Origin of the sequence: Arthrobacter sp. AQ5-05, assembly GCF_003287975.1 — a bacterium.
Taxonomy (GTDB): domain Bacteria; phylum Actinomycetota; class Actinomycetes; order Actinomycetales; family Micrococcaceae; genus Paeniglutamicibacter.
This window is the reverse complement of the sequence record NZ_QMKQ01000005.1, coordinates 1-55,292: the sequence shown is the minus strand read 5'-3', so window position 1 is coordinate 55,292 and position 55,292 is coordinate 1. Positions and strand designations below refer to the sequence as shown.

The 55,292-nt window shown below is 67.5% G+C and carries 55 protein-coding genes (1 of these 55 running past the window's edge); 21 read left to right on the top strand and 34 right to left on the bottom strand.

Features of this window, described 5'->3' with window-relative positions; genetic code table 11:
• From DQ353_RS07040 to DQ353_RS07005, 6 genes are all read right to left on the bottom strand, one after another.
• Positions 1-1,294 carry the 5' portion of a 13E12 repeat family protein gene (locus tag DQ353_RS07040; RefSeq protein ID WP_113762075.1) on the bottom strand. 185 nt of this gene lie to the left of the window's left edge, so the window shows 1,294 of its 1,479 coding nt (coding positions 1-1,294); the start codon lies at positions 1,292-1,294; its stop codon lies beyond the left edge, outside the window.
• A gap of 408 nt (positions 1,295-1,702) precedes the next feature.
• On the bottom strand, positions 1,703-2,191 hold the full coding sequence (locus DQ353_RS07030) for a TetR/AcrR family transcriptional regulator C-terminal domain-containing protein (RefSeq protein WP_286166663.1): 489 nt from the start codon (positions 2,189-2,191) through the stop codon (positions 1,703-1,705).
• 50 nt (positions 2,192-2,241) lie between these two features.
• Positions 2,242-3,507 (bottom strand): sugar ABC transporter permease, encoded by a 1,266-nt coding sequence (locus tag DQ353_RS07020; protein WP_113762072.1) that lies wholly within the window; start codon positions 3,505-3,507, stop codon positions 2,242-2,244.
• A complete protein-coding gene (locus tag DQ353_RS07015; protein WP_113762173.1) occupies positions 3,504-4,268 on the bottom strand; it encodes an ATP-binding cassette domain-containing protein in 765 nt (254 codons plus the stop codon). Before DQ353_RS07015 ends, DQ353_RS07020 begins: the two co-directional genes overlap by 4 nt.
• Positions 4,269-4,415: 147 nt before the next feature.
• On the bottom strand, positions 4,416-5,504 hold the full coding sequence (locus tag DQ353_RS07010) for a sugar ABC transporter substrate-binding protein (RefSeq protein ID WP_113762071.1): 1,089 nt from the start codon (positions 5,502-5,504) through the stop codon (positions 4,416-4,418).
• Positions 5,505-5,618: 114 nt separating this feature from the next.
• Positions 5,619-7,925, bottom strand: a complete 2,307-nt coding sequence (locus DQ353_RS07005) for an FdhF/YdeP family oxidoreductase (protein ID WP_113762070.1) — start codon at positions 7,923-7,925, stop codon at positions 5,619-5,621.
• A 232-nt stretch (positions 7,926-8,157) separates the two neighbouring features.
• On the opposite strand from DQ353_RS07005, the gene DQ353_RS07000 reads away from it, so the two are divergent.
• Complete coding sequence (locus DQ353_RS07000) at positions 8,158-9,393, top strand: MFS transporter (RefSeq protein ID WP_113762069.1); 1,236 nt, start codon at positions 8,158-8,160, stop codon at positions 9,391-9,393.
• 565 nt (positions 9,394-9,958) lie between these two features.
• Positions 9,959-11,584, top strand: a complete 1,626-nt coding sequence (locus DQ353_RS06990) for a peptide chain release factor 3 (protein ID WP_113762068.1) — start codon at positions 9,959-9,961, stop codon at positions 11,582-11,584.
• A 108-nt stretch (positions 11,585-11,692) separates the two neighbouring features.
• Here the strand turns inward: DQ353_RS06990 and DQ353_RS06985 are convergent, their stop codons facing one another.
• From DQ353_RS06985 to DQ353_RS06975, 3 genes are read right to left on the bottom strand one after another with little or no spacing between them, the layout of a single operon-like run.
• Complete coding sequence (locus DQ353_RS06985; protein ID WP_113762067.1) at positions 11,693-12,817, bottom strand: flavin reductase family protein; 1,125 nt, start codon at positions 12,815-12,817, stop codon at positions 11,693-11,695.
• A complete protein-coding gene (locus DQ353_RS06980; RefSeq protein WP_113762066.1) occupies positions 12,814-14,112 on the bottom strand; it encodes an aromatic ring-hydroxylating oxygenase subunit alpha in 1,299 nt (432 codons plus the stop codon). Before DQ353_RS06980 ends, DQ353_RS06985 begins: the two co-directional genes overlap by 4 nt.
• Before the next feature lie 50 nt (positions 14,113-14,162).
• On the bottom strand, positions 14,163-16,205 hold the full coding sequence (locus DQ353_RS06975) for an oxidoreductase (protein WP_113762065.1): 2,043 nt from the start codon (positions 16,203-16,205) through the stop codon (positions 14,163-14,165).
• Between the two features lie 120 nt (positions 16,206-16,325).
• On the opposite strand from DQ353_RS06975, the gene DQ353_RS06970 reads away from it, so the two are divergent.
• Positions 16,326-17,243, top strand: coding sequence for a LysR family transcriptional regulator (locus DQ353_RS06970; protein WP_113762064.1), 918 nt, complete (start codon positions 16,326-16,328; stop codon positions 17,241-17,243).
• Between the two features lie 83 nt (positions 17,244-17,326).
• Here DQ353_RS06970 and DQ353_RS06965 read toward each other — a convergent pair whose 3' ends face one another.
• The 3 genes from DQ353_RS06965 to DQ353_RS06955 form a co-directional block, all read right to left on the bottom strand.
• Positions 17,327-18,160, bottom strand: a complete 834-nt coding sequence (locus tag DQ353_RS06965; RefSeq protein WP_113762063.1) for a formate/nitrite transporter family protein — start codon at positions 18,158-18,160, stop codon at positions 17,327-17,329.
• Entirely contained in the window at positions 18,157-18,393 is a 237-nt protein-coding gene (locus tag DQ353_RS06960) for a hypothetical protein (RefSeq protein ID WP_113762062.1), read from the bottom strand. The genes DQ353_RS06965 and DQ353_RS06960 overlap by 4 nt, the downstream gene beginning before the upstream one ends.
• A 401-nt stretch (positions 18,394-18,794) precedes the next feature.
• A complete protein-coding gene (locus DQ353_RS06955) occupies positions 18,795-19,382 on the bottom strand; it encodes a helix-turn-helix domain-containing protein (RefSeq protein WP_113762061.1) in 588 nt (195 codons plus the stop codon).
• 47 nt (positions 19,383-19,429) lie between these two features.
• On the opposite strand from DQ353_RS06955, the gene DQ353_RS06950 reads away from it, so the two are divergent.
• Complete coding sequence (locus DQ353_RS06950) at positions 19,430-20,308, top strand: methyltransferase domain-containing protein (protein ID WP_113762060.1); 879 nt, start codon at positions 19,430-19,432, stop codon at positions 20,306-20,308.
• Positions 20,309-20,383: 75 nt separating this feature from the next.
• On the opposite strand, the gene DQ353_RS06945 is transcribed toward DQ353_RS06950, so the two are convergent.
• The 4 genes from DQ353_RS06945 to DQ353_RS06930 form a co-directional block, all read right to left on the bottom strand.
• Positions 20,384-20,938 carry a cysteine hydrolase family protein gene (locus DQ353_RS06945; protein WP_113762059.1) on the bottom strand — a complete coding sequence of 185 codons (555 nt, stop codon included), beginning with the start codon at positions 20,936-20,938 and terminating at the stop codon, positions 20,384-20,386.
• Between the two features lie 143 nt (positions 20,939-21,081).
• A complete protein-coding gene (locus DQ353_RS06940) occupies positions 21,082-21,441 on the bottom strand; it encodes an alpha/beta fold hydrolase (RefSeq protein ID WP_113762058.1) in 360 nt (119 codons plus the stop codon).
• 40 nt (positions 21,442-21,481) lie between these two features.
• The gene (locus DQ353_RS06935) at positions 21,482-21,946 is read right to left on the bottom strand and encodes a hypothetical protein (RefSeq protein ID WP_113762057.1); all 465 of its coding nucleotides are present in this window, start codon (positions 21,944-21,946) and stop codon (positions 21,482-21,484) included.
• A gap of 159 nt (positions 21,947-22,105) precedes the next feature.
• Entirely contained in the window at positions 22,106-23,248 is a 1,143-nt protein-coding gene (locus DQ353_RS06930) for a thermonuclease family protein (RefSeq protein WP_113762056.1), read from the bottom strand.
• A gap of 395 nt (positions 23,249-23,643) precedes the next feature.
• Here DQ353_RS06930 and DQ353_RS06925 point away from each other — a divergent pair, with 395 nt between their 5' ends.
• Together DQ353_RS06925 and DQ353_RS06920 are read left to right on the top strand one after the other, a co-directional pair.
• Positions 23,644-24,489, top strand: a complete 846-nt coding sequence (locus DQ353_RS06925) for a hypothetical protein (protein ID WP_113762055.1) — start codon at positions 23,644-23,646, stop codon at positions 24,487-24,489.
• A 34-nt stretch (positions 24,490-24,523) separates the two neighbouring features.
• Positions 24,524-24,925 (top strand): hypothetical protein, encoded by a 402-nt coding sequence (locus DQ353_RS06920; protein ID WP_113762054.1) that lies wholly within the window; start codon positions 24,524-24,526, stop codon positions 24,923-24,925.
• A 180-nt stretch (positions 24,926-25,105) separates the two neighbouring features.
• Here DQ353_RS06920 and DQ353_RS06915 read toward each other — a convergent pair whose 3' ends face one another.
• The 3 genes from DQ353_RS06915 to DQ353_RS06905 all read right to left on the bottom strand — a co-directional run bounded on the left by DQ353_RS06915 (position 25,106) and on the right by DQ353_RS06905 (position 28,860).
• Positions 25,106-26,176 (bottom strand): 2,3-butanediol dehydrogenase, encoded by a 1,071-nt coding sequence (locus DQ353_RS06915; RefSeq protein WP_113762053.1) that lies wholly within the window; start codon positions 26,174-26,176, stop codon positions 25,106-25,108.
• A 162-nt stretch (positions 26,177-26,338) separates the two neighbouring features.
• A complete protein-coding gene (locus tag DQ353_RS06910) occupies positions 26,339-27,172 on the bottom strand; it encodes an SDR family oxidoreductase (RefSeq protein ID WP_113762052.1) in 834 nt (277 codons plus the stop codon).
• Entirely contained in the window at positions 27,169-28,860 is a 1,692-nt protein-coding gene (locus tag DQ353_RS06905) for an FAD-binding oxidoreductase (protein ID WP_113762051.1), read from the bottom strand. The genes DQ353_RS06910 and DQ353_RS06905 overlap by 4 nt, the downstream gene beginning before the upstream one ends.
• A 17-nt stretch (positions 28,861-28,877) precedes the next feature.
• Between DQ353_RS06905 and DQ353_RS06900 the strand changes: the two genes are divergently transcribed.
• The 4 genes from DQ353_RS06900 to DQ353_RS06885 all read left to right on the top strand — a co-directional run bounded on the left by DQ353_RS06900 (position 28,878) and on the right by DQ353_RS06885 (position 33,351).
• Positions 28,878-29,486, top strand: a complete 609-nt coding sequence (locus tag DQ353_RS06900) for a TetR/AcrR family transcriptional regulator (RefSeq protein ID WP_113762050.1) — start codon at positions 28,878-28,880, stop codon at positions 29,484-29,486.
• Positions 29,483-31,057 carry a glycerol-3-phosphate dehydrogenase/oxidase gene (locus DQ353_RS06895; RefSeq protein WP_113762049.1) on the top strand — a complete coding sequence of 525 codons (1,575 nt, stop codon included), beginning with the start codon at positions 29,483-29,485 and terminating at the stop codon, positions 31,055-31,057. Before DQ353_RS06900 ends, DQ353_RS06895 begins: the two co-directional genes overlap by 4 nt.
• Positions 31,054-31,956 carry a diacylglycerol/lipid kinase family protein gene (locus tag DQ353_RS06890; protein ID WP_113762048.1) on the top strand — a complete coding sequence of 301 codons (903 nt, stop codon included), beginning with the start codon at positions 31,054-31,056 and terminating at the stop codon, positions 31,954-31,956. The genes DQ353_RS06895 and DQ353_RS06890 overlap by 4 nt, the downstream gene beginning before the upstream one ends.
• A gap of 273 nt (positions 31,957-32,229) precedes the next feature.
• Positions 32,230-33,351 (top strand): hypothetical protein, encoded by a 1,122-nt coding sequence (locus tag DQ353_RS06885; RefSeq protein WP_286166662.1) that lies wholly within the window; start codon positions 32,230-32,232, stop codon positions 33,349-33,351.
• 29 nt (positions 33,352-33,380) lie between these two features.
• Here the strand turns inward: DQ353_RS06885 and DQ353_RS21600 are convergent, their stop codons facing one another.
• The 6 genes from DQ353_RS21600 to arsB form a co-directional block, all read right to left on the bottom strand.
• Positions 33,381-33,545, bottom strand: coding sequence for a hypothetical protein (locus tag DQ353_RS21600; protein ID WP_181578290.1), 165 nt, complete (start codon positions 33,543-33,545; stop codon positions 33,381-33,383).
• 5 nt (positions 33,546-33,550) lie between these two features.
• On the bottom strand, positions 33,551-34,741 hold the full coding sequence (locus DQ353_RS06880) for a glycosyltransferase family 2 protein (RefSeq protein WP_286166661.1): 1,191 nt from the start codon (positions 34,739-34,741) through the stop codon (positions 33,551-33,553).
• Between the two features lie 452 nt (positions 34,742-35,193).
• The gene (locus tag DQ353_RS06875; protein WP_113762046.1) at positions 35,194-36,027 is read right to left on the bottom strand and encodes an alpha/beta fold hydrolase; all 834 of its coding nucleotides are present in this window, start codon (positions 36,025-36,027) and stop codon (positions 35,194-35,196) included.
• 144 nt (positions 36,028-36,171) lie between these two features.
• Positions 36,172-37,608 carry an FAD-dependent oxidoreductase gene (locus tag DQ353_RS06870; RefSeq protein WP_113762045.1) on the bottom strand — a complete coding sequence of 479 codons (1,437 nt, stop codon included), beginning with the start codon at positions 37,606-37,608 and terminating at the stop codon, positions 36,172-36,174.
• A 32-nt stretch (positions 37,609-37,640) separates the two neighbouring features.
• Complete coding sequence (locus tag DQ353_RS06865; protein ID WP_113762044.1) at positions 37,641-38,057, bottom strand: arsenate reductase ArsC; 417 nt, start codon at positions 38,055-38,057, stop codon at positions 37,641-37,643.
• A complete protein-coding gene (gene arsB / locus DQ353_RS06860; protein WP_113762043.1) occupies positions 38,054-39,145 on the bottom strand; it encodes an ACR3 family arsenite efflux transporter in 1,092 nt (363 codons plus the stop codon). The genes DQ353_RS06865 and arsB overlap by 4 nt, the downstream gene beginning before the upstream one ends.
• A 117-nt stretch (positions 39,146-39,262) precedes the next feature.
• Here arsB and DQ353_RS06855 point away from each other — a divergent pair, with 117 nt between their 5' ends.
• Positions 39,263-39,655, top strand: coding sequence for an ArsR/SmtB family transcription factor (locus tag DQ353_RS06855; protein WP_113762042.1), 393 nt, complete (start codon positions 39,263-39,265; stop codon positions 39,653-39,655).
• A complete protein-coding gene (locus tag DQ353_RS06850) occupies positions 39,652-40,086 on the top strand; it encodes an arsenate-mycothiol transferase ArsC (RefSeq protein WP_113762041.1) in 435 nt (144 codons plus the stop codon). Before DQ353_RS06855 ends, DQ353_RS06850 begins: the two co-directional genes overlap by 4 nt.
• A gap of 240 nt (positions 40,087-40,326) precedes the next feature.
• Here DQ353_RS06850 and DQ353_RS06845 read toward each other — a convergent pair whose 3' ends face one another.
• The 4 genes from DQ353_RS06845 to DQ353_RS06830 form a co-directional block, all read right to left on the bottom strand.
• Complete coding sequence (locus DQ353_RS06845) at positions 40,327-40,521, bottom strand: hypothetical protein (RefSeq protein WP_113762040.1); 195 nt, start codon at positions 40,519-40,521, stop codon at positions 40,327-40,329.
• 422 nt (positions 40,522-40,943) lie between these two features.
• Entirely contained in the window at positions 40,944-41,738 is a 795-nt protein-coding gene (locus tag DQ353_RS06840) for a CatB-related O-acetyltransferase (protein WP_286166660.1), read from the bottom strand.
• 142 nt (positions 41,739-41,880) lie between these two features.
• On the bottom strand, positions 41,881-42,750 hold the full coding sequence (locus DQ353_RS06835; RefSeq protein WP_113762038.1) for a VOC family protein: 870 nt from the start codon (positions 42,748-42,750) through the stop codon (positions 41,881-41,883).
• Between the two features lie 193 nt (positions 42,751-42,943).
• Positions 42,944-43,636, bottom strand: coding sequence for a GTP pyrophosphokinase (locus DQ353_RS06830; protein WP_286166659.1), 693 nt, complete (start codon positions 43,634-43,636; stop codon positions 42,944-42,946).
• Between the two features lie 333 nt (positions 43,637-43,969).
• On the opposite strand from DQ353_RS06830, the gene DQ353_RS22545 reads away from it, so the two are divergent.
• The gene (locus DQ353_RS22545) at positions 43,970-44,167 is read left to right on the top strand and encodes a hypothetical protein (RefSeq protein WP_353616669.1); all 198 of its coding nucleotides are present in this window, start codon (positions 43,970-43,972) and stop codon (positions 44,165-44,167) included.
• A gap of 371 nt (positions 44,168-44,538) precedes the next feature.
• Positions 44,539-45,309: a hypothetical protein gene (locus DQ353_RS06820; RefSeq protein ID WP_113762037.1), complete on the top strand. Its 771-nt coding sequence runs from the start codon at positions 44,539-44,541 to the stop codon at positions 45,307-45,309.
• Positions 45,310-45,362: 53 nt separating this feature from the next.
• Here DQ353_RS06820 and DQ353_RS06815 read toward each other — a convergent pair whose 3' ends face one another.
• Complete coding sequence (locus tag DQ353_RS06815; RefSeq protein WP_113762036.1) at positions 45,363-46,877, bottom strand: PucR family transcriptional regulator; 1,515 nt, start codon at positions 46,875-46,877, stop codon at positions 45,363-45,365.
• A 205-nt stretch (positions 46,878-47,082) separates the two neighbouring features.
• Here DQ353_RS06815 and DQ353_RS06810 point away from each other — a divergent pair, with 205 nt between their 5' ends.
• From DQ353_RS06810 to DQ353_RS06800, 3 genes are all read left to right on the top strand, one after another.
• Positions 47,083-48,480, top strand: a complete 1,398-nt coding sequence (locus tag DQ353_RS06810; RefSeq protein WP_113762035.1) for an MFS transporter — start codon at positions 47,083-47,085, stop codon at positions 48,478-48,480.
• The gene (gene speB / locus DQ353_RS06805; protein ID WP_113762034.1) at positions 48,477-49,475 is read left to right on the top strand and encodes an agmatinase; all 999 of its coding nucleotides are present in this window, start codon (positions 48,477-48,479) and stop codon (positions 49,473-49,475) included. Before DQ353_RS06810 ends, speB begins: the two co-directional genes overlap by 4 nt.
• A gap of 238 nt (positions 49,476-49,713) precedes the next feature.
• Positions 49,714-50,016, top strand: a complete 303-nt coding sequence (locus tag DQ353_RS06800) for a hypothetical protein (protein ID WP_113762033.1) — start codon at positions 49,714-49,716, stop codon at positions 50,014-50,016.
• A gap of 15 nt (positions 50,017-50,031) precedes the next feature.
• Here DQ353_RS06800 and DQ353_RS06795 read toward each other — a convergent pair whose 3' ends face one another.
• The 4 genes from DQ353_RS06795 to DQ353_RS06780 form a co-directional block, all read right to left on the bottom strand.
• A complete protein-coding gene (locus DQ353_RS06795; RefSeq protein WP_113762032.1) occupies positions 50,032-50,844 on the bottom strand; it encodes a GAF and ANTAR domain-containing protein in 813 nt (270 codons plus the stop codon).
• 72 nt (positions 50,845-50,916) lie between these two features.
• Positions 50,917-51,636 carry a GAF and ANTAR domain-containing protein gene (locus tag DQ353_RS06790; RefSeq protein ID WP_113762031.1) on the bottom strand — a complete coding sequence of 240 codons (720 nt, stop codon included), beginning with the start codon at positions 51,634-51,636 and terminating at the stop codon, positions 50,917-50,919.
• Positions 51,636-51,911, bottom strand: a complete 276-nt coding sequence (locus tag DQ353_RS06785) for a hypothetical protein (RefSeq protein WP_113762030.1) — start codon at positions 51,909-51,911, stop codon at positions 51,636-51,638. Before DQ353_RS06785 ends, DQ353_RS06790 begins: the two co-directional genes overlap by 1 nt.
• 16 nt (positions 51,912-51,927) lie before the next feature.
• On the bottom strand, positions 51,928-52,659 hold the full coding sequence (locus tag DQ353_RS06780) for a GAF and ANTAR domain-containing protein (RefSeq protein ID WP_181578289.1): 732 nt from the start codon (positions 52,657-52,659) through the stop codon (positions 51,928-51,930).
• Positions 52,660-53,023: 364 nt separating this feature from the next.
• On the opposite strand from DQ353_RS06780, the gene DQ353_RS06775 reads away from it, so the two are divergent.
• The 4 genes from DQ353_RS06775 to DQ353_RS06760 form a co-directional block, all read left to right on the top strand.
• Positions 53,024-53,368 carry a hypothetical protein gene (locus DQ353_RS06775; RefSeq protein WP_113762028.1) on the top strand — a complete coding sequence of 115 codons (345 nt, stop codon included), beginning with the start codon at positions 53,024-53,026 and terminating at the stop codon, positions 53,366-53,368.
• Positions 53,369-53,371: 3 nt separating this feature from the next.
• Positions 53,372-53,629 carry a hypothetical protein gene (locus DQ353_RS06770; protein WP_146755216.1) on the top strand — a complete coding sequence of 86 codons (258 nt, stop codon included), beginning with the start codon at positions 53,372-53,374 and terminating at the stop codon, positions 53,627-53,629.
• Between the two features lie 314 nt (positions 53,630-53,943).
• The gene (locus DQ353_RS06765; protein WP_181578288.1) at positions 53,944-54,843 is read left to right on the top strand and encodes a transposase family protein; all 900 of its coding nucleotides are present in this window, start codon (positions 53,944-53,946) and stop codon (positions 54,841-54,843) included.
• Between the two features lie 173 nt (positions 54,844-55,016).
• Positions 55,017-55,292, top strand: a 276-nt coding sequence (locus DQ353_RS06760) for a transposase family protein (RefSeq protein WP_146755215.1), incomplete at its 3' end; no start/stop codon positions are given.

Below are 55,292 nucleotides of genomic sequence, written 5' to 3'. Positions count from 1 at the left end.
TGGCGTTGCACCAGGTGCACCTTCCTCCACCGTTTTCCGCGCAGGTTTCTCCCCCGAGGGCCGCTTGGACCACGTGGTCAAGGTGCTGGACCTTGCCGGTGCAGTAGGGGGTCCGGCAGAACTGGTCGCGGGTGGTGATGAAGCGCTTGAGCCCGCCGGTGACGAGTCTGGCCTTGCGGTCCATGGCGATGAGGTCGCCGGTGCCCGGTGCCGTGTATAGTCGGCGAACCCAGGTTGCGAGCGGGTTGTCCGGGTTGCCGGCGAAGAGTTCGCGGGCCTTCTTCGCGGAGATGACGCCGTAGCCCTGCAGGAAGGCCGGTTCCGGGTGTCCCTGCATGAGCGTCCGGTCGGTCATGACCAGTTCGAGGGTGACCGGGATGTTGGTGAAATCCTTGATGCCGGTGAGGGCCTCCAGGACGGAGTCGGCGGCGATCTGCGCGGCGTTGCGCGTGTCCCCCGCCGCTTGCGCGCTGGCGATTGCCCGGGCCAGGACCTGCGCGATAGCGGCCCCGATCTCGGTGGGGACGACGCCGACGATCTTCATCCGGTGCGTGTCGATCGGGTAGACGTTCACGTAGCGGTCCTTGGCGGCCTTGGCTTCGAGGTCGGCTTCGGTCGGGTTTTGGTAGGCCAGCGCCCAGTGGCGGAGCATCGATTCGAGCTTCTTGCCGCCCAGGCCGAAGCAGGTGTGGGTTTCCATGAAGAGCCGGGCGTCGAGCTCCGTCCGGGCGTCTTCGTCCAGGTCCTTCAGCACGCGGTGGATGATGCGGGCTTCGGCGTCGTTGATGACGCCGAATTTCAGGCCCGCCTTGGTGAAGGGCAGCGATTGGCAGAGCATCCGGGAGTAGTTCAGCTCCCGGGTTCCGGAGCGCGGGGGTTCGTGCCGGGCCATGGCCACGTCGGCGCCGATGCCCTGCTGCGGGTTCTTTTCCATGACGCCGCGACGGGTGCGGTCGGTGGTGACCGCGGCCTCGTGGGCGCAGGCAATTTCCGCCTGCACGGCGTTGGCGCAGGATTTCAGGTCCTCCAGCGCCCCGACGCCCTCGATGGCCTCGTACGGGGAGATCTCCAGCGGCACCTCGGCGACGGCCTGGGTCACGGTGCGGATGCCGTCGACCCCGGTGCAGGCGAAGAAGTCGGCCAGCAGGGCGTTCATGTCCAGGCCCCGGCCGAGCAGCGCCCCGTAGCTCAGGTCCACGGATTCGAGGTCTGATTCCAGGTCCGCGAACAGCCCATCGTCGAGGTCAGCATCTGCGATGCTGCCGAATCCCGAGGACGATGACGACGTTGCCATGACACAATTCTAGAAAACCCCACAGACAGTTTGGGAATCGGGATCCCTCGGCCGAGGCCCGTCGGCAAGTCTTCATCCCAGCGAAGGAAGAGTTGGTTTCCGGGTGGGGCGGTACATGCTCGCGGTGGGCGCCAGCAGCGCCACAACCGTGGTTCCCGGGATCAGGGGGCGGGCCGAGCTCGCACGGGGCGTCCACGGTCTGGCCCGCGTCCAGGCGCAACTCCGGGAGCGAGGCAAGATCGGCACGCGGGCCGGTCTCCAGATCCTCCCCGGTCAACGCGTGGATGCGGGCGACGCTTGCCCCGTTCCGTGACGGAATGGTCGAAGACGGGGGGCGGACCGAGCACCGACAGACCGGCGAGCGCAGCGTCGAAGGCCGGGACCATCCCCTGCCGGGTGCGGCCGGGTTCACCCCGTGGGCGCAGCGACCTTGGGCCCGACCCCGGATTCGGGGATCCAGCGCTGCAGGGCCTCGAGGATCAGTTCAAGGCCGATCTCAAATTCATCGCCGAAGTCATAGCCCGGTTGCAGCACGTGTTCGGTGGCGATTTCCATGAGGTGGGGGTAGTCGCCGGCGGAGAACATCTGCACGATCGGATCGGTGGCGCTTGCTGCGGTGTCGCGGCCGTTGACGGGAAGCGCTGCCTCCTGCAGGGCGAAGCCATAGGTGGAGCTGTCCAGCAACGCGTAGGCGTGCGCCGCGGCCTTCACCGAAAATCCGGCGGTTCGCAGGACCCCGAGCGTTGCATCGTGGTGGCGCAGCGTTGCCGGGCCGCGGGCCGAGCACGACTCCAGCAGGCCGATGGCCCAGGTGTGGCGGCCCAGCGCCTTGCGCATCGCGGCGTACACCGCCCTGCTGACCGATGCGTATCCGCCCTTCCGCCTGGACCGGGGCACCGGGGAGCCGGTGCCCTGGTCCGCGACGCGGGCCTGATGCGCGGGCGCGGCTACGCGCGACCTGCCGCCCGGCGGGAGCGCCGGGAGAGCGAGTCGATGACCACTGCCAGCAGCAGCACCGCGCCGGTGATCATGTAGCGCAGCGAGGAATCCAGGTTCACCAGGGTCAGCCCGGAGGAGATCGACTGGATCACCAGGATCCCCAGCAGCGCGGAGAATGCCGAGCCGCGCCCGCCGAAGAGGCTGGTTCCGCCGATCACCGCCGCGGCGATCGCGTTGAGGTTGATGTCGCCGCCGCCCGAGGACTGGTTGGCCGCCGCCAGCCGGCCCGCGGCCATCAGCCCGCCCAGCGCGGCGAAGGTCGAGCACAGGATGAACACGCTCAGGGCCACGGCGCGCACGTTGATGCCGGCGCGGCGGGCGGCCTCCACGTTGCCGCCCACCGCAAACACGGCCCTCCCCCAGCGGGTGCGGGTCAGGAAGAAGTGCATGATGAGCACCAGGGCCACGAAGGACAGGAACATCACCCCGACCCCGCGGCTGCGGTTCAGGTACCAGACCGGCACCCCCAGCAGCACCAGCAGCCCGGCGGCGCGCAGCCCCAGCGCGGAGGCCGAGGTGCCCGAGAGCCCGGCGGCCTTGCGCTTGTTCGAGGCCAGGGACTTCGCCAGCCAGAAACCGGCCACCGCGATTGCCACGAACGCGTAGGAGAGCCAGTCGGGCATGTACAGCTGTTGGGCGTAGTAGACCAGCCAGGAGTCGAAGGGCAGGTTGATGGAGCCGAACTTGCCCAGCACCCACAGTTGCGCCCCGAGGATCCCCAGCAGCCCGGCCAGGGTGATCACGAAGCTGGGCACCCCGAAGCGGGTGTTCAGCAGCGCATAGAACAGTCCGATCAGCGCGCCCGCGGCAATGGCTGCCACCACCGCGGTCCACAGCGGCCAGGCGTGCCCGACGAAGCCCACCGCCACGATGGCCGCGGCCAGCCCGGAGACCGATCCGATGGACAGGTCGATCTCGGCCAGCAGCAGCACCAGCACCACCCCGATGGCGATGGTGCCCACCGCGGCGCATTGCATCGACAGGTTCACCAGGTTGATGCTGGAGAGGAACCGCGGGTTCACGATCCCGAAGACCGCCCAGATGATCGCCAGCCCCACCACCACCGGCAGGGAGCCCAGATCGCCGCCGCGGATCCGGCGGGTGAACGCGCGCACCGCGCCGCCGAGTCCCGCGGATTGGATCAATCGCTCATCGAGCAGGTCGGCCGCCACCGTTCCGGGCTCCGGGCCCGGTTCGGGCACCTTGGCACTCATGGTTCCTCCGTTCCGGGCACCGGCCGGGTCGCGGCCCGGCGGGTGACGGCGTTGTCGGTGGCCCCGGTGATCGCCGCGACGATGTCTTCGCTGGTGGCCTCGGCGGCGAGGAACTCCCCGTTGTTCCGTCCCAGCCGCAGCACCACGATGCGGTCCGCGACCGCCATCACGTCGGCCATGTTGTGGCTGATCAGCACCACCCCGTAGTTGCGTTCGCGCAGCCGCTCGATGAGGTTGAGCACCTCGGCGGTCTGTGCGACGCCCAGGGCCGCGGTGGGCTCGTCCAGGATCACGATGCGCGGCTCGCCGATCAGCGAACGGGCGATGGCCACGGTCTGGCGCTGCCCGCCGGACAGCGAGGCAACAGCGATGCGCACCGAGGGGATCTTGGCGCTCAGCTCGCGCAAGAGCTTCCAGGACTGCTTCTCCATGGCCACCTCGTCGAGCCGGCCGCGGTAGGTCAGCTCGTGCCCGAGCCAGAGGTTGGCCACGACGTCCAGGTTGTCGCACAGCGCCAGGTCCTGGTAGACCGTGGCGATGCCCAGCGCCCTGGCGTCGGTGGGCGAGGAAATCGACACGCGCGCATCCTGCATCTCGATCCGCCCATCGTCGGCCGGGTGGACCCCGGCGAGCACCTTGACCAGGGTGGACTTGCCCGCGCCGTTGTCCCCGACGATGGCCACGACCTGCCCGGAGTAGATCTCCAGTTCGACCTCGGTCAGCGCCTGGACGGCGCCGAAGCGCTTGGAGATCCCGGTCATGCGCAGGATCCGTTGCGGTGCCGCCGTGGCTGCCGCGGTGTTCGAGTCGGCCTGATCCACGTTCCGCTCCCCAAGGGTTGTTCCGTGCCGCGCACCGGGTGCGGGTGCGGGGCCGGTTGCCGCCGGTCCCGCTGGCCCGCAAGGTGCCTACTTGATGTTTGCCGCGGCGCAGGCCTTGGCGTATTCGGTGGTGCAGATCTGCGCCACCGTGTAGAAGCCGTCCTTGACCACGGTGTCCATGATGTTCTCCTTGGTCACGACCACCGGGGTCAAGAGCTTGGTCGGAACCCCGGCGATGTCGGTGGCGTCGGACGGCGTTTCGCCCTTGGCCAGCTGGTCGGCGACGGTTGCGGCAAGTTCCGCCTCGGTCTTGATGGCCTTGTAGATGGTCATGTACTGGTCCCCGGAAACGATCCGCTGGATGCCGGTGAGTTCGGCGTCCTGGCCGGTGATGATCGGCCACGGGGCGACGTTTGCTGCTTTCAGGGCCGCGACCGCGCCCCCGGCGGTGCCGTCGTTGGCGGCGTAGACCCCGTCGATCTGCCCGGTGAACTGCGTGATCTGCCCGGCAACGAAACCCTGGGCCTTGTCCGGCGACCAGTCCGGGGTGTCGTACTCGGCCAGCACCTTCACGTCGGACTTGTCGATGACCGAGTGGGCGCCCTTCTTGAACAGCACGGCGTTGCCGTCGGTGGGCGAGCCGTTGACCATCAGGATGCCGGGGTTCTTGATGCCGTCCTTGGCGAGCTTGTCGACCAGCGAGTTGCCCTGCAGCACCCCGACCTGTTCGTTGTCGAAGGAGATGTAGTAGGCCAGGTCGGTGGTTCCGGCAACCAGGCGGTCGTAGGAGATCACCGGCACGTCCTGCGCCTTGGCGCTGGCGACGATGCTGGCCGCGGCCTGCGCGTTGACCGGGTCAAGGACCAGCACCTTCACCCCGTCGGTGAGCGCGGACTCGGCCTGCTCCTGCTGCTTGGACGCATCCTGGCTGGCGTTGGAGTAGACGACGTCGTAGTTGCCCAGGGACTTGATCTTGGCCTCGAACAGCGGGCGGTCGAAGGCCTCGTAGCGAGTGGTCTTGGTTTCGGGGAGCAACAGGCCGATCTTCACTGCCGGGCCGGAAGAGCTGTTGCTGCTCGCTGCCGGGGGATTGTTTCCCCCGCATGCGGTGAGAGTCGTGGCCGTGAGCAGGGCGCCCACGGCAACGGTGGCAAGTTTGTACCCAAGTTTTTTCATTTGTGTTTGCCTCCACATTGCGCCGCCGTTCGGCGGTGCTTTCAGTCTGGCCCCGTGCGCGCGCGTATTCAACACTTGTTCCCTGGCATGTGCGCACGCGTTCGGGACCCGTCCTCAGCCGAAGAACGGGGCGGGCACCGGCTCGAGGCGCACGATGATCGACTTGGACACCGGGGTGTTGGACCCCTGGGCGGTGGCGGTCAGGGGAACCAGCACGTTGCCTTCCGGGAAGTAGGTCGCCGCGCACCCCGGCGCGGTGGGGTAGGAAATGACCCGCAGGCCGCGCAGCACCCGGTCCACCTTGTCCTCGGCTTCCGAGTGCACATCCACGTAACTGCCGTCGGACAGGCCCAGTGCGGCAAGGTCCGAAGGGCTCACGAAGATCACGTTGCGTCCCTTGTGCACCCCGCGGTAGCGGTCGTTCAGCGAATAGGTGGTGGTGTTGAACTGGTCGTGGGAGCGCAGGGACTGGAGGATCAGCCGCCCGGCGGGCAGGGCGATGGTCTCCAGCTCGTTGATGGTGATCACCGCCTTGCCGCTGGGGGTCGGGAAGGTGCGCGAATCCCGCGGCGGGTGGGGCAGCACAAAGCCGCCGGGCTCCCGCACCCGGGAATTGTAGTTTTCGCAGCCCTCGACCACGGCGGCAATGTGCTCGCGGATGGTGTCGTAGTCCTCCGCAAAGCCCTCCCAGGCAAAGGGGTGTTCGGGCCCGAGCACGGCCCGGGCCATGCGCGAGACGATCGCGACCTCCGAGAGCATCTTGGCGGAGATCGGCGCCACCCGTCCCTGCGAGGCATGCACCGCGCAGACGGTGTCCTCCACGGTGACGAACTGGACGCCCGAGGCCTGTTCGTCGATGTCGCTGCGCCCCAGCGTGGGCAGGATCAGTGCCGCGTCCCCGGTGTGGGCATGGGAGCGGTTCAGCTTGGTGGAGATCTGCACCGAGAGCCGGGTCTTTCCGATCGCCTCCTGCGCCGCGGCGGTGTCGGAGACCGCGTGGACCAGGTTCCCGCCCAGGGCCACGAGCACCTTGACCCGCCCGTCGGCCATGGCCTGGATGGACTGCACGGCGTCGTACCCGTGCCCGGCCGGCGGGTCGAAGTCGAACTCGGCCCCGAGCTTGTCCATGAAGCCCTGCGGCATCTGTTCCCAGATGCCCATGGTCCGATCCCCCTGCACGTTGGAGTGCCCGCGAATCGGGCAGGGCCCGGCGCCGGGCTTGCCGATGTTCCCGCGCAGCAGCAGCACGTTCATGATTTCCTTGATCGTGTCCACCGCCTTCTTGTGCTGGGTCAGGCCCATGGCCCAGGTGATGACCACGTTCTCGGCCAGCAGGTAGCGTTGGGCCAGCTCGTCGATCTGCGCGCTGTCCAACCCGGTGGCAGCCAGCACGTCGGCCTCGCGCAGACCGGAGAGGTGCTGGCGGTATGCGGCAAGCCCGATGCAGTGCCCCTCCAGGAACCGGTGGTCAAGCACCGAGCCGGGGGCGGCGTCCTCGGCCGCGAACACGCGCTTGGCCAGCGCCTGCATCAGCGCCATGTCCCCGGCCAGGCGGATCTGCAGGTACTGGTCCGCCAGATCTGTGCCCTTGCCGATGAGCCCGCGCGGGCGCTGCGGGTTCTTGAAGTTGATCAGCCCGGCCTCGGGCAGCGGGTTGATCGCGATGATGGAGGATCCCGCGCGCTTGGCTTCCTCCAGGGCGGTGAGCATGCGCGGGTGGTTGGTGCCGGGGTTCTGCCCCATGATGATGATCAAATCCGACTTGGCGAAGTCCTCGTAGTGGATCGCGGACTTGCCGACCCCGATGCTCTGCGTCATGGCCACGCCGGTGGACTCGTGGCACATGTTCGAGCAGTCGGGCAGGTTGTTGGTGCCAAAGGCGCGCACGAACAGCTGGTAGATGAACGCCGCCTCGTTGCTGGCCCGCCCCGAGGTGTAGAACGTCGCCTCGTTCGGCGATTCCAGGGCATTGAGTTCGCGGGCGATGATCCCGAAGGCGTTGTCCCAGGAAATCGGGCGGTAGTGTTCGGACCCGGCGGGCTTGTAGACCGGTTCCACCAGCCGACCCTGTTGCCCCAGCCAGTATTCGCTGCGTTCCTTGAGCTCGGAAACGGGGTGCTGCGCCCAGAAGGATTGCGGGACCTTCAGCGGGTCCGCCTCCCAGGAAACGGCCTTGGCCCCGTTCTCGCAGAACTCGGCAACCTTTCGCTGCGGCGGATCCGGCCAGGCGCAACTCATGCAGTCGAAGCCGTCCTTCTGGTTCATGTGCAGCAGCGTCGCCGCCGCCCGGCCCGGGCCCATCTCCGAAAGCGCCAGCGGGATCGAGGCCAGCAGGCTGGGCAGCCCGACGGCGCTGCGCAGCGGCGGTGTCACGACCAGGTCCTTGTCGGTGGGATCATCCTTCAACGGTTTGCTTGCCATGCCCAACTGCACCCCTCGTGTGCGGGCCCAAGGCCTCGGGCCCGTCAATGGAATTCGCGCCGGCGCAAGGCCAACCCCAAACCACCGGTGCCGTATGCCCTCATGTGTAGCACCGCACCACACGGCATACAAGGGCCGGCAACCCGGTGGCGATGGCGCACCGCAGTTGTGAAACACTGGTCTTCGATCCGGAGCAGAACCGGAAACCGCACAGTGACATGAGGAGAGCCGAATGCAGGCACGCGCCGGACGCCCCGGGAAGTTGCTGCTGGCCGCCCTGCTGGCCGCGGTGGCCGCCGGCCCGATCCTGAACTACGGGCTGAGCGCCATCAGCGACCTGGTGATCACCGACCTGGGCATCACCGAGGCGCAATTCGGCCTGCTGGCCACCGTCTGCTTCGCAGCAGGGGCGATCGGCAACGCGGCCTTCGGCCGCTTCACGGACCGGCAGCCCGACACCCGGCTGCTGGTGCTGGTCTTCGCGATGGCCGCCGCGGCCCTGGCCCTTGCCGCGATCCCCGGCGGCTACGTGCTGCTGCTGGTCGCCGCGGGCCTCTCCGGGCTGGCCCAGTCCTTCCCCAACGGGGTCACCAACCGCATCCTGGCCGAACGCGTCCCGGCGGAGAAGCGCATCGGCTGGATCGGCATCAAGCAGTCCGGCGTCCAGGTCAGCCAGCTGGTGGCCTCCCTGGCCTTCCCGGCACTGGCCGCCTGGATCGGCTGGCACGGGGCCAACGCCGTGGGCGCCGTGGTGGCGGGGCTCCTTGGCGTGATCGCGGTGCGCGTGGTCGCCTCGGTTCCGCTGCTGCCCAAGGCCCCCAGCCGCATCGGCCCGCTGCCCGAGGGCCCGGTCCCGACCCCCGCGGCGCCGCCGAACACCACCTTCCTGATCTACGCGCTGGCCATCTTCGGCTTCGTCAACGGCATGGGCGTGCAAGCCACCAACGTCTACCTGTCCCTGTATGCGGTGCGCGAACTGGACTTCACCCTGGTCATGGGCGGGGTCGCCGCCGCAGCAGCCGGGGCGATCGGCGTGGCCGCCCGCGTGGGCTGGGGGAAGATGATGTCCGGCGGCATGGCCGCTCCCCCGCTGCTGCTGCTGCTGGCCACCCTCGCGCTCGCCGGGGCCGGGGTGTTCCTGGCCGCCGGGGCGACCGGATCCGCGGCGCTGCTCTGGCTGGCCGTGGCCCTGCACGGGGCCTCGGCCCTGGGGGTCTCGGTGGTGCTGATGGCGGCGGTGGTGCGCAGCGTCCCGGCCTCCACCATCGGCATGGCCACCGGACTGGTCACGGCCGGGCAGTTCGGCGGATTCACCGTGGGACCGCTGGCCATGGGCGCGCTGATCGGTTCCCCCGGCGGCTTCGCGCTGGGCTGGGGCGCGGTGGCCTGGACCTACGCGCTGTGCGTGGTGCTGGCCGGATACCTGGTGCTGCGCCGGCGCCGGAAGGACCGCGAAGCGGCCGGCTGAGCCTGGGCACCAACCCGTGCAGCCTCCGGCCCTCGGCGGTATGACCCCCCGGGCACCTCGCACCAGTTGACTGGACCCGCCGCGCCCCGCGGGGATCTGCGCCGGCAGCTGGCCGCTGGCCACCGCCCCGGAAAGCCGCGAAGGCCATCGCCGGACACCTGCTCCCGGGCATGGTCCGGATGAAGGACGGCTCCATCACCGTCTCCCATGACCAGGCAATCTGGAACTTCCGGATGCCCCGCACCCTGCTGGCCGGCATCGCCGGGGCCCCGCTGGCCTTGGCCGGCGCACTGCATGCTGGACGCCTCGGCCGGCTCCGTCGAGATCTTGGCCCACGGGGCATGCGAACTGCCGTACCCCGGACACGCCGGCAGTTGCATTGTGGAAGACACCGGGGCCACCTTCAGCTGCGAGATGAAGCAGTAGCCTCGCTCCCCCCGGCACCGCGCAAGCCACTTGTCGGAAGGGTGCCGGGAGGCTTCTTCGCGGGCAGGTTCGGACCCGGGGAGTTCACGGCGAAGCAGCATGGCTCGGGGCAACCCGCACCCGAGGGTATATTTTAGGGATGGTTCCCGGCACTTTCACTGATTTCGACTCCCCACCCACCATCGACGGCAATGACGTTTTTCACCAGGCAGGCAGGCGCAGAACGTTTGCCATCATTGCGCACCCCGACGCCGGCAAGTCGACATTGACCGAGGCCTTGGCCCTGCATGCGCGGGTCATCACGGAGGCAGGCGTGACGCACGGCAAGCAAGGGCGTCAGGCGAGCATGTCCGACTGGGGCACCATGGAACGCGAACGCGGCATCTCCATCAGCTCCACCGCATTGCGGTTCGAACACGGCAATGTCATTTTCAACCTTCTCGACACCCCGGGGCACGCCGACTTCTCAGAGGACACCTACAGGGTACTGACGGCCGTGGACTGCGCCATCATGCTTGTCGATTCCGCACGGGGAATGGAAACCCAGACCCTGAAGCTATTTGCCGTCTGCAAGGAACTCGGGCTGCCGGTGGTCACCGTGTTCAACAAGTGGGACCGACCAGGGCAGGAAACGTTGGAGCTGCTCGATGAGGTCCAGGATGCCACCGGCCGCATGCCGGTGCCCTTGAACTGGCCCGTGGGCATCGCGGGCGACTTCCGTGGCCTGTACAACCCGGAAAGCGGAACCTACACGCGCCTCTCTCGCACCAATGCCGGCGCCAGTCTCGCACAGGCCGAAGAACTCAGCCCCGAAGAGGCCGCCCTGGACGCCGGAGATGCCTGGGAGGCCGCCCGCGAAGACTGCGACATGGCCGTCTCCATCAATGGCAACTTCGACGGGGAAGATTTCTTGGCCGGCCGGGCCACGCCGGTGCTTTTCGCTGCCGCGGCATCAAACTTCGGGGTCGCCCCGCTCTTGGATTTTCTGGTGAACCGGGCGCCAGCGCCTGGTCCGCGCCCGGATACGGCCGGAACCCTACGTCCACTGGATTCGGATTTCTCCGGGTTCGTCTTCAAGATGCAGTCGGGCATGAACCCGAACCACCACGACAAACTTGCCTTTGTCCGGGTGTGCTCGGGGACGTTCCGACGCGGCATGGCCCTACAGAACGAATCCACGGCAAAGCCCGTTTCCTCGAAATACACCCACCACATGAGCGGCAGGGACCGCGATTCAGCAGATGAATCGTGGCCCGGAGACGTGGTGGGCTTCAGCAACGCCAGCGGATTGCGGATCGGCGACACGGTACATGCCGGCAAGGCTGTTTCCTTTCCGCGCTTGCCGCACTTCAACGCCGAGCACTTCCGCATGGTGCGCAGCCTGGATGCAGGCCGTTCCAAGGCCTTCGCCCGGGGAATCTCCCACCTCGAAGAAGAAGGCACCATCCAGGTTCTCTACCGCGGCTTCGGGACGAGCCAGTCGCCGATCTTCGCGGCGGTCGGAGTCTTGCAGTTCGAGGTGGCCCTGGATCGGCTGAAGCGCGAGTTCGGCGCCCCAGCCGCAATCGAAGAGGCACTGCCCTATGAAATGGCCAGGGACCTCTTCGGCCCGGAGCCGGAAAAGACCGCCAAGGCCGCCGCCATCGATGTCGTCTACCGGTCGAACGGGAATCCCGTGGGGCTCTTCAGGAACCAGTGGAAGCTCGGTCGCACCATGACCGACAGCCCCGAGCTATTCGGCATAAGCGACAACGAAGCCGAATAACACGGGAACCTGCGGGGGCCCGGTCCGGCCGGTGCCTCGCACGCTGGATATCGGGCCGCAGCTTCCCCTCGGAGGGAAGGTGCGGCCCGACGTTTTTCTTCCGGGCGCTTAGGCGTCGATCACCAGGTCGCCGGTCGGCGTGGAGCAGCAGATCAGGATCTTGCCCGCGACGATTTCCTTGGGCCTGATCCCGCCGGCATGGTTCATCTCCACCGTGCCCTGGAGCAGCCCCGACTTGCAGGTCCCGCACATCCCCAAGGTGCACGAAGAGGGCACCGGGATCCCGGCGGCCAAGGCAGCATCAAGCACGAAGGTGTCGGCCGGGCACTCGATGGTCCGCCCGCTGCGCACGAACTCGACGCTGAATACCTGCGCCTCGGCCGCGGTGTCGGTCGGCGACGGCGCCATGGAAACAACAGCCGGGGCGTGGTCGGCGATGTCGAAGCTTTCCACCGTGAGCGCCGAGGCTTCGCAGCCCGCAGCTTCCAGCATGCTGCGGACCGCCTCCAGGTACGCCGGCGGGCCGCAGGCAAAGACCTCGCGCCCGCGCACATCGGGCACCAGTTCGAGCAGGAGGTCCGCATCCAGCCGGCCGGGTGCCCGCGGGATGCCCACGGTGGGAATGGACCCGGTGCTCAGGATCGTTTCCACGCGGATGCCGCTGGCCTCCGGGATCGAGCGCAGCTCGCGGTGGAAGATCACGTCCCCCGGCTCGTGCGCGCTGTAGAGCAGCACCGCATCCACCGGATCACCGGCATCCAGCAGCGCCCGGGTGATGGACACCAGCGGGGTGATGCCAGAGCCCGCCGCGAGGAACAGGTAGCTGGGCGCGGGGCCCTGCAGCCCTCCGGCGAGCGCGGGCGGGGTGAAGCCGCCCAGCGGCCCGTGGGCCTCGAGCACGGTGCCCGGGAGCAGCGTGTTGTGCAGCCAGGTCGAGGCCGGTCCCCCGGGCAGGGCCTTGACGGTGATTTCCAGCCCCGCGGAGGGAATGGAGCTGATCGTGTAGCAGCGGCTGAGCTGCCCGTGGGCGGTGTCCAGGTTGAGGGTCAGGTATTGTCCCGGCTGCCAGCCGAACGACTGCCCGTCCACGGGTTCGAGCATAAAGGTTGTCACCTCCGGTGTTTCCACCCGGGAGCCGGTGCAACGCAGCACCCGGGGCGCGGGTGCTGCGGGCGCTGGTGAAGCCGCCGGGGCTCCCGGGGCGTGGGTGAAGTTCCGGAGTTCCTGCGTCATGGCTGCACATCCATGCCGAGGCCCGCGCGCAGGCGTTCGATGTACCAGGAGCAGAAGTCCTCGACCTGGTATTCGTTGGGGGCGTAGGGTCCCTGGAGGTAGGCGGGGCTGGTGACCCCGAGCTGGGCGCGCTGGACGAAGCTGCAGTCCTGCTCGTTGGTGCGTTGCCACACCCGCGTCAGTGCCTCCAGGTCGTAGTCTTCCCCCTCCACGGCGTCCTCGTGGACCAGCCAGGTGGTGCGCAGCAGCGTCTGGTCCGGGGCCAGCGGCAGCACCGAGAAGGTCACCGCGTGGTCCGAGAGCACGTGGAACCAGGCGTTGGGCTGCAGGTGCATGGACAGCCGCCCGAGCCTGGGCTCGGTGAGCTCCCCCAGGAGCCTGCGGCACAGCAGGGTCCCGTCGGGGCTGAAGGATTCACCCGCCCCGTCCATGGGTTCGCGCTGGATCCGGAATCCGGTGCCCGGGGCGCGCAGCTCCTGGATCTGCGCGTAGGGAAGGTTGTTGGCCGTACAGCGTTGGACCAGGTCGGCCTCGGCGGCGAGGTAGCGCTCGTAGGCGGGGCGCAGCCGCGGCGGCAGCCCGTCCGGGTCGTAGCCGTAGGTGGGGAACAACGAGCAGGAGAGCTCGGGGTGCCCGTCGCAGTGGTAGCACTCCCGGTTGTTTTCCATCACCAGCTTCCAGTTCCCGTGCTCCACCAGGTCCACCTGCGCGGCGACCTTGGTGCGGCGCAGCTGGTGCGGGGCCAGGTAGGGTTCGATCCGGCTCGCGTAGGAGGCGAAGTCTTCCGGCGGGGCGTCGGAGAGGCAGATGAAGATGAGTCCGGCCACCGATTGCACCGACACCTTGCGCAGCCCGAAGGCGCTCTTGTCGAAGTCGGCCGGCTGCGAGTCGGCGTGCAGCAGGGCCCCGTCGGATCCGTACGTCCAGTGGTGGTAGCCGCAGACCAGATTGCCGACGGAGCCGGACGGATCGGAAAGGATCCGGGCCCCGCGGTGCCGGCAGACGTTGTGCAGCGCGGAGAGTTGCTCGTCGTCGTCGCGCAGCAGGATCACCGAGTGCGGGCCCACCGAGATGGTGAGGTAGTCACCGGGCTCCGGAAGCTCGGCGTCGGTGGCCACGAAGATCCAGTGCTTGGCGAAGATTTCGGAGATGTCCATCCCGAGCACCTCGGGCGAGGTGTAGAACGGGGCCTCGAGGCTCAGCCCCGGAATCCGCCGGGCAACCAGTTCGGCGACCCCGGCGGAGGGGGTGTGCGAGGGCGGCAGGTGGTGGACCGGTGTCGTGGTCGTGGTCATGGCGGTTCCTTTCGTGGCGCGGTGGCGGAGCATTCGGGGGCTTGGGGCATCTACATGGGCAGGCACAATCGCAGGGCGTCGTAGATGGCCGCGTGGATGTTCCGGCTGGCCACCGCATCCCCGACGCGGTAGAGCGCGAAGCGGCCCTCGGGGTTTTTCCCCGCCGGCTGCGGCGTCCCGGCCAGCAGCGCCGGGTAGTCGATTTCCCCGGCGTTGGTCGAATCGGGCAGCAGCTCGAAGTACAGCTCGGTGTTGGGCAGGGTGCCGTGCTCGGTGACCACCAGGTCCACGGTGCGGGTGGTTTCGAGGCCCGAGTATTCGCTGTAGAGCACCGCGGTGAATTTTCCGTCCGGTTCGCGCTCCACCGAGCGCAGCCGGTGCGCCAGGGTGGTGGTGACCCCATGTTCGGAGAAGGCCCGCAGGTAGGCCGGGGAGTTCATGGCCCCGACATCGGGGGCGAGCATGCGTTCGGGGGTGACTATTTCCACCTTCGCGCCGGCGGCCGCGAGTTTCTCCGCGGCGTCCATGCCCGGTTCCGCCCCGTTGTCGTCATAAACCAGCACGGTATCGGGGGCGGAAGGCAAGTGCCCGAGCACGTCCCAGCAATCGGCGGTGAGGTCCCCGCCGCGGGCGAGGAAGTCGTGGTTGGGCATCCCGCCGGTGGCCACCAGGACCACGTCCGGGTTTTCGGCCAGCACGGTGTCGGCCTCGGCGTAGACCCCGTAGCGGATTTCGACCCCGGCAAGCAGCGCCTCGGAGACCCGCCAGTCGATGATGCCCAACAGGTCCCGCCGCCGGGGCGTGGAGGCGGCGATCCGCACCTGTCCGCCGGGAGCGTCGGCGGCCTCGAGCACCACGACCCGGTGCCCGCGTTCGCCCAGTACGCGGGCGCATTCCAGGCCGGCCGGTCCGGCGCCGATGACCACTGCCACCTTCGACGGTGCGGCGGCCGGCGGGACGGCGTGCGGCAGCTGCAGTTCGCGCCCCGTGGCGGGGTTGTGGATGCATTTGGCATCCCCGGAGGCGTAGATGGAATCCAGGCAGTAGTTCGCCCCCACGCAGGGCCGGATCCGTTCCTCGGCCCCGGCTGCCAGCTTGGCGACCAGGTGCGGGTCGGCGATCTGGGCCCGGGTCATCCCGACCAGGTCCAGCAGCCCGTGGGACACGGCATGGCGGGCGGTGGCGATGTCGGCGATCTTCGAGGCGTGCATGACCGGGATCCCGGCCTCTGCCCTGATGTCCGCGGCGAAGTCCAGGAACGGGGCCGAGGGCGCACCCATCGAGGGGATCACCTTGGCCAGTGCGGCGTCGGATTCGATGGACCCCTTGATCACCGACAGGAAGTCGATGCCGGCCTCGACGTAGCGGTGCAGTGCGGCCATGGCCTCGGTGCGCCCCAGCCCGTGCTCCTTGTCCTCGTCCATGGACATGCGGATGCCCACGATGAACTCCGGGCCCACGGCCTCGCGCACCGAATTGACCACCAGCAGCGGGAAAGCGAGGCGGTTTTCGAAGCTGCCGCCCCAGGCGTCGGTGCGGTCGTTGGTGGCCGGGGACAGGAAGGCGTCCATGAAGTGCCCGTAGGACTGGATCTCGATCCCGTCCATGCCGGCGTCGCGGCAGCGCACCGCGGCGGCGGCGTAGTCGGCGGCGATCCGGTGCAGGTCCCATTCCTCGGCGACCTTGGGGAAGGCCCGGTGGGCCGGCTCGCGCATGGCCGAGGGGTACGGGACCGGGAGCCATTCCCCGGCGTAGTTGCTGGTGCGCCGGCCCAGGTGGGTGATCTGGCACATCACCGCGGCCCCCGCCTCGTGGATCTCGGCGGTGAGCTTGCGCAGCCAGGCGGAGATCTCGTCGCGGTGCAGCTGGAGGTTCCCGAAGGAGGGCGGGCTGTCGGGGGAAACCACCGCGGATCCGCCGATCATCAGCAGTGCCGCGCCCCCCTTGGCGCGCTCCACGTGGTAGGCCCGGTAGCGGTCGGTGGGCATCGAGTTTTCCGCGTAGGCCGGTTCGTGCGAGGTGCTCACGATCCGGTTGCGCAGCACCAGGTGCCGAAGCGCAAACGGCTCGAGCAGCGGGTCCACCAGTTTCATGCGCCAGGCCCTTTCATTCACCGGGTGCCCCGGTCCCGGGGACCCGTTGCCTCAAGTGTGACCCGGGCCACTGCTGAAGACCAGCAAACGAAATCGGACAATAACGTGTAATCTTCGTGCATGATCGATCCGAGGCTCCACGTGCTGCGCATGCTTGCCGCCCACGGGACCGTCACCGCCACCGCCCGGGCCCTGCACTACACGCCCTCGGCCGTTTCCCACCAGCTGCGCACGCTGGCCGAGGACCTTGACGTGGTGCTGCTGGTCCCCCAGGGTCGCGGGGTCCGGCTGACCCCGGCGGCGCGCATCCTGCTCAGCCACGTCGATTCGCTGTTCTCCAGCTGGGAACACATCCGCGGGCTGTTGGCCGCCGAATCCGGCAGCTACGCGGGGTCGCTGCGGATCTGCGGATTCTCCACCGCGGCGGCGGCCCTGCTGCCGGCGGTGGTCACGGCGTTGCGGGCCAGCCGCCCGGCGATGGAGGTGCGGATCATCGAGGCCGACCCGGCCGAATGCCTTGAGCTGCTGCTGGCCGACGACGCCGACCTGGCGGTGATCGTCTCCACCGAGGCCACCCCGACGACCGCGGACAGCCGCTTCGAGACGCAATTCCTGCTCGATGACCCGCTGGAACTGCTGGTCCCCGTGGGCCACCCGCTGGCCTCGCGGACCGAGGTGGGATTGGCGGAAACCGCGGACCAGCAGTGGATCGTGGACCGGGAAGGCCGTCCGCACCGGCAATTGGTGTTCAACTCCTGCGCCGAGGCGGGGTTCACCCCGATGGTGGCCCACGAGGCGGCCGAATGGGACACCGGCGCGGCACTCGTCGCGGCGGGCTTCGGGGTGTGCCTGGTCCCGCGGCTGGCCAGGATTCCGGCCGGCTATCCGATCGTGAGGGTTCCGCTGCGCGGGGATCCGGCCCCCTCGCGGCATATCCGCACCGTGGTGCGCCGGGGCAGCGGCTCCCAGCCGGTGCTGGCCGAGGCCCTGGCGGTGCTCACCCGCACCGCGGCCGCGGCCCCCGGCCTGGCCAGGTAACCCCCCGCCGGACGTGGGCGCTGCCGGGGCCCCGGTGGGTTGGCCCCGCCCGATGCGCACGAATGGTTCCAGCCGGCCGAAGGCTATCGGGCCGCGTCAGGGTCCCCCGGTGCGTTCTTGCGGTGTTCCTTGACCAGGTCCTTGATGCGCAGCAAGCGCAGTGCCGTGACCAGCAGAAGGCCTCCGAGCATGTTGAACAGCAGGGTGTAGCCGAACCAGCCCAACCAGTCGAGGTAACCCACCTGGACCCCGGCGTGGATCGCCCCGAAAATCAGCAACGAATCGAGGATCGAATGAAACAGCTGCAGCCCCGCCAGCAGAAACCCGCCGACCACCGCCGCCGCCATCTTCGCCACGTCCGAGTCCGTCCCGTGCTGCATGCGGGTCATCAAGGTGATGGTGCTGCCTCCCAGGACCGCCAGACAGAGGGACTGCCAGCTGAATCCGGCTTCGACGAAATGCCGGGCAGCGGCCTCCAATTCGGGCTTCCACTGCGGAAATCCCTGCACGACGATCCACATGAAGGCCCAGCCGCCGACGAGGTTCATCACCAGCGTTGCGCCCCACAGCTTCAAGAGTTGACCGATGCCGGCCTCCTTCGCGGCCACCGCGGCGATGGGTATGAGAAAACCCTCGGTGAATAGCTCGCTCTTGGCCAGCAGCAAGGCAATGAGGCCGATGCCGAACGCCAGGCCCGCCAACAGGTGGTCCTGCGTCTGGTGCATGACCGCCAGGTAGGCCATCACGCCCACGCCCACTTCCAGCCCCCCGAAGGTTCCGGTGACCAGCATGGTTGTCCAGTTGCGCGCCAGGCGCTGCGCGCCTTCCTCCACGATGCGGTCGAAGGACTCCTCGATTTCCTCCTCCACCGGGGCATCGTTGTCGCCCAACTGCCGTCGGCGCTCGGTGTTGCTCATTCGGGCCCGCCTGCATCAGGGCACGTGGCGTGGCGGGGCGCAGGCCGGGCAGGTTCCGGCTCCCCGCGCTGGCCGACCGGGGTTACCCCGCGGGTCCGTCCGCCGAGCATGATCCCGGCCCGGAGCTTGCCGGCTCCGGATGATTCCGGCGCGCATCCGGGGATGGCCGGGCGGGCCCATCCCGGGGACGATTCGGCGTCGGCGCGGACTTCGGCAGCTCGGGTAATCTCCATGGGATCGTTCCTTTCGCGGAAGGGAAAAGACGGTGCATTCCCATTCTGCACCCGCGTCCGTGCCGCAGGACAGATCCGGGAGTGTCGGTCCCCGGCCGGGAGCGGTTCTGCGGGCAACTCTGCGGGCCCGTTTTTGTGCTGCCTGAAATCAGTGTCTTCGGCCATTGCCTGGCATAGCTGCGCTTGCGCAAACCGACCAGGATCCGCCACGGCCTCCGGATTTTCCCCAGCCTGCCGCCGGGCCCGCCCGATCGTGAACGACCGCCGGCAAATCGGGCGACCGGGCGACCGCTGCCGAGGCACCGGGCCAGGCAAGAATCTCGGCTTTCCTGCTGGTTGGCGACGCCCCTCCATGCCGGTGGACGGCTTCGAATGGAACCATCCGCCTCCTGGCAGGGAAGCTACTCCGCCGCGTGGTCGTGTTGCATGTGGGCCCGTTCCCCGCCGTGGTCGAAGATCGTCAGGATCTCCACCGCTCCCTCGTGCGCCCCGATGCGGTGCGGGACCATGGTGGAGAACTCGGCGGCCTGCCCCTCGGAGACCAATATGGTGCGCTCCCCAAGCACCAGTGATACGGTGCCGGACAGCACGGTGAACCATTCGCGGCCCGGATGCACGCTCAGCCCGGTGTCCTTCATGGACCGTTCTTGGGTGATGCGCATCTTCGCCACGGTGGTCCCGTTGGCCGAGTGCTCGCGCGAGAGCAGCCAGGTGGTGAGCCCCGGCTGGTGCTCGGGCTCGGGGCGGATCACCACGTCCTCGTCGCTGGTCGGCTCGACCAGCTGGTCAAGGGTGGTGCCCAGTGCCTTGGCCAGTGGAACGAGTTGGTCAAGCGCGATCCTGCGGTGTCCGGTCTCGATGCGGCTGAGCGTGGAGGGGCTCAGGAAGCACCGGGCCGCCAGTGAATCCAGCGACCAGCCCTTGGCCAGCCGCAGTCCCTTGAGCCGTTGGCGGATCACGATGTCCATGGAAAGTTCTTCTTGCGTCATACGCAAGAGTGTATGCCAATCGCGCATACGGTGGTTAGGCTGGAACCATGACGACACAGCACTCCCCGGAACACGGCCACCACACCCACGGCGGCAACCACGGCAACCACCACGAACACCGGCAATCGGACGAGCAGGGCATGGCCGAAATGCTCGACCTGGATGCCCGGTTGATCAAGGACCACCTGCAGGAAATCTTCGCCTGGACCGCCGGGCACCAGCCACGCCCGCGCACCATCCTGGACCTGGGGGCCGGCACCGGAACCGGAACGCTCGGGTTGGCGCGCACGTTCCCCGAGGCCGGGGTCCTGGCCCTGGACCAGTCCGAGTTCATGCTCGGTCGCCTGTCGGGGACGGTGAAGGAGCATGGGCTGGAAGAACGGGTCTCGACCCTGCAGGTGGACCTTGACGCGTCGTGGCCGGAGCTGACGGACATCGATCTGGTGTGGGCAGCATCCTCCATGCACCACATGAGCGACCCGGCCAACGTATTCGAGCGGATCACCGGCACGCTGTCGGCCGACGGGCTGCTGGTGGTCGCGGAGATGGACGCGTTCCCCCGCTACCTGCCTCAGGACCTGGGGTTCGGCGCCCCGGGACTGGAGGAACGCTGCCACGCGGCAGTGGGCAGCGCCAACTGGAACGCCCACCCGGACTGGGCCGGCCCGATCCGGGAGGCCGGGATGGAGGTCATCGACCAACGAACCTTTGGCTACGCGATCGAACAGGACCAGGAGCTGGTGGCGCGCGCCGCCCACCGGTGGCTGTCGCGGATGCGCGATTCCCTCGTGGACGAATTGGCGGCGGCGGACCTTGAGGCCCTGGAAGTGCTGCTGGATGACCGGGACCCGCGCTCGGTGCTCGAGCGCACCGACCTGTCCATGCGCGGCAGCCGCACGGTGTGGGCGGCCCGGATCGCCCGGTAGGAACGACCCGCAGGGCTCCCGGCCTCGTTACTCACCCGGGGGCCCGATCGGTTCAGCTCCAGCGATTGAGGACAGTCAGGACCGGAAGTCGACGTCCCGCGTCGAGACAACGGCGGCGGTGCGGTTGGGTGCTCCCTGGAACTGCCAATAGAGATTGATGTGGGAGATCGCCACTTCCGGTGCCGGGGCGCCCCATTCGGTCATGTCGCTGGTGGTGTGGGCATCCGAAACCAGGGTGACATCGTAGCCGCGGGTGAAGGCGCCATGGGCGGTGGAACGGATGCAGGCATCCGACTGGGCACCGGAAACCACCAACTTCCCGACCCCGGCATCGGCCAGCACCGCTTCCAAGTCCGTTGCTTCGAACGCGTCGCCGTAGATTTTCTGGATGACGGTTTCACCGGCCTCCGGGGTGAGCTCTGGAACGATTTCCCAGCCCTGGCTTCCGATTTCCATTTCCTCGTCCGAGTGCTGGACCCAGACCACCGGGATGTTCGCGGTGCGGGCCTTGCCCACCAGCGCATTGATGTTGCCGATGGTTTCCTGGCGCAGATAGGCATCTGCCACGACATTGTTCTGGACATCGATCACCATCAGGGCGGTGCGATCTCGATCCGAAAATGTGCCCATGGTCGTCTCCCCTCTTTAAGGATGTGCTGGAGCTTTTCCACGAACCAACCTACGCCGAAGCACCCACGTTTTGGAATGGCCGGCGCGGACCTGCGGGACAGCTTGCCGGGCAGCTGCCAAGCCCTGTGGATTTGCCCGGGAAGCTACCGCGCCTCGACAAGGAAGACCGCGAACGTTCCTTTTTCAAGCGCCTCGAAGTCGTGGGCCTGGTCGCCGGGGCAGCCCATGCATTCCCCCGGCCCGAGCTCCGTGGCGTTGCAGGCGACGGCCACAGGTCCGGTGTTTCCTGCGACGAGCAGCTGCGCCAGCGCTTCGATGGTGGCAGCGTGGGACACGTAGGGCTCCGAGGAGCTTTCGCCGTGGCCGGGCAGCTCTGGCACCAGGACCCGGTGCCGGGTTTCCAGGCTCCGGCGCAGCGATGTCCACATCCACCCGGCGACTCCCCCTCCATGGAGCAGCAGCATCGGCTTGCCCGTTGCGGGACCAAAACCCTTGGTGATCATCCGCGCAACCCTGATCGCCAAGGTTCCGAGGAATCCGTGCTCAGGCCTTGTGTGCCAGCTCCGCGATGGCACCGAAACTGGCCTGCAGGATCTGCTCGACCACCGCTGGCGGGTACCCCAGCAGTCCCAGGACCTCCTTGTAGCGGGCGATGTTCCCGCTCTTCCACTGCTCGGCCACCTCGGCCGGGGTGAGTTCCGGTTTCCAGCGGCCAACCGTGGCGAGGGCCTCTTCGGGGCTGGTGGTTCCGGCAACCAGCCCGTCGAGCAGCTTCTGGAAATCCGGGACGCGCTTGCGGCGGGCCTCGATTCCAGCGGTGTACACGCTGATCAACGACACCAGCAGCCCCACCACGCCGACGAGGAATCCTGCCATCTCGAGGAATTCAGCCTGCGCGTCGTGCTCCGCCCCACCTCCGTGATTCCTGTCGAACGGTGCCGCGGCGGCCGCGAATGGCCCGGCCACCGCGGCGAGATCCGGCGTTAGCCCATCCTCGAACACGCCCATGTCTTTTCCCCGTCTCCCGAAGCATCCGATGTGCAGCCACCTGGCGCGGAGTCTAGCAACGAATCCGGTCCCGGGACATGGCAACGCAAACGGCCCGTGGGTGGAACACCGTCGCGCGGTATCCCGCCCACGGGCGGCCATTGGTCGTTTGCTATCCGGTCAGCAGGGTTTCCAGCTCTTGCCGCCGGGTGCGTAGCAACGCGGCCCGGTGTAGCCGGCGGATCCGCCGCTCTTGGGCTTGGCCTTCTTCAACGGAGCCCGATAGACCGGCTTTTTCTTGGCAGCGGCCTTGCGCTGGGCCGCTTTCTGGGCCGCAGCACGTGCTTCGGCCTGACGCTGCAATGTTGCCTTCTTTTGTGCAGCCACCTTCTTGGCCTTTGCCTCGGCGGCCTTTTTCTGCGCCGCAGCCTTAGCGGCAGCCTCGGACTTGGCTTTCGCCTCTGCAGCCTTCTTCGCTTTAGCGGCCTTCTCTGCCTGCGCCAGGGCAGTTTTCTTTCCGGCCAGCTTCTTTTCAATGCCCCTGGCACGGTTCATTGCGGTGTCCAGCACCGGCAGGTAGGCGGACTTTCGGGCCGTCCAGATCGCCGAGTTGACCGCATCCCCCGAGGTATCCAGCGCCTTTAGTGTCGCGCTCTTGGCCTTGCCGGCTAGGATGGCCGCGGTGGCGATTCCGAGGGCGGTGCCCAAGCCGGCCGAATCCGCCGGGACCGCGTCATCGAGTGCGTCGAGCCCTGCCACGGCTTCCTCGACCATGGCCGGGACGGTGCAAGCGACCTCTGCCCCGTAGAGCCCCTTGCTTTGCTCCTGTGCCCGCTGCTCTGCGGCCAGCACCTCCGGGTAGAAACGCTCGTTGGGCGCAAATAGCACCGCGACGCCGAGCCCGGCTGCTGCGATGTCCGCGTTGACCAGGCTCCCGTCCTTATACACCCCTGCCAGCGTGCGCCCGTAGGTATCCAGCCTGGTCACGTCGTAGGCCAGCTCGATCTCGTCCCCCGGGGCCAGCAGCGACTCGGTGAAATCAGTGGCCTCGGTTCCCAGGCACTCCACCGGCTTGTCCGGGTGCTTGGTTTCTGGCGTGTCGATGTTCAGCAGCCTCACCGTGGTCTCGCTGCCCGAGACGTCGGCCACGATGGTGTCTCCATCGATGACCCGGATGACGGTGGCTTGCCCCGCGGGTGCGTCCGCCTTCGGCGCAGGCGCCTGGGTGCAGCCCGAGGCGACAAAGCCCAACGCCACCACCCCTGCGATGAGCCGCGCGGGCCCGATGCCGCGGTTCACGGCCTTCTTATTTCCCCCGAACATTGTCGTTCTCCTGACATTGCTTGTAGCTGCGAGTAATCAAACCTTCAGCCTAGTCCCAGTCAACTCCCTGCAAGGCACACCGGCGCGGCCATCGACGAACGGGGACGAACCATGGCAAGGAATTCGGACTTGGTCGTCGCAACCACCCACCAGCACCGGCGCACCTGCCAGTATCGTACTCCCACCGGTACCGGCAGCGGCACGGCCAGATTTCGGCCGGGAGCTGGCAGAACACACCGGGTTGACCCCGGTGCCGTGACCGGGTTGATCGACCGCCTGGTGGCGTCCGGATGCGTGCGCAGGTAACCGCCGCCATCGTGGACCGGGTCACCCGGATCACCGAAACCCCAGTTGACCAGACCCGTCACCTCTCCAAGGGCCAGTAGTCTGGAACCATGACTTCTTCACCCGACGCCCCCAAGAAAAGCCCCCGTGCCCGCATCGCGACAGCCCTGATCAGCGGTGCGGCCAGCGGGGCCTTGACCCTCATCGACCCGGCCCGCTTCAAGCCCTGCACCCGCAGGAGCCTGGTCGCCGGGTCCGGGGCCGCCTACGCGGCAGTGGCATGGGTCGGCAGCTCGGGCAACGAGGAATACAAGCCCGGGAACGTGCTGCGCGGATCCCTCGCCCTGGGCCTGGGCGCACTGGGGGCCATCGCCACGCACTACAGCTTCGCCCTGGACGGCAAGATCCACCAGTCCCTGCTGCGCCGCGGCATCGGCAATCCGCGCCCCCTCATGGCCGTGGGCTCCGGCATCCTCACCGCGGCCCTGGTGCTGATGGAATCGCCGGCGCAGGAAGCCGAGCCGGTCGGCTACGACCACGACGCCGGGCCCGCGGAACGAGAGATCAGCGTGGAGCTTCGCGATCTGGTCGCAGGCATGCTCAACGCCACCGAGGATTTCGGCGCCCCGCAGCTGCGCGAACAGCTGGCCGTCGCGAAGGAACAGTACTGGGTCGGCCCCGATGAGTTCAGCTGTTCCCTCAGCTTTGTGGTGCCGGTGGACGCGGCGCGCACCGTGCCGCGCAATTTCACCTTCCCGGTCCACGCCGACTTCACCACCCCCGACGGGCACCCGATGCGCGTGAGCCTGCAGGTCCATGACGGCGTGCTCGACACCCTGCTCATCGATGTGCCGCACGAGCAGCTGGGCACGGCCAACACCGACGACGATGATCCCTTCGAATCGGTCACCGGCTGGCCGCTGGCATCCGAGGTCGTGTACACCCCCGAGGCCTAACGACAAGCGCCATGCCCGGGCGTACCGTGGTTCCATGACCCGCTTCGTGATCGACCCTCCCGCGCTTCTGGCCATCGTGCGGGCGGACACCACGGTGCACCCGGACCACCGGCTTGTCGCACCCCACGCCATCCGCACCGCCGCCCTCGAATTGCTGTTGGCCCAGGTGGGTGCGGGAACGCTGGGCGAAGCCGAGGCGCTGTCCCTGCACGAGGCCATGACCGCGGTGAAGATCCGCACCCTGGGCGACCGGGTCTCGCGGGGCACCGCCTGGAAGCTGGCACGGACGCACGGCTGGGAATCACTCGGGGATGCCGAGTACCTCGCCGTCGGCGTGCTCCAGGCCGACGCCTTGGTGGCGCTGGACCCGCGACTCGCCGCGCAGGCAATAGGCATCTTGCCGTTGGCTCCGCTTCCCGCGCTCTTCTCCGGCTGAACTGCTCCACGCACGGAGCACAGGCACGATTCACGGATGGATTGCAGCAAACTCCCAACCCCGGCAGCTTTTCCCTGCACCCCAATGGCGGATCGCGCCAGACGCTGCTGATCCGCGATTGGGTGCACGCGAATTTCACCGGGGCCCACCAGGTGGGCCCCGGCGTAGCGGCGGAAGTTCCTACAGGCCCCGGCCGCTGGGCGAGACGAGGATCTTCACGGCCGTCTCGTTGTGGTTGATCAGCGTGTCGAAGCCCTCATCGATCAGGTTCTCCAGGGCGATCTTCCCGGTGATGAACGGCTTGAGGTCGATCTTGCCGCTGCCGACCAGCTCGATGACCTCGGCGTGGTCGCGCACATAGGCGATGGTGCCGCGCACGTCGATTTCCTTGAGCACGATCTTCTGCATGTCCACCGTTGCCGGGTGGCCCCAGATGGAGACGTTGACCAGCACGCCGGTGGGCTTGAGCGCATCGAGCAGCGTGTCGAGCACCGCGTTGACCCCGGCGCATTCGAAGGCCACGTCGGCCCCGAGGCCGTTGGTGATTTCCAGGACCCGGGCCTTGACGTCCTCGGTGCTGGGATCCAGCACGTGGTCGGCGACCCCGCTGTCGCGGGCCTTGTCCTTGCGCGCGGCCGAGAGCTCGCTGACGATCACCGTTACTCCCATGCCCTTGAGCACCGCTGCGGTGAGCAGGCCGATGGGCCCGGCGCCGCCCACGAGCGCGACCTGGCCCTGGTGTACACCGCTGCGCACCACCGCGTGGTGCCCCACCGACAGGGGCTCGATCAGCGCCGCCTCGTCCAGCGGGATGTCCCCGATGGGGTGGACCCAGCGCGCGTCGACGACGATCTTCTCGCCCAGTCCCCCGCCGCCGCCGGCCAGCCCGATGAAGCCCATCTTCAGGCATAGGTGGTAGTTCCCCGCCTGGCAGGAGGCACACTGCCCGCAGGTGAAGTACGGCTCGACCACGACGTTTTGGCCAACGGCCAGGTCCATGACGCCCTCGCCCACCGCCGTGATGGTTCCGGAGAATTCGTGCCCCAGGGTCACCGGGGCCTCCTCGTGGGTCAACGGGTGCGGGTGGCCCGGGGACGGGATGAAGATCGGGCCCTCGAGGTACTCGTGCAGGTCGGTCCCGCAGATGCCGCACCAGGCGACGTCGATGGCCACCGCCCCGGGGCGCAGCTCGGGCTCGGGGATCTCTTCGATGCGGATGTCTTTTTGTGCGTAGAAGCGTGCAGCCTTCACGGCGGATCCTTTCTCGAACGACCGGACGCGGGGACACGCGCCCGTACGGGTACCATGCGGGCAAAATGGATTGTCCGTGCATGGAATCCGTTCATTCTCGACGCTACAGCCGAGCCGCGGCCGGTGGCTAGTGCCATGCCGACGGCTTTGGGCCCCGAGGCCCTATTTGCGCCCGGTGAAGTGCTCCATGGACTTGTAGACCCCGAACACGCGCCCCGCGACGACGTCCCAGGCCGCAAGCGGCAGCACCCCGCGCAGCGCGGTGCTCAGTTTCACGGTCCAGGGCATCATCAGCACCGGCTGGCCGTCCTTCATGGCCCGCCAGACCCGCTCGGTCACCGGCCCCGGTTCCAGCAGCGGGGTCAGCAGCGGCCCGCGGGCGCCGGCGAACATGCCGGTCTTGATGTAGGAGGGGCAGAAGGTGGTCACCTGGATGTGCGTGTGCCCGGCCTGTGCCAGTTCCAGGCGCAATGAATCGGACCAGCCGATGACCGCCCACTTGGAGGAGGAGTAGACGCTCATCCTCGGGTTGGCCAGCAGCCCGGCCGCCGAGGCGACGTTCACGATCCGGCTGGTGCGTCCGCGGGAAATCATGGAGGGCAGGAATTCGCGGGTGATGTGCATCAGCGCCAGGGTGTTGATGTTCATGGTCGCGGCGATGTCGGAGCGCTGGTCGTGTTCCCAGAAGTACTTGCCGCGCACGATGCCGGCATTGTTGATGAGGATGTCCGGTGCCCCGATGCCGGTTCGCACCGCCTCGGCGGCTTCCTCGATGGACTCAAGCCTGGACACGTCCACCACCATCGTGTGGATCCGGCTGCCACCTGTGCGCAGCTCGACGGCGGTGCGTTCGAGCTCCGCCGCGTTGATGTCCCAGAGGATCACGTGGCTGGCCCGGTCGCGCACGGCAAGCTGGGCATACATCTTGCCCATGCCCATGGCCGCCCCGGTGATGAGCACGGTCGATCCGGCCAGTGTGTCGATGGTGGGGCTCATGGCTTCTCCTTGGTTGGTGCTGCGATCTTGGCTGCGGGGATGAGTTTTCCGGGGTTCATGATGCCGCTCGGATCCAGGGTTTCCTTGATGCCGGCCAGCACCGCGATGCCCAGGGCACCGATTTCCGCTTCCATGTAGGGTGCGTGGTCGGTGCCCACCGCGTGGTGGTGGGTGATGGTGGCCCCGGCCGCGACGATGGCCTCGGAGGCGGCCTTTTTCACACGGGCGTTTTGCGCCGGCCCGTCCTGCTCCAGCCCGGCCAGGAACGTAAAGTAGAGCGAGGCTCCGTCCGGGTAGACGTGGGAGATGTGGGCCTGCACGTAGCCGGTTCCCCCGCCTTCGGCCAGGGCGTCGAGGATGGCGCCGCGCACCGCGGCGTAGGTGGCTTCGAGCCTGGTCCAGGTCGCGGCGGTTTCCAGGGTCTCGACCAGCACGCCGCGGGTCAGCAGTTCGTCGCGCAGGTAGGGGCCGGAAAAGCGCCCGCGCTCCCAGGCCCGTGCCGGCATGGGTCCGACATGGATCCCTCCGGCGGCGCGCAGGATCCGTGCGCTGCGCCGCTTGCGGGCGGCGGTTTCACGTTTCGATCCTTCCCAGACGAACAGGGCAAGCGCGGGCGTGTGCTGGCCGCGCAGCGCCAGGTACCTGGCCATGGCGGCGGTCTTGGGGCCGCCGAGCTTGAAGGTGGCGGCCGTCTGGTCGGTGTCGCTGAGCCTGCAAACATGGGGCATGTCTCCGCGGACGCCCTCGTGGCGCAGCCGGCGCAGGGCGGCGGCCCCGGCGGCGAAGGATTCGAAGGACCAGGCGCCGTGGCTCCTGGCTTCGGGCAGCGGCTGGACCAGCATCGTGGCGGAGGTGATGACCCCGAGGGTGCCCTCGGATCCCACGACGGCATCCAGGAGCTTCGGGCCGGCGGCGGTCCCGGGTGCCGGGGATCCGACGTCCAGGGGCCCGGCGGGGGTTTCCAGGTGGACGGCCTTGACCAGGTCGTCTGAGCGGCCGTAGCCGGTGGAGGCCTGGCCGGCCGAGCGCGTGGCGACGTAGCCGCCGAGGCTTGCCTCCTGGTGGCTTTGCGGGAAGTGCCCGAGGGTGAATCCCAGTGGTTCCAGGGCCGACTCGATGGCGGGGCCGCGGATCCCTGCCTCGAAGGTGGCCGTGCGCGAGAGCGCATCGAGGTGCAGCAGCCTGTCCATGCGCCGCATGTCGAGCGTGACGACCCCGGAGAAGGGGCCGCGCAGCGGTTCGACTCCCCCGACGACCGAGGTTCCCCCGCCGAAGGCGACCACGGCCAGGCGCCTACGAACGCACAACTCCAGGACCCGGCGCACCTCCTCGGCGCTGCCGGGGAAGAGCACCGCATCGGGTGCCTGCAGCGCGTCGCCGCCGCGGATGCGCAGCAGGTCGGCGGTGCTCTTGCCGCCGGCGTGGAGGATGCGTTCGGTGCGTTCACTCGAGACGTGTTGGGCCCCGCAGATCCCGCGCAGTTCCCCCAGCACCTCCTCGCCCAGGGCGGAAGGGTCCAGTGCGATGTCCTCGAAGTCGACCGGCGGATGCGTGGCCTTCACGTGCTGAAGCCCGAGGGTGGCGCGCAGGTATTCGAGGCCGCCCGCGCACAGCGGCTTGGCCCGGGCCGGGTCTCCCCAGCCGTACCAAACCGAGCGGGGAATCGTCACTGTGCTCTGCGTCACCATGCGATACAGTGTGACACATGACGTCACAACGTACCAGCAGCCCCGGCGACGAGGGCCTCCTGCTGGCCACGCGCGCCTCGGTGGTCCGCCACGGGGTGCGCCGCACCACCGCGAACGACATTGCCGAACGGGCGGGGGTCTCCCGCATGACGTTCTACCGCCGGATGGGCTCGGTGGAAAACGCCGTGCTCGCCACCCTGACCCGCGAATTCCGCACCGCCGCCGCCGATGTCCGCGCCGCCTTCCCCGCCGGCACAGGGCGCGAACAGCTGGTGCACTTCAGTATCCAGGCCGTGCGGGTCTTTGCCACCTCGGAGCTCCTGGAATCGATTGCCGAGCGCGACCCCGAGTTCCTCATCCCCTACGTCACCGACAGGTTCGGTGCCAGCCAGCAGCTGATCCTGGCCCAGCTCGAATCGCTGATCGCCGCGGGGCTGGAGGATCGCAGCATCGAGGCGGGCGAGGCCACCGCCACCACGCTGCTGCTGGCCCTGCAGGGCGTGGCGCTCTCGGCGCGGCTGCTGCGCAAGAGCGGCACCTTCGAAGCAGCGCTCGCGGAGCTCGAGAAGATGCTCGTGCGCCACCTCACCCCCGGCGGGGAAGGCGCCCCCGGGGCAGGATCATGAGTGTCCGCCGGCCGACCTGGATCAACGACGCCACCCGGGCCCGCTCACTGGAGCACCTGGCCGGGCAGGAAGTGGACGTGGCGGTCATCGGCGGCGGGATCACCGGGGCCGGAGTGGCCCTGGATGCGGCCAGCCGCGGGCTGTCCGTGGCACTGCTCGAATCGAACGACTTCGGCTCCGGCACCAGCGGCTACAGCTCCAAGCTCATCCACGGCGGGCTGCGCTACCTGGCCCGCGGAGACTTCCCCGTCGCCTGGGAATCGGCGGTGGAGCGGCGCTGGCTGATGCAGGACATCGCCCCGCACCTGATCCGCCCGCTGGGCTTCATCATCCCCGACACCACCGGTGCCCGGCGTGCCCAGACCGCCGCGGCGGGGGCCGGCGTGCTGCTCTACGATGCGCTGCGCCGCGCCTCGGGCCTGAAATCCTCGATCCTGCCGCGCCCCCAGCTGCTCTCGAGGCAGGCCGTTGCCGCCATGGCACCGGCCCTGGACACGCCGGGGCTGCGCCGCGGGCTGCTCTACTGGGACGGGCAGGTGATCGACGATGCGCGGCTGGTGCTGGCCGTGGTGCGCACCGCCGCCGGGCTCGGCGCCCACGTGCTGCGCGACGTCAAGGCCACCTCGATCACCGCCACTTCCGTGGACGCCATCGACACCCGGACCGGCGAGACCCTGGGCCTCCGGGCCCGGAGCGTCATCAATGCCGCCGGCGTCTGGGCGGCGGATTTCGATCCCGCCCTGGAGCTGGTCCCGAGCCGCGGCACCCACCTGGTGGTGCGCGCCGCGCGCCTGGGCAACCCGCATGCCGCCCACACCGTGGCGGTCCCGGGGCACTTCGGCCGGTACGTGTTCGTACTGCCCCAGCCCACCGGCGTGGTGTACATCGGGCTGACCGACCAGGAGGACCGCGAGGCCGACGGCCACCGCCCCGCCGTGCCGCGGCACGACATCGATTTCCTGCTCGGTGTCGTCAACCGGGTGCTCGATCCCCCGCTGGCCCGGGCGGACGTCGTCGGCGCCTTTGCCGGCCTGCGGCCGCTGGTGCGCTCAGCGCATGCCAACGGGCCGGACGGCACCTCGGACATCTCCCGCCGGCACCTGGTGAAGGATGTTCCCGGGGAACCGATCACCGTGGTGGGAGGGAAACTGACCACCTACCGGGCCATGGCGCAGGACGCGGTGGACGCCGCCGCGGCGCGGCTCGGCATGGACATCCCGAGCCGGACCAAGCGGCTTCCGCTGGTCGGCGCCGCAAACCGCACCGCACTGGCAGCCCTTCAGGCACCGGCACGGCTGGTGGCCAAGTACGGCACCGAGGCCACGGAGGTTAACAAACTCGCCGGCGAGCACCGGTTGTTGGCCGAACCGCTCTTCAAGGGGACCGGGATCACCGGCGCGGAACTGCTCTTCGCCATCCGCGCCGAGGGGGCAACGAACGTCGAAGACCTGCTGGAGCGCCGCACCCGGCTGTCCCTGGTGCCAGCGGACGCGGCCAGGGCCGGCGGCCGCGCCGCGCAAATCCTGGCAATGGCCGCCGAAACCCCACCCGCGGAAGGACCGGGCGCATGAAGGCTCCCTCGCCGGGCCCCGCCCTGCTGCTGGTCAATCCGGCCTCGGGACGCGGACGCGGCCTGAAACACCTTGAACAAACGGCCGCCGCCCTGCACGCCGCGGGATACACCCCCGTCGTTCACATCACCGACAGCCTGCAGGAGGCCACCGACCGGGCGCGCGCCGCCGCGGCCGGAACACTGGTGGCGATGCTGGGCGGGGACGGGTTCCTGGGAGCCGCGGCGGCCGGGGCCAGGGACTCGGGTGCCATCTTGCTCCCGTTGGCCGGCGGCCGGGGAAACGACACGATCCGCCGCCTCGGGCTGGGCCTTGACCCGGCCAAGACCGTGCGGGACCTGCCGCATCTGGTGGTGCGGGAGCTGGACCTGGGGCTGGTCAACGGCCGCGCCTACCTCGGGGTCGCGAATGTCGGCTTCGACGCGCTGGCCAACGAATACGGCAACAGCGCCCGGATCAACCTCGGACCCTTCGTCTACCTCTACGGCGGGCTCAAGGCGTTCCTCCAATGGCGCAACGTCACCTTCACGCTGACCGTGGACGGGGTCCAAAGCACCTTTCCGGGCTGGTTCGTCGCCGTGGGAAACGTCGGCCAATACGGCGGAGGACTGCACATCTGCCCGCAGGCCAAGGTCGACGACGGCCTGCTTGACGTCGTGTCCCTTGGCAAGGCCACGATCCTTGGCGTGGCCCTGACCTTCCTGCGTTCCTACCGCGGCACGCACCTGCGCCAGGAGAATGTCTCGTTCACGCGCGGCCGGGAGATCACCATCAGCGCCGGCAAGCCGTTGAACATCTATGCCGACGGGGAATACCTCGGCCCGCTGCCGGCAACGATCCAGGTCGCACCGGCCGCGGTCAGGGTCCTGGTGCCCGCGGATTCCCCGGTCTTCACCTGAACCGACGCGCCCCACGCGATGCGTGTCGCGGATTCCCGGCCGCGGCCGGCCAGGGGGCCTTGGGCGGCCGCGGCCGCTTCGGGATGCCGGGCCACCTGCCACTATCCAAATCCACGGGCCATGCCCGATAATCAAGGAGTTGCATGCCTTGGGTGGGACGTGCGGCGCCGGGAGCGGGCAGGTGCCCAACCCTTCAGGCGCATCGGGTGGGGCCCGATGTCCGGCCACGGGGCCACGGTGGTCCCCGGAGCACCGAACAGCGAAGGTCTTGCCATGAAACGAACGGTCATTGCCCCTGTCCCGCCAAAAGCCCCCGCCAGGTCCCCCCGGAGCCTGGGGACCATCTGCCTGCTTCTGGCGGCGGGGCTGTGCCTGCCCATCGGCGTGGTGCCCGCCCGGGCCGCCGTGATCGCACCCCCGGCCCAGGACCCCGGGCCGGTCGGCAGCTTCGGATGGAAGGGCTTCAACTGGCAGAAACGGTTCTGGGGCGGGGCTCCCCAATTCAACCGGATGTTCGACGCGGCGAATGTCGGCAACCCCGACGCCAACGGGTATGTCACCCTGAGCTTGTCCAACCCCACCGGCGCGGCTCCCGCGGGAGCCGAAATCCAGTCCACCCGGCAGGGGTTCGGGTACGGAACCTACAGCACCACCGTTGCCAAGAACGTCGGCGCGCTGCAAAAAGAGGTCGTGTGGGGATGCCTGTTCACCTACGACCCCGAGGCCTCCCCGGGGTACAACGAGATCGACCTGTGCGAGGCCTCGGCCTGGGGCGGCGGCGGCGCCTACGGCGAGAACTGGCCGGTGACCCAGGGACACGGCTATTGGTTCGATGCCCTCCTGCCGCCGGGCGAGGGCAACAGCACGATCACCTTTCCCACGACGACCACCGCCGTGCTGACCCACCGGCTGATCTGGGAGCCGTCGAAGCTGACCTTTGAGACCTTCGCCGGAACGGGATTCGCCGGGACGCTGCTCAAGCGGACCGTGATGCAGGGCGCCACGGTCCCGGTTCCGGCCAACGAAGCCATCCACTTCAACCTGTGGGTCACCGGGGGCGGCGGCGGAGACCCGCTGCATGTCGCGCCCGAGTCGGTGGTCATCCGCGATTTCTCCTTCGCGCCCCCGGGCACGCTCACCGCACCGACCCCGACCATCGGCGGCACCCCGGCCACCGGCAACACGCTGGGCGCGAACCCCGGCACGTGGACCACCGGCACCACGTTGAAGTACCAGTGGTACCGCTCGGGTGCCGCCGTCTCCGGGGCCACGGGCAAGACCTACACGCTCGCCGCGATCGATGCGGGCGACACCATCAAGGTCCGGGTCACCGGCTCCAAGACCGGTTACACGACGCTGTCCAGGTATTCCGCCGCGACCGCGCCGGTGACGTAACCGATGGGTGTTGCCCCACAGGATCCGGGCTAGGACTTCCGTGCGCGCACCGGGACGATGCGCTTGATGGCCAGGCCGAGGGCCAGCAGCGCGAAGCCCGCCAGGGCGGACCAGAAGGCCTGGCCCGCTCCGGTCATGGCAAGGGCGGCCGATCCTGCGCTTGCGGCCATGGGGATCATTGGATTGTTGTACATTTTTGCTACCAGACCTTCTTCTTGTTGAACAGTGCATCGGCGTATGCCTTGGCGTGGACGGCCTGCAGGAACAGGTCAATGACCGTTTCGTACATGGTGGCCGCCAACAGCATGTGTTTCCATCCCCGCAGCCGCACCGTCACGACGCGTTCGAGGACGAACACCGCTGTCACCGCCATCCAGATGGCATGGAGGTGCACTCCGGCGCCCGATTCCACGGCGTAGGCGATCGATCCGACATATGCCAGGGTGACCAGGACCCCCAGCATCGACAGGAACTGCCGACCCCAGTAGGGGCGGGTGACCTTGGTCCAGCCGTACTGCACGCAGTTTTCCACAGCACCCCGCTTCCAGCGCAGGCGTTGGGCCCACAGCTCGTGCCAGGTCGGCATGACCTCGGTGACCAGGGTGCAGTCTGCCGGGGAAAGGATGGTGTATCCCAGGGTGAGCAGCGCGAAGGACAGTTCGTTGTCTTCGGTCAGGACCGAGGTGTCATAGACTCCGCCGTGGCCGTTGCCGGCCGGCAACGTGCCCCGGGTTCGCGCCAGGGACACGCTCCGCAGGGTCCGCACCCGGAAAAGCGCTGCGGTTCCCGTCACGACGAGGCATCTGCCGTGGAGCCGTTTCACGTCCCGGGCATACCTGGCGTACTCGTTGCGTTGCAGGTGTCCGACGAAGCCGCCTCCCGGGCCTCCGCTGAACACCCCGCCGACGGCGCCAAGCGTGGGGTCCGCACCGAGGTGGCGGACGGCGTTCTCGATGAAGTCCCCCGCCAACTGCGAGTCCGCATCCTGGACCAGGATCAGCTCGTCCCCGTCGGCCGATTCGAGCAACCCGCCCAGTGCGAAGTTCAGCGCGCCGGCCTTCTTGTCCGTGTTCCCGAGCGTGCGGATGACTTCCGCACCCTGGTCCAACGCCAGTTGCTCCGTGGCATCCGTGCAGTTGTCGGCAATGACGATCACCCGGTCCGGCCGGCGGGATTGCCGCCCGAGCGAGTGCAGGGTCTCGACGATGGCCCCGGCCTCGTTGTGTGCGGGGACCAGCACGGTCACCGTGCCGCCGTCGGCCCGATGGGTTCCCCGGGCGGTTTCCGCGGCGGGATCCCGCGGCACGGTCGACTGGTTCCCTGCCCCAGTGGTGCGGTCGTTGCGCATCGGGTTCCCGCCCTTGGTCGTGTTTTCCTGCCGTTTCCCCACTGTGGCACTCGAATCTCAACCAATGGACAAGGAACCCGCAGAAAAAGAACAGGACTGAAACAGGAATGGTGCAAGAAAACCCCCCGGTGACCGGTTCACGGCTTCCTGCCGGAAAATCCGCTCCGCACCGGCCTCGGCCTGCGGCCGAATCGCGGGGTCGCGGAGTCGCGGCGCCCGCCGCCAGGCACGAACAGGGTTCTCCGCGGCCGGGCCGATCGATCACGGGTGTCCGCAGTTCCAACCGCCGTGGTGCGATGTGCGGACACGGGCACGGGCACGCGGGGGAGGATCCATGGCGGTTGCCCGGCTGTTTCCCGGTTCGGCGTCCAGCAGCGACCCCCGGGCTTCGGTCGCGGGGCGTGCCCGCGAGCACCGTTCCGCTTCCGTGGCGGGCAGGGGATCACGCATTCCGCGCGGCATCCCCGGCCCGCAACAGGCGTGGGTGGAGGCTGCTAGCTCTTCAGGAAGGCCAGCAGGATCCGGTTGACCTCCTGCGCATGGGTCCAGAGCAGGCCGTGCGGCGCTCCCTCGATCTCATGGAACTGCGCGGCGGGAAGGGCCTTGGCGAAGCGGCGTGCGGTGTTCTCGATCGGCAGGATCCGGTCCGCGGTGCCGTGCACGATCAGGGTCGGCACCTTGATGGCGGCCATGTCCTGGCGGAAGTCGGTCAGCCAGGTCGGCTGGGCGGCGATCGAGGCAAAGGGCGAGGCCGCATAGGCCACATGCTTGTTGGCCTCCAGCGCCTCCGGGCTGAGCCGGTTGCCCAGGAACTGGTCGGTGTTGAAGAAGTTCTTGAAGAACTCGGTGAAAAATGCGTAGCGGTCGGCCTTCACGGCCGCCAGCAGGGGTTCGAAGGTCGAGGCGGGCAGGCCCTCGGGGTTGTCCGCGGTCTGCAGCAGGAACGGCTCCAGGGAACCGAGGAACACCGCCTTGGCCACGCGTGCCGAGCCGTGGTTCGCCAGATAGCGGGCCACCTCCCCGGTGCCCATGGAGAAGCCCACCAGCACCGCGTCGTGCACGTCGGTGGTCTCCATCACGGCGTGCAGGTCCGCGGCGAAGGTGTCGTAGTCGTAGCCCACGGTGGGCTTGGAGCTCTTGCCGAAGCCGCGGCGGTCATAGGTGATGACGCGGTGGCCGGCCTCCAGCAGCGCAGCGCTCTGCTTCTCCCACGAGGAGCCATCCAGCGGATAGCCGTGGATCAGCACCACCGGCTGGCCGCTGCCGTGGTCCTCGTAGTGGAGCTCGATCGGCGTGCTGTTCTCGGTTCCGACGTTGATGGTTCCCATGGGGATCTTCCTTTCACCGTGCCAGGACGCGCGGCGCAACGCCGCACTGCTTCCCACGCTATGTATGCGGGGTGCGACTTGGCAAGGACACCGCCGCACAATCCGCCACTGCCCTCCATGGGCCCCCGGTGGGCGAACCTGGCGTTACCGCTCGGCCAGCAGCTCGGTGTGGCCGTGCAGGGTTCCGCTGGCGAAGCCGATATCCACCGGTTCGGGGGTGCCGCAGCAGGACCCGGCCAAAGGCTCGGGGGTGCCGCGGCTTGCCGCGGGTTCGCCGGCCGCCGGCAGGTCGCAGGAGCCACCCAGGTCGGTGGAACACACCCCGGTTTCCGGAAGGTCCAGTTCCACGGTCTCGGCCGCCGCACGGTCCCCGGCAAGGAATGCGGCAATGGAGCGGACCTGTTCGTAGCCGGTGGCCATGAGGAAGGTCGGTGCCCGTCCGTAGCTTTTCATCCCGACGATGTAGAAGTCGGTTTCCGGGTGGGACAGGACGCGCTCGCCGTGGGCGCTGACGGTGCCGCAGCTGTGGAACTGCGGATCGATCAGCGGTCCGAGCTCGCGCGGTGCCTCAACGATCTGGTCCATGTCCAGGCGCAGCTCCGAAAGCATTCCAAGGTCGGGGCGGAATCCGGTGGCCGGGACCAGCAGGTCCACGTCCAGCCGACGGCCATCGGCGAGCAGCACGCCGAGTTTTTCCCCGCGTTCCAGGGTGGTGACGGAGGCGTTTTCGACGATCGAGATGTCGCCGTTCTCCACGAAGCGGCGCAGCGAGGTGCCCAGCTGTCCGCGGGCCGGCAGTTGGTCCGCCGGTCCTCCCCCGTACAGGCGGATCGGGTTGGCGGCCCCGCGCAGGCCCCACAGGATGCGGGTGTCGGGGTGGTGCTGGCGCAGCCGGCCCAGGCTGATCAGTGTATTGGCCGCCGAGTGCCCGGCGCCGAGCACCAGGATGGTCTTTCCGGCAAAGTGTTCGCGACCGGCTCCCAGCGAATCCGGCAGCGGGGAGGTGACCATGCCGATGGCCCTGGCGTCCGCCTCGCCGATGGCCTCGATGCCGCTGCGGCCCACCGGGTTGGGGGTCCCCCAGGTGCCCGAGGCGTCAATGACGGCCCGGGCCTGGATGTCCACAAGTCCCCGGGCGGTCGCGGTGCGCAGCAGGAAGGCGGACTCCGCCCGGTCCTGCGACCGGGTCTTGTCCACGCCGTTGCCATTTGGCTGGATGCGGGTGATAGCGGTGACCCGGTGCCCGTAGCTGATGCGCGAGGCCAGTGCCGGGTGGGCCGCCAGCGGCTCGAGGTACTGGGTCACCAGCTCGGAACCCGTGGGCAGGCGGGTGTCGCGCGGTGGTTCCCAGCCACCGGCGTAGGCCTCGGTGGGTGTTTCCAGCAGGCGGCGGGCAGCGGCGTCGATGTTGTACTGCCACGTGGAGAAGAGCCTGATATGCCCCCAGTTGCGGATGGCGGCACCGGCACCGCTTCCGGACTCGAGGACGCGGACGTCCTGTCCACGCTCGAGAAGGTGGGCCGCGGCGGCCAGCCCGATGGGTCCGGCGCCGATGACAACGATCGGGTGTCTGTGGTTCATGGTCTTCTACTCCCGGGGAACGAGGGGGTGTGTTACTTGGTGGCGGGCAGCAGTTCGGAGATCAGGGTCTCGATGCGGGCGCGGATCTCGTCGCGGATCGGGCGCACCGCCTCCACGCCCTGGCCCGCGGGATCCTCCAGCACCCAGTCCTCGTAGCGCTTGCCCGGGAAGATCGGGCAGGTGTCGCCGCAGCCCATGGTGATGACCACGTCCGATTCCTTGACGGCCTCGGTGGTGAGGATCTTCGGGGTTTCGGCCGACATGTCGATGCCGACCTCGTTCATGGCCGCGACGGCCGCCGGGTTCACGGTCTCGGCCGGGGCGGAGCCGGCGGAGCGTACCTCGATCTGCCCTGCCGAGAGGTTGGCCAGGAAGGCGGCGGCCATTTGGGAGCGTCCGGCGTTGTGCACGCAGACAAACAGGACGGAAGGCTTGGTGGAGGCGTTCATGCTTGGACCTTTGCGGGGTTGAAGGAGGGGAAGAACTTGCGGGACCAGAGGGCGACGTAGACCAGTGCGACCAGCAGCGGCACCTCGATCAGCGGGCCGACGACCCCGGCCAGGGCCTGGCCGCTGGTGACCCCGAAGGTCGCGATGGCCACGGCGATGGCCAGTTCGAAGTTGTTGCTCGCCGCGGTGAACGCCAGGGTGGTGGTGCGGGCATAGCCCATGCGCAGGGCGCGGCCGATGAGCATGGAGGCGCCGAAGACCACCAGGAAGTAGACCAGCAGCGGCAACGCGATGCGGGCGACGTCCAGGGGCTTGGCAATGATGTTGTCCCCCTGCAGGGCGAAGAGCAGCACGATGGTGAACAGCAGGCCGTAGAGGGCCCAGGGGCCGATCTTGGGCAGGAACCTGTTTTCGTACCAGTCGCGGCCCTTGGCCTTTTCGCCAAAGGTGCGGGTGAGGTATCCGGCCACGAGCGGGATGCCCAGGAACACCAGGACCGAGAGCGTGATGGTGAGAATCGAGAATTCCGCGCTGGTGGTGGGCAACCCGAGCCAGCTTGGCAGCAGCTGCAGGTAGAACCAGCCCAGGGCGCCGAAGGCGAAGACCTGGAAGACGGAGTTGATGGCGACCAGCACGGCGGCTGCCTCGCGGTCCCCGCAGGCCAGGTCGTTCCAGATGAAGACCATGGCGATGCAGCGCGCCAACCCGACAATGATCAACCCGGTGCGGTATTCGGGCAGGTCGGCCAGGAAGATCCAGGCCAGCACGAACATGAACGCCGGGGCCAGGACCCAGTTGATCACCAGCGAGGTGACCATGAGTTTCTTGTCGCTGAGAACGGCGCCGGTCTCGTTGTATCGGACCTTCGCGAGCACCGGGTACATCATCACCAGCAGGCCCAGCGCGATGGGCAGTGAGATGCCGGCGACCTGGATGGAGTCCAGCGCGGCCCCGAGTCCGGGTATCAGCCGGCCCAGCACCAATCCGAGGGCCATGGCCGCCAGGATCCAGATGGCCAGATAGCGGTCCAGGGTGGAGAGCTTGGCGGTCAGGTGCCGGGTTTCGGCGGGCGGGGCGTTAGGTGTCACGTCGGGTTCACTCCACAAGGCTAGGCATCGACGAGTGTCGATGCATCGAGTATGGTTGCATATATCGATGATTGTCAATCTCCCGTCCGGGAGCCGAAGGAAAGCGAGGCAAGGCACATGCCCACACCGGTTGCCACCCCCATGCGTCGGGAATCCCCCGTGGTTCCCGTGCAGGAAACACAAGCCCCGTGCTGCGTTCCATCCCACGGGCAGGAGTCCTTGCTGGCCGGCGAGGCCGAGGCCCTGGCGGCGCGCTTCAAGGCGCTCGCCGACCCCAACCGGCTGCGCATCCTGTCGATCGTTTCCTCCTCGCCGGACGCCGAGACCTGTGTCTGCGACTTGTCCGAGCCGTTGAACCTCGGCCAACCGACGGTCTCCCACCACCTGAAGATCATGGTGGAGGCGGGGCTGCTGACCCGCGAAAAGCGCGGCGTCTGGGCCTACTACTCGCTGGTCCCCGGTGCGCTGGATTCGTTGGCGGCAACGCTCAGCCCGAAGGCCAGCCGATGAGCTCCGCGCCTTTGCAGCCCGGGCGCCCCGCCGTCCTGTTTGTGTGCGTCAAGAACGGCGGAAAATCCCAGATGGCCGCGGGCCTCATGAAGCTCGAGGCCGGCGACGACATCACCGTCACCTCGGCCGGCACGAAGCCCGGGACCGCCATCAACGGGCTCTCGGCCGAGGTCCTGCTGGAGATCTGCGCCGACATCGGCGACGAAAAGCCCAAGGCGTTGACCGAGGAGAACATGCGGGCCGCCGGGCGCGTTGTGGTTCTGGGCACCGAGGCCAACGTTCCGGCCGTTGACGGCGTCCAGATCGAGGTTTGGGAGACCGACGAACCTTCCCTGCGTGGGATCGAAGGCCGGGATCGCATGGAACTCATCCGCGATGACATCCACGCACGCGTCAAGGAACTCAAGCACCGTCTACTGGACTCCCGCTAGACGCACACGCATCGCTTGGCCCGGAACGTCAAACCACCGGGCAGCCCGGGCGGCACGCTGCGTCCCACGCTGCGAATCCCGGAGCCCCGCATGGAGCGACGTAACCCACCTGAGGGAGTTGCCCACGTACAGCGTGCAGACGGACTCGGTATCCATCGGTCGAGTCAAGGACCATCCGGCCGTGGAACCCGGCGCGGATTCTCCGGACGCGGGACGCCGCCCATGGACACCCCGTCGACGCTACGCGGTGCGGGGCCCGCCCGGCGCGGGATCCAGGGGGCCGGCCACGGTGGGACGTGCAACCAGATGCCACCCGAAGAGGATGAACCCCACGGGCATGTCGACCCGGCCGGTGAGCCCGACCACCCCACCAACGGCAAGAACCGTCCACTGCATCCACCCTGCCGGTGCCAGCAGCACCACGACCACGGCCATCCCCGGGATCGCACGGCGCGCTGCAGGCGGATGAAGAACCCTGCAACGCACAGATTCGACAGCCCGCCCAGCATGTCGCTGGCAGGCCCAAAGATCTTCGGGCCGACCTGGAGATTTCCGTGCCGTGCATCAGTCCCGGCGCTGCTGCCGTTGCCACACCGATCGCCCCCGCGGCGAGGGCAAGGTAGCCGGTCCCGCTGGCACCGCCCAGTGGATTCCCGTTTGCATGATTCCTCCATTCGGACCGGGACGCGAGCGCATGGCGCCGGTCATCGACTCCTGGATTCATGGTGCGCCGCCGGCGGCGTTGGCGCATCCGTGGAACCACGCATTCGGCCGCCATTTGAGCCGTGCGGCTGCCGGAATCGGCGGGCGATGGATCGCCATCAGGGCTATTCCAGCGCGCCCGCTCCGTGAAACGCTCAGGATCCGGCGTAGTCCATCGAGGAGGCGAGGGCCGCGGCCAGCTCGCGGCCCGTGAGCACCTCGGGTTCGTAGGGTTCGATGGCCCCGGCCTCGATGAGGCCGATGGCACCGCGGGCGAATTCCGCGGGATTGCGGACATCGAGCTGGTTCAGGGCCGTGGGCGAATAGTTCCACCAGGCGCTGCGCCGCAGGTCACTCACGGTGCCCTCGTCAAAGCGTTGCCGTATGGTCTTGGCGGGCACCCCGCCGACCACCGCGTAGGGCGGCACATCGCCGGTGACCACCGAGTTGGAGGCAACCACCGCCCCGTCGCCGATGTTCACGCCGTGTCCCAGGGTGACGTCTTCGCCGATCCACACGTCGTTGCCGACCACCACGGGCCCGGGCGTGTACTCGAAATCCCGGTAGGTGGGCGCCTCTCCCCTGTCGCTCTCGAAGGTTTCCATCATGAGCTTGCGGTTGTAGAAGGCCGGGCTGGTGGAGGCCCATTCGTGCGGGTGCATGGCTCCCATGACCTTCACGCCCTTGGCGATGGAGGTGTAGCGTCCCACCCGTGTGGACGGCGGCAGCCGGGAGTGGGTGTAGGAGAAGGATCCCATGCTCAGCAGGTGCCGGCCGCTTCCCGCCCAATACGTGGCGTAGGGCTCAAGACACAGGTCCGGGGCGAACTTGATCAGGGTCTGCTCGCCATAGCTGGCCCCGGTCGCCTCGATGGTCTTGGCCCCGGGACCCATCAAGAAGATCCGGCTCGAGATCAGGTGCGGGCGTAGTTCGCTCAGGCGTGAATGCATCGTACGACCATAGCCACCGAACCCTGTGGTTTCGTTGGTGTTCGCTGGCAAGACCATGGCCGCACCCCCAATGCGGGCGGCGGGCCGGGGACACCGCACAAACACGACATCCCCGGCCCGCCGCCCGACGGAACCCTTGTTGCTAGCCCACGGCCACGCGCAGCTGGTTGCGCCACGGATCCTCGAAGCGCAGCTCCGCCCCGGTGTGGTGGCTGGAGATCCCGGCGGCCTTGAGCCGCTCGGCCAGCGCGCCGACCTCGTCGGCGTTCGGCACGGTGATGACGACCTCGCCCAGGCCCAGGGTGTCCTTGCGCGGGCCGGCGCCGCGGGAGTTCCACACGTTCATGGCCATGTGGTGGTGGTAGCCGCCGGCGGAGACGAACAGTGCCTGGCCGTGGAAGTCGGTGGTCTTGGCGAACCCCAGGGTGTCGACGTAGAACTTCTCGGCGGTCGGAACGTCGCCGACCTGCAGGTGGACGTGGCCAATGCCGGCGTTGGCCTGCACCAGTCCGGACACGGCCGATTCGTTGACGTGCTTGTTGAGGTAGTCGTTGGGATCGAGGTGGATGCTGTCCATGGCAACGGTGTCCCCGTTCCAGGTCCAGGCATCGCGCGGGCGGTCCCAGTAGAGCTCGATGCCGTTGCCCTCGGGATCGTTGAAGTAGAAGGCCTCGGAGACCAGGTGGTCGGAGCTGCCGGTGAACAGCGAGCCGTCGAACTGGGCGGCGGAGAGCACGGTGGCGGCCAGGTCCGAGCGGGTGTCGAAGAGCAGCGCGGTGTGGAAGAGCCCGGCCTCACCGCGGCCCGGAAGGTCCAGCCCCTTGCCATCGGCCAGGTGCACGAGCTCGAGCCCGCGGCGGCCCAGGCCGGTTCCGGCCGGCCCCTCGGAGACGACCTCGAGGCCCAGGGCCTTCTGGTAATAGTCGCTCATCTTCTTCATGTCCCCGACCTTGAGCATGACGGTGCCCATGGCCAGTTCGGCGGAAAGCTGGTCTTGTGTGGTGGTGCCCATGGTGGTGACTCCTTGGAGTGAGGCGGTGGATTGTTCTTGTTTCAAGTATGGCACGATTTACTTGAAGCTACAACCAATTGGCCTTGTTCCCTCCATCACCCACTACGGGATCCAACCGTTTGACTATGTCATTGCACGGAAATCCAACCCCGAACTTCTGATGCCCCCGTGTGATGTCGATGGCCGCAGGAGCCTACCTTTCGGCGCTTCCGGAAGCGTCTGTGTGCACCTCGTTGTGGATGCGCTCCATCGTCGAGTCGAGTCGGTCGGCAACGCCGGCGGCCTCCTTGAGCTCCTCGAGCAGTTCCGCAGGAACTTCCTTGTCGTACTTGTAGTAGATCTTGTGTTCAAGACTGGCCCAGAAGTCCATGGCCACGGTGCGGATCTGCAGTTCAACATGGATGTTCTGCACCGACTCCGAGAGGAAGATCGGGACCTTGACGATGATGTGCAGGCTCTTGTAGCCGTTCGGCTTGGGGTCCGCGATGTAGTCCTTGACCGCCACCACCGTGATGTCCGGCTGCGAGGTGATCATCTTGGCAACCCAGTAGGCGTCGGAGATGAAGCTGCAGACAATGCGCACCCCCGCAACATCAAGCACGTTCCCGCTAAGCGTCTCGAAGCTCAACGGCAGATCGCGACGCCTGGCCTTTGCAAGGAGGCTTTCGGGCGATTTCAGCCGGGCGCTGACGTGCTCGATCGGACTGTAGTCATGCAGATGCTCGAACTCGGTCTTGAGGATGTTGATCTTGGTCATGATCTCGTCCATGGCGAACTGGTAGTTGAGCATGAACCGGGCGAATCCGTCGCGCAGGTTCTTGCTGTCGACCATGCGTTGGATGGTCTCCGGACCTACGCTGTCGAACCACTCGGTGGACCCACTCATATACTCGTCTCCTGATCGTGCCTTGGTGCAGGCGACTCCGTCGTCTGCTGGTCTCGGCAACCAAACATTTCCCTCCCATGAAGCCTAGGCCACCGGAACCTGCCGGATATGGCCATCCCCCTGGGGCCGGCCACCAAGACGCGCGCCTGTCGCTGGATGCGGATCCGCTTCCGGAGCCCAACACCCAGGCAAAACCGGCATTACCGGGGTCACCGGGAGGGCTGCCCACGGATCTTCGTCGACGAAGTGCGTCACACACGGCCTTCGGCCCAAGGCAAACCGGCGAGAAGTGTCCCTGGACACTGCTGTCTGTGACACCGGACCGCGTGAACCATGATCGATGAAGAAGTCCTGGCCGGACACCGGCAGAAGCTGCGCCGCGGCACCGTGGTGCTGGCCGCCCTCGCGACGCTCGAAACTCCTGGCCACGGCTACGGCCTGCCGGCGGTGCTGGAGGAATCGGGACTGAGCGTGGATGCCAACACGTCCCACCCGTTGCTGCGTCGCCTCGAGAAACAGGGCCATGGGTAGCCGAGTGGGACACCACCGGGTCCCGCCCCCGCAAGATGAACAGGACCAGCAATGCCGGGCGGAGCCTGCCTGGTGCCCTTGAAACCGAGTGGAACCACTTGGCCACGTCCCTTCACGCATTGCGTTCCGAAAAATCGAACCCACCCCATTGGGAATTGCCCTGAGCACCCTATCCAACCGTTGCCGCACGGCGGTGTCCCGCTCCGTACCGGAATCCCAACGCGCGGACATGGAGGCAGAAGCCGCGGCCGCCCTCGAGGACCTGGGAGAGGCACGCCTGGTGGCCGGGAGCACTCCGGAGGACGCCGGGCGCGGCCCTGCTGGAGCTCGGGGATCCTCTGCGCCTGGCGGCGGACTGTTCGAACAAGCCGTTGCCTCTCATCGGCCCCGACCAGTTCCCCGCGTGCATCCGCCTGCCCATGATCCTGGCGGCAACGGTGCTGCCGGCCATCGGCACCGCGGTGATGCCGGGCACCTTTCCCGCCGACGGCGACGCGGGCGAAATCATCGGCGGCGGCATCATCGCGGCGATCGGTGTCGCCATGCACATTTTCTTCCGGACCACCCCCATCTTTGCGATCATCGAGCGCGGTCCCGGTTCAAGGCAGACACGTGCCAAATGGGACCCGTCGACGCTGCCCGATACGCCTCCGGGCGGGGTTCGCCGGGGAGACACCCTGGCAGCGGTCCACGTGGCACGCCTCGGAGTTCCCTGCCTGCCGTGGCAACACTCCAGTTCTCCCTTCACGGGGGGGGTGGGCGGGGAATCGATCCCGACGCTCAACGCGGAGCCTTGGCCCGTGTGGATCCCGTTGCTGATGGCCGGACTGCCGGCCACTGCAGTGCTGGAGATCTCCCGCTACCGGGCCGACGGCCGGTCGTGGCGCTTCGTGGCCAACAGCACGGTCCTGGAACTGGTTGTTGCCGTGCCCCTGATCCGGCTTGCAGCCGCCACCATGCTGTTGGCACCCCGTGATGTCACCGGGGTGCCGGGGCACGGGTGGGTGGACGCGGCCTTGCACCTGAACGTGCCGGCCATCCTGATCACCGCCGGCGTGCTCCCCTGGAACCTGGTCGACCCGCTGCCCAAGGTCCGCATCGACACCGCAGCGCGTGCCAAACACGGTGACTACTTCTGCTAAGCAGACGGTTCCCGGCAGCCACTGATATTGGGCGAGAAAAACACGCCGGGGTTTCACCCGCGCGGTGCACGCTCCCCCGTACCCATGGCCTCGTGCACCTGGAACGCCAGCCACAGCTGGGCGACCGCGGAGGTTTCGGCCACGTCAAGGCCGGTGAGTTCGCCGATCTTGCGGATGCGGTAGATGACGGTTTGCCGGTGGACAAAAAGCAGTGCCGCGACCTTCTGGGCCGAACGCTGGTTGTCCAGGTAACTGCGCAACGTGGCCATGAAGTCCGTTCCGTGGAGCCGGTCATGTTCGATCACCGGACCCAGCAGCCGCTGCACCAGCTCCGCGCCATCGCGATGGCCACCCAGCCCGAACCACGGAGCATCCTCCGAGTAGCCAACCAACCGCACGCCCCGGGCGGTCGCCTGCCCCAGCGCCCACAGGGATTCGCGCAACCCGCGCGCGATCGCCTCGATGCCCACGGGCGTACCCAGTCCGATGGGCAGCGAAGGATCAAAGACATGCAGCAGCAGGTCCTCCGGGCAATATTCGGAGACCATCAGATGCAATTTGCCCTCGCCCACCACGCAGACACTGTTGATGCCGTGGCGCCACAGCGCACTGTGGACTTCGGGCAAACCGACCTCCGCCCGGGCCGGGACAGATACCAGGCGCAGCTTGCCGGCCGGAAACCCGAAGTCCTCGAGGCGGCGGGCGGCCTCGGCTGCCCCGAGGCGCCCCTCAAAGGACTGCAACAGGAATTCGCCGCCGGCGCGGTAGCGGCTTTCCATCGCCAGGGCAGAACGCGACAGACCCAGCCCCAATACGGTGGCCGAGTGCAACAAGACCACGCCGTCCGGCTGCATCTGGTCATCGGGCAGGATCACCAGTAGCGCATGCGGATGGGTGGGAATTTCCATGATCAACATGGATTCCCCGCCATCGGCGGTCCACAGGAAGTGCCGGGTCTCAGCCGTGGATTCGCTGGCGACCCTCCGCACCCGCACCAACACATCCTCGGGCAGGGCCGCGTCGCCGGGTTGCCAGGGATGTTGGCAGCGGTCATCCACCACGTAGAGCCGCGCGCGGATTTCCTTGCCGATCCCGGCCAGCAGCTGGCTCCAGGTCTCCCCCGGCGTCGTCGCCTTGCGCAGCAGGTCGTAGATGCGGGCGGTTTGCTTGATCCGCCGTGATTCCTCGAGCAGGCTCGCCTCGGCAATCGACCGCGAAATTGCCATGAAGGGCAACGGGTAGGGAACGGAAACCAAGGGGAGCGGGAGTGCTTCGCAGGCCGCGAGGAATTGCTCGGAGAATTCCGGGGCATGCATCTTCTCGCCCACCGCCAAGGCGACCGCGCCGGCCGCCACCAGTGATCGGGCCAAATGGACCTGCGCCTCCGGCTCCTTGGGGATCGAAAGCCCGTTGGTCATCAGCAGCACTCCGGGCGAGACCCATTCCCAGAGGTGGGGCAGGTCCGAGGTGTGGGACCAAGTGATCGGATGCCCCAACCCGTCCGCGCCGGCCAGCAGCCGCAGACCCAGCTGCGGCTCGTCCAGCAGTTCCTTGACCGACATGGCCATCGGGCATTCCCCTTCCATTTTCCGGCGTCCAACGCATTGCCGCCGGGCACCCGTCCATCAAACGTGATCTCTCATACAAATGTCTAGTGCCTGCCTGCGATAGTTGACACTTGTCGATTGTCGCCGTGACGCCGATCACCAATGATTGAAACACACCACAAGCCAGCCCGGACCACCCGGGCGCCTAGAGAGAAAAGAGCCCGCAATGAGCACCTCCGTTCGCCTCATTGACGATGCGCCACTGACCCGGTTCCACAAGAAGCTGACCGTGTTTTCCTCCGGCGGCCCCTTCATCGACGGCTACGCGCTGTCGATCATCGGGATCGCCCTGATCACCATGACCCCGGCCCTGGATCTGGGCCCCAAGGAAATCGGCATGGTTGGCGCCGCCAGCCTGGTCGGGATCTTCTTTGGCGGCGGGGTCTTCGGCTGGGTGACCGACAAGGTCGGCCGCCACACCATGTACATCCTGGACCTGCTCGCCCTGGCCGCCTTCTCCATCCTCAGCGCCTTCTCCACGGACATCTGGCAGCTGGTGATCTGGCGCTTCCTGCTCGGCGTGGCCATCGGCGCCGACTACCCGATTGCCACCTCGCTGCTGGCCGAGTTCCTCCCCCGCAAGCACCGCGGCCGCCTCCTTGGAGCCACCTTCGTGGTCTGGGCCGTGGGTGCGGCCGCGGCCTTTGCCGTCGGGTTCGCGATGCGCGGCGTGGGCGAGGATGCCTGGCGCTGGATGCTGGCCAGCCCCGCGATTTTTGCCGTGATCACCCTGCTCTTCCGCCTGGGCACCCCGGAGTCCCCGCGTTGGCTGCTCTCCCGCGGCCGGGTCGACGAGGCCCGCACCGTGATCAAGAAGGTCTACGGCAACGACTACGACGTCAACTCCCTCGGCGAAGAAGAGAACACCGGCAAGCGCGCGGCAACGTTCGCCGACATCTTCAACAAGAAGTTCTGGCGCCGCACGCTCTTTGTCTCCATTTTCTGGACCGCGCAGGTGATTCCGCTCTTCGCCGTATACACCTTCGCCCCGGAACTGCTCTCTTCCTTCGGCCTGGACGGAGACGCCAACCTCTACGGCGGCTCGCTGCTCATTTCCCTGCTCTTTGTCATTGGTGGTATCCCCGGACTGTGGCTGGTGGAGCGGATCGGCCGGCGCAAGTTGCTGCTGTGGACCTTCGGCATAATCGTCCTAGCGCTGGCCGCCCCGGCATTCATCCCCGGCGTTGGCCCCAAGACCCTGTTCACCGCCTTGGCGATCTTTGCCTTGGCCTCCGGCGCTTCCAGCTTCCTTGAGGTCGTGTACCCCAATGAGCTGTTCCCCACCGAGATCCGGGCCACAGCGGTCGGCTTCGGCACTGCGATCAGTCGCGTGGGCTCGGCCGCCAGCACCTATCTGATGCCGGTGGCGATCATCAGCTTCGGCGCCTCGGGTGCCCTGCTCATCGGAGCCGGGATCTCCTTGGTCGGTTTGGTTGCCACCTTCATTCTGGCCCCAGAGACTGCCAACCGTTCCCTGGCCGATATCTCCGGCGGCGAACGCACCAAGAAATCCAAGACCAACGGCACGTCCGAAGAAACGAAAGTAGAAGGAACCCTCGTATGAGCAAGCACCAGCCCATTGGTCCAGTTGAAGCGACCAAGGTCCCCCGGTTCGCCGGGCTCGGAACCTTCGCCCGGCTCCCACAGATCGATGCGGTCCCTGACTACGACATCGCCGTGCTCGGCGTCCCCTTCGACGGTGGCACCTCCTTCCGTCCGGGTGCCCGGTTCGGTCCGGCGGCGGTGCGTGAGGCCTCCCGGTTGCTGCGCCCGGGTTACCATGTCGAACTGGATGTAACCCCGGTCGAGGCGGTCCAGGTCGTGGACGCGGGGGATGTCGCCTGCACCCCGTATGACATCGGCAAGGCCGTGGAACAAATCGAGGAGCAGGCGTTGCCCCTCATGGCCAAGGACAAGCGCGTCATTGCCGTCGGCGGGGACCACACCATCGCACTGCCGATGCTTCGGGCAGTGAACAAAATCCACGGGCCGGTCGCCCTGCTGCACTTCGATGCGCACCTGGATACCTGGGACACGTACTTCGATCAGCCGATCACCCACGGGACCATGTTCCGCCGCGCCTTCGAGGAAGGATTGCTGATCGAGGACAAGTCGATGCACGTGGGCATTCGCGGCCCGGTCTACGACCAGGACGACTTCCTGCGCGACCACGAGTTCGGCTTCCAGATCATCCGCTCCACCGACATCGACGAGATTGGCGTGCCGGCCGCGATCGCCAAGGTGCGCGAACGACTGGGCGACACCCCGGTGTACCTCTCGGTGGACATCGACGTGCTGGACCCCGCCTTCGCCCCGGGCACAGGCACCCCGGAAATGGGTGGTCTGCACTCCCGCGAGCTGCTGCGCCTGCTGCGCGGGCTCAACGGCATCAACATCGTGGGCGCCGACGTGGTGGAGGTCGCCCCCGCCTACGACCATGCCGACATCACCTCGCTTGCCGCGGCCACCGTGGTCTTCGACATGATGGGATTGATGGTCAACTCCGGGAACCTGCGCCGGGCCGGTGACGGGCAGGTTCTCGAGGTCGCCGCCGTCTAGGACAGGCCATCACCAGACCTCCGCAACGCCGGGCACCGGGCAACGAATGATTCGTTGCCCGGTGCTGCGCTGCGCACCGGATTGTGGCGCAACGTGTCAAAGTCCTTGTGCTCTGCGCAACATCGTGTCCATAATTAGTGCGACAAACGGTTTGCGGAGCTTTCCGCCATCACTACGTGACTTCTCCAGCCTCCGGGAAACGCGTTCTGATTCTGAGTGACATCAAGGATCGAACCCCATGATTCCCTTTCCACTGCTTGCGAATCCGCAAGAACCCGGCCCGGGGAACGCGGCCATTCCCGCAATCACCTTGGCTGTGGCCACCACGGGGGACATTGCCCCGGCAATCGTCTGCCAGACCTGCCATAGCGGGGAATACCTGGTGTACGAGCAGGTCACCCCGGTGCGGGCGAAGGGTTCGGCGCCCGCGGCGTGGGACGTCGAATGCTGGTGCGGTCGCTGCGAGGAATTCCACGGGGTGCGCACCACCCGGGCACCGTCCATTCCGTATTCCATGCTGCAGCACGGCTTCAGCGACTAGGGAGCCGGGGCCGGGCTACTTCTCGAAGTGTGTCCGCACTGCGGAACCGGAGACGTTCTGCACCAGCTCGGCGGCCACGGTCCGCAATTTCTCGTTTCGGTTGGATGCCGTCCTGGTGAGGATCGCGAAGCCCTCGTCCTGCGAGCAACGCTGTTGCCCCATGATGACGCCCACCGCCAGGTCGATGGCGGTGCGCGATTTCATGGCTTCCTCGAGGTCGTGGGCCATCTGCACCGCGGAAGCGATCCGCATGGCCAGCATCAGCGCCTTGCGGGCATCGTGCACGTAGTGCTCTGCGCCACGGACCACGAGCTCGGTGAAGGCGTTCGATCGCGGAGAGAAGAAGCCAATCACTGCAACGGCCCCTTGCTCCAGGACCAGTGGCACGGCCAGGACGCTGTGGATGCCCTCGGCCAGCAACGCGCCGTCGCATGCGGGCCAGCGGGAATCAACTGCGGCGTTGGTGATCAGAACGCTTCGGGTTCCCTCCAACGCGGCAACGAGGGGACCTTCGCCCAGGCTGGATTGCAGCTCGCCCAGGGTCCGGGCAGCGCGGGTGCTTCCGGCGTGCAGCAACGCGCGGCGCCGCTGGCGCAGAGTCACGGTGCACGCCAGATCCGCACGGTCCTCCCCTGTGGCCAGTGCGGCCGAGAATCCGGCGAGCTCCGTGAGGAAGTCCCCAAGGTCCAGGCTGCCCAGGACCATGTCCTGGAGCCTCCCCGCAACGCTTGCATCCAAGCCCCGACCGCCTGGGTCCGTTGCGCTTGGGTGTGGAGTGGGTGTCCGCGGCTGGCCCTGCAGGTCGCGGTCCGCGTTGTCGTAGTCCATGGCAATCCCTTCCCTAAGGTCCCGCCCCCGGAAATCTTCCGAGCGTGGTTGCAGGCATGTGTCGAAGCGAAGCTATTCGATGCCCCGTGCGCGCCGCGCCGGCTGCAGCACCTGGATGGCGCGGTCGCCGATCCGCATGTTCGAGGTGAAAGCAGTCTGGCCCAATTGCGCGAAGGCATCGGCACGGCTGCACTTGTCTTGGACCATGATCACCGCGACCGCGCCGTCGACAAGCCCGCGGGCCCGCAGTTCCGGGCCCAGGTCGGCACCGGCAATCGCCGGCAGGTGGAACCCCAGGGCCAGGCGCAGGATGCGCGAGATCGACCCGGCGAAGGCCTCCACCGCCGCGATGAATCGCTCGTCCATCGTTCCGGGGTCGCGGGCGTAGCAATTGAGTGCCGCCCGGGTGCCGTTGCCGGCTTCGACGGGTACCGCCAGGATGGAGTGCACGCCGCTGGATGCGATCTCCCGGGCGTAGTGCCCCCATTCCCGGGATGCATGCAGGTCCGGAATGAAGACCATGCGATCCTGGCGCAGCGCGGTCAGGCAGGGCCCGTCGTTGAAGGCGTACTGCCGCTCGTCCAGTGCCATGACGGCGAGCTCGCTGCTGGCCACCGTGACCGGGAACCCCGCGCGCTCAACGGTGATGGAGCACAGCACGGGCCTTCCCGTTCCCAGCCCCGCGGCAGCCATCAGCACCAGTTCCAGCATGAAGTCGCTGAAGCCCTCGCTGTCCAGCAAGAGGTCCTGCAGCTGCTCCTGGTTCCTGGAATCGTTGCCCTGCTTGCCCATCAAGATTCCTCTTTTCCCGGATCAAGGTCCGCCGAGTACGGAACCCGCAGATCCATGCCGAGGTCTATGAAACGCTCATTGATCGAGTGGGCCACCAGGTCGCGTTCCAGGGTCGGCAGGGCGTGGGCGGCATACAGATAGGCCTCGATCTCGAACTGGCCCGCAGAACCGCCTATCGCAAAGTACTTGAGCCACAACTCGCCCACCGTCAGCCCCGCCAACGGCTGGACCTGTCGCAGCTGCTTCAGCTGCAGATCGTCATCACCAATGTCCATGGCCGATCCCCCGGTGTCAGGTGCCGCGCGAGGTCGCTGCATCGACCAGCCGGACCGCCAAGGCACTTAGGGTCAGGTGCTCGGCGATCGCCTGCTTCATCAACAGCCGAACGGCATCGTTCTCGGACACGCCATGGCGTTCCATGACGATGCCCTTGGCCATCCCGATGACGTCACGCGAATGCAGCGTGCTGCGCAATTCGTTGCTGAGCTTCTTGGCGTTCTCCGCGGTGGTGGCGTGCTCAAGCCAGACCGTCGCTTGCTGCGCCAGCAACTCCAGGATGCCGCGGGAACGCTCGGTGAAGGCCTGGATCTCGGCCGAGTAGACCTTTACGGCGCCGAAGGATTCGGAGGAGGACTTCAGCGGGACGCTGATGGACGATGCGACTCGCAATGTTGCGACAGCCCCGGACCAGTCCGGCCAGCGCTCGTCGGCGGCAATGTCCTGGACGACGATCGTTTCCCCGCTGGCGCACGCGCTCAGGCACGGCCCTTGCTCGAGGTCGTATTGCAGTGCGTCGGCGCGTTCGACGAGTTCGTTCGAGGACGCGGCGCTGGTCTTGTGTGCATTGGCATCGATGAGCGTCACCCCGGCGCCCATGGCATAGGGTACGGAAGATTTGGCAACGGACGTGATGAGCTTTAGCGTTGCCGCAACCGTGGACTCGGTCAGCAGCAGGCCGGCGGCACTGGCTGCCACCGCCGCAAGTTCGTCGGCTAGCGGAAGAGTCTTCTCGACCTTGGCCACAGCAGCACCCTCCCTGTAATGGACACCCCAAGCAATATCCTCCTCCCAGCCTACACAGTCCCGGGTCACAAGGCGCCGGGATATGGCCGCTGGTTGTCTTCCCGGGTCACAAAGCAGGTTTGCCGCGCCCACGGTGCCCGAGGGTCATACGGAATGCACCGTGGCCGGACCGGGATCAAACTTGTCGATGCGGTGACGGTATTCTTCGGCATGACGGAGACCGACCGGAGCCTCGATACCGTGCCAACGCTCGCAGACGGGGAGATTCCCGAAGTGGTTGCCGGCAGGCAGCTTCACCGATTGCCCCATTCCCAGATCCCGTGGAGATGTTTTCTGCACAGTCTGGAGTGGAAGAATGGGGCCCATGAACCCGGGTCTGGCCACCACCCTCTATCTGGTGGTTCTCTGTGCAGCCTCCGCGGCCTGGCAGTTCGGCCCACGCCGCTCCAGGAACCGCCCCTTTCGACCGGTGGCCACGGCGGCTGTCCTGATCATCATTGCCGTGCCTTCGCTGCTGCAGCTGACGATCGCACCCGGAATGCTGCTCTCTATGGAAAGAAGCGGTGTCTCCACCGGGATCGAGCAGCCTTGGCGCCTCGTCACAGCACTTCTCGTGCAGGATGGCGGTTGGGCCGGGATGGCATTCAACCTTACGACACCGGTGCGGATCGGGCTTCTTGCCGAGTTGGTCTGGGGCGCGGGCCATTAGACGGTGATTGCCTCGTGTTTCGGGCTCGGAGCCCAGGCGTGGGGCTGGCTCGTGCAGCCGGTCGGTGCCGGAAACTCGGTGGTTGTCTTTGGCCTTGCAGCTTCCCTGCTCGTGAGGGCGTGGACCGGGCCGCACCTGGCCGCACGGATCGCCTCGGCGCTGGGCCTGCTCGCGGCCGCCGGACTGTTGGTCGGCGGTGACCTGCACGGAGGCGCCGCAGCAATCGGCACCTTGGTCGTAGCTTTCTGCTCCAACTTCTGAGCGCGGGGTCTACATGCCTCTCCCGGTGAGCCCGAACGCGAATATCGCCAGTGGACTATCCAGCCACGATTCCGAACCGACATCGAGTCAACGTTCGGATAAGGTCCTTGCGGGAATATTCGAATCGGAGGCTTAAGTTCAGATGAAAACCGCGACGTCCTTATGGGGCTCTACGGAATTGAGCGTGATGCGGGTGCCTTGACGCCGTAATCTTTCCGGCGAATTTCGGTTCATCCGGTGTGCCGATGTCCGGATAGGCGTCAGGGCCTTCTTGAATGGTTATCGACCAAGAAAACCGTAAGAAAGCCCTGACAGTGAACCATTCTAACTCTGCCTGCGTGCTGCCCGCAGCACCGCGGAAACCAGACGCACCATTCCACCCCGACGCCGCCGCGAACCTGGTGGCCGACTCCTGCGGTGCCGGACCGTGGTGCAATCTTGCCGACGCTCTCCTGGGACTGGAGGGCCTGCACGTGCTCGAGGTGGACCGCCGGGACCCGGCCCGGCTCGTCGTGGCGATCGAAACACCCGAACGCACCGCCTGGTGCCGCGGATGCGGTGCCCAGGCCAGGTCCCACGCCCGGCGCAGCGTGCCCATCCACGACATCCCCGCCCACGGCTCGCCGGTGATCCTGCACTGGAGGAAGCGGGTGTTCCGCTGCCACGAAAAGCAATGCGCTATGGTCACTTTCACCGAGGAACACCACCGCATCGGGCCGCGGGAGAAACTCACCGTGCGGGCCTGCCACTGGGCGCACGAGCAACTGAAGAAGCAGGACATCGCGGTCTCGGCGATTGCTCGGCAACTCGGCGTGGACTGGCATACGGTCTGGGACAACATCAAGCCGCTGGCGGAGCTCGAGCTGGCCGACCCCAAGCGCTTGGAGGGCGTCACCACGCTGGGCGTCGACGAACACATCTGGAAGCACACCGGCTTCCCCAACGACCGTGTCCTGACAGGGTTCGTTGACCACACCAGGGACGCCATGGGCAGGATCCGCGCCCGGCTGCTGGACCTGGTGCCGGGGCGCAGCGGCAAGGCCTACGCGGACTGGCTCAAGGCCCAGCCCGAGGGCTTCAGACCAGGGATCAGGGGTCTGGACATGGGCGGCCGTATCGAGGTAATTCGTCTCAACTCACAAATGTTCCTTGATGGCATATTGGAGGACCAACTCGGTGCCGGGGTAGTGGGCACGGCTGATGCAAAGTCGTGAGAGGCTGCCCACGAACAATTCTCCCGACACTGGCGGTCGGTGCTTTTAATGACGAAAAACGGCTCTACTGACATATCCGTGGGCGTGAGCCGCGAGCCTTAACGTCCACACGCCGCTTCCTGCCTAGGATTTTTGACTGACTAAGGTACAAAAATCTAGGGACTGAAAACGGCGTGCAGAAAACAAGCATATGGGCCGCCCTGCTGGGTGTCGAAAAAACAACCGTCCACCACGTGGATACCTGCCCGGAAACCGGGGTCCTGCTGGCCCGGGTGACACCGCACAAGTCCTTGCGGAACAGATGCGGAATCTGCTCCAGGCGGTGCTCCCGGTACGACCGCGGTGAAGGCCCCCGACGGTGGCGCACCCTGGATCTGGGAACCACCGAAACCTATCTCGTGGCCCACGCGCCTCGTGTGCGCTGCCCGGAGCACGGAGTCATCGTCGCC

What these genes read in the sequence shown, in the direction of transcription:
- DQ353_RS07020 (WP_113762072.1), bottom strand. Translation starts at nt 3,507, where the DNA reads ATGAGTGCCAAGGTGCCCGAACCGGGCCCGGAGCCCGGAACGGTGGCG.
- DQ353_RS07015 (WP_113762173.1), bottom strand. Translation starts at nt 4,268, where the DNA reads ATGACCGGGATCTCCAAGCGCTTCGGCGCCGTCCAGGCGCTGACCGAG.
- DQ353_RS07010 (WP_113762071.1), bottom strand. Translation starts at nt 5,504, where the DNA reads ATGAAAAAACTTGGGTACAAACTTGCCACCGTTGCCGTGGGCGCCCTG.
- DQ353_RS07005 (WP_113762070.1), bottom strand. Translation starts at nt 7,925, where the DNA reads ATGGCAAGCAAACCGTTGAAGGATGATCCCACCGACAAGGACCTGGTC.
- DQ353_RS07000 (WP_113762069.1), top strand. Translation starts at nt 8,158, where the DNA reads ATGCAGGCACGCGCCGGACGCCCCGGGAAGTTGCTGCTGGCCGCCCTG.
- DQ353_RS06990 (WP_113762068.1), top strand. Translation starts at nt 9,959, where the DNA reads ATGGTTCCCGGCACTTTCACTGATTTCGACTCCCCACCCACCATCGAC.
- DQ353_RS06985 (WP_113762067.1), bottom strand. Translation starts at nt 12,817, where the DNA reads ATGACGCAGGAACTCCGGAACTTCACCCACGCCCCGGGAGCCCCGGCG.
- DQ353_RS06980 (WP_113762066.1), bottom strand. Translation starts at nt 14,112, where the DNA reads ATGACCACGACCACGACACCGGTCCACCACCTGCCGCCCTCGCACACC.
- DQ353_RS06975 (WP_113762065.1), bottom strand. Translation starts at nt 16,205, where the DNA reads ATGAAACTGGTGGACCCGCTGCTCGAGCCGTTTGCGCTTCGGCACCTG.
- DQ353_RS06970 (WP_113762064.1), top strand. Translation starts at nt 16,326, where the DNA reads ATGATCGATCCGAGGCTCCACGTGCTGCGCATGCTTGCCGCCCACGGG.
- DQ353_RS06965 (WP_113762063.1), bottom strand. Translation starts at nt 18,160, where the DNA reads ATGAGCAACACCGAGCGCCGACGGCAGTTGGGCGACAACGATGCCCCG.
- DQ353_RS06960 (WP_113762062.1), bottom strand. Translation starts at nt 18,393, where the DNA reads ATGGAGATTACCCGAGCTGCCGAAGTCCGCGCCGACGCCGAATCGTCC.
- DQ353_RS06955 (WP_113762061.1), bottom strand. Translation starts at nt 19,382, where the DNA reads ATGACGCAAGAAGAACTTTCCATGGACATCGTGATCCGCCAACGGCTC.
- DQ353_RS06950 (WP_113762060.1), top strand. Translation starts at nt 19,430, where the DNA reads ATGACGACACAGCACTCCCCGGAACACGGCCACCACACCCACGGCGGC.
- DQ353_RS06945 (WP_113762059.1), bottom strand. Translation starts at nt 20,938, where the DNA reads ATGGGCACATTTTCGGATCGAGATCGCACCGCCCTGATGGTGATCGAT.
- DQ353_RS06940 (WP_113762058.1), bottom strand. Translation starts at nt 21,441, where the DNA reads ATGATCACCAAGGGTTTTGGTCCCGCAACGGGCAAGCCGATGCTGCTG.
- DQ353_RS06935 (WP_113762057.1), bottom strand. Translation starts at nt 21,946, where the DNA reads ATGGGCGTGTTCGAGGATGGGCTAACGCCGGATCTCGCCGCGGTGGCC.
- DQ353_RS06930 (WP_113762056.1), bottom strand. Translation starts at nt 23,248, where the DNA reads ATGTTCGGGGGAAATAAGAAGGCCGTGAACCGCGGCATCGGGCCCGCG.
- DQ353_RS06925 (WP_113762055.1), top strand. Translation starts at nt 23,644, where the DNA reads ATGACTTCTTCACCCGACGCCCCCAAGAAAAGCCCCCGTGCCCGCATC.
- DQ353_RS06920 (WP_113762054.1), top strand. Translation starts at nt 24,524, where the DNA reads ATGACCCGCTTCGTGATCGACCCTCCCGCGCTTCTGGCCATCGTGCGG.
- DQ353_RS06910 (WP_113762052.1), bottom strand. Translation starts at nt 27,172, where the DNA reads ATGAGCCCCACCATCGACACACTGGCCGGATCGACCGTGCTCATCACC.
- DQ353_RS06905 (WP_113762051.1), bottom strand. Translation starts at nt 28,860, where the DNA reads ATGGTGACGCAGAGCACAGTGACGATTCCCCGCTCGGTTTGGTACGGC.
- DQ353_RS06900 (WP_113762050.1), top strand. Translation starts at nt 28,878, where the DNA reads ATGACGTCACAACGTACCAGCAGCCCCGGCGACGAGGGCCTCCTGCTG.
- DQ353_RS06895 (WP_113762049.1), top strand. Translation starts at nt 29,483, where the DNA reads ATGAGTGTCCGCCGGCCGACCTGGATCAACGACGCCACCCGGGCCCGC.
- DQ353_RS06890 (WP_113762048.1), top strand. Translation starts at nt 31,054, where the DNA reads ATGAAGGCTCCCTCGCCGGGCCCCGCCCTGCTGCTGGTCAATCCGGCC.
- DQ353_RS06885 (WP_286166662.1), top strand. Translation starts at nt 32,230, where the DNA reads ATGAAACGAACGGTCATTGCCCCTGTCCCGCCAAAAGCCCCCGCCAGG.
- DQ353_RS21600 (WP_181578290.1), bottom strand. Translation starts at nt 33,545, where the DNA reads ATGTACAACAATCCAATGATCCCCATGGCCGCAAGCGCAGGATCGGCC.
- DQ353_RS06875 (WP_113762046.1), bottom strand. Translation starts at nt 36,027, where the DNA reads ATGGGAACCATCAACGTCGGAACCGAGAACAGCACGCCGATCGAGCTC.
- DQ353_RS06870 (WP_113762045.1), bottom strand. Translation starts at nt 37,608, where the DNA reads ATGAACCACAGACACCCGATCGTTGTCATCGGCGCCGGACCCATCGGG.
- DQ353_RS06865 (WP_113762044.1), bottom strand. Translation starts at nt 38,057, where the DNA reads ATGAACGCCTCCACCAAGCCTTCCGTCCTGTTTGTCTGCGTGCACAAC.
- DQ353_RS06855 (WP_113762042.1), top strand. Translation starts at nt 39,263, where the DNA reads ATGCCCACACCGGTTGCCACCCCCATGCGTCGGGAATCCCCCGTGGTT.
- DQ353_RS06850 (WP_113762041.1), top strand. Translation starts at nt 39,652, where the DNA reads ATGAGCTCCGCGCCTTTGCAGCCCGGGCGCCCCGCCGTCCTGTTTGTG.
- DQ353_RS06845 (WP_113762040.1), bottom strand. Translation starts at nt 40,521, where the DNA reads ATGGCCGTGGTCGTGGTGCTGCTGGCACCGGCAGGGTGGATGCAGTGG.
- DQ353_RS06840 (WP_286166660.1), bottom strand. Translation starts at nt 41,738, where the DNA reads ATGCATTCACGCCTGAGCGAACTACGCCCGCACCTGATCTCGAGCCGG.
- DQ353_RS06835 (WP_113762038.1), bottom strand. Translation starts at nt 42,750, where the DNA reads ATGGGCACCACCACACAAGACCAGCTTTCCGCCGAACTGGCCATGGGC.
- DQ353_RS06830 (WP_286166659.1), bottom strand. Translation starts at nt 43,636, where the DNA reads ATGAGTGGGTCCACCGAGTGGTTCGACAGCGTAGGTCCGGAGACCATC.
- DQ353_RS22545 (WP_353616669.1), top strand. Translation starts at nt 43,970, where the DNA reads ATGATCGATGAAGAAGTCCTGGCCGGACACCGGCAGAAGCTGCGCCGC.
- DQ353_RS06815 (WP_113762036.1), bottom strand. Translation starts at nt 46,877, where the DNA reads ATGGCCATGTCGGTCAAGGAACTGCTGGACGAGCCGCAGCTGGGTCTG.
- DQ353_RS06810 (WP_113762035.1), top strand. Translation starts at nt 47,083, where the DNA reads ATGAGCACCTCCGTTCGCCTCATTGACGATGCGCCACTGACCCGGTTC.
- speB (WP_113762034.1), top strand. Translation starts at nt 48,477, where the DNA reads ATGAGCAAGCACCAGCCCATTGGTCCAGTTGAAGCGACCAAGGTCCCC.
- DQ353_RS06800 (WP_113762033.1), top strand. Translation starts at nt 49,714, where the DNA reads ATGATTCCCTTTCCACTGCTTGCGAATCCGCAAGAACCCGGCCCGGGG.
- DQ353_RS06795 (WP_113762032.1), bottom strand. Translation starts at nt 50,844, where the DNA reads ATGGACTACGACAACGCGGACCGCGACCTGCAGGGCCAGCCGCGGACA.
- DQ353_RS06790 (WP_113762031.1), bottom strand. Translation starts at nt 51,636, where the DNA reads ATGGGCAAGCAGGGCAACGATTCCAGGAACCAGGAGCAGCTGCAGGAC.
- DQ353_RS06785 (WP_113762030.1), bottom strand. Translation starts at nt 51,911, where the DNA reads ATGGACATTGGTGATGACGATCTGCAGCTGAAGCAGCTGCGACAGGTC.
- DQ353_RS06775 (WP_113762028.1), top strand. Translation starts at nt 53,024, where the DNA reads ATGAACCCGGGTCTGGCCACCACCCTCTATCTGGTGGTTCTCTGTGCA.